The 57,009-nt window shown below is 43.2% G+C and carries 60 protein-coding genes and 1 pseudogene (2 of these 61 running past the window's edge); 36 read left to right on the top strand and 25 right to left on the bottom strand.

The annotated features are described in order from the left end of the window. On the bottom strand, positions 1-531 hold the 5' portion of the coding sequence (locus AC6CH7_RS05140) for a hypothetical protein (protein ID WP_498261671.1). The gene continues 345 nt to the left of window position 1, outside the view; 531 of the gene's 876 nt are visible here — the first part of the coding sequence; the start codon lies at positions 529-531; its stop codon lies beyond the left edge, outside the window. A 608-nt stretch (positions 532-1,139) separates the two neighbouring features. On the opposite strand from AC6CH7_RS05140, the gene AC6CH7_RS05135 reads away from it, so the two are divergent. Continuing rightward, the gene (locus AC6CH7_RS05135; RefSeq protein ID WP_498261670.1) at positions 1,140-2,687 is read left to right on the top strand and encodes a PAS domain S-box protein; all 1,548 of its coding nucleotides are present in this window, start codon (positions 1,140-1,142) and stop codon (positions 2,685-2,687) included. 238 nt (positions 2,688-2,925) lie between these two features. On the opposite strand, the gene AC6CH7_RS05130 is transcribed toward AC6CH7_RS05135, so the two are convergent. Beyond that, positions 2,926-3,288 carry a response regulator transcription factor gene (locus AC6CH7_RS05130; protein WP_498261669.1) on the bottom strand — a complete coding sequence of 121 codons (363 nt, stop codon included), beginning with the start codon at positions 3,286-3,288 and terminating at the stop codon, positions 2,926-2,928. Between the two features lie 308 nt (positions 3,289-3,596). On the opposite strand from AC6CH7_RS05130, the gene AC6CH7_RS05125 reads away from it, so the two are divergent. Further along, entirely contained in the window at positions 3,597-4,694 is a 1,098-nt protein-coding gene (locus AC6CH7_RS05125; RefSeq protein ID WP_498261668.1) for a sensor histidine kinase, read from the top strand. A gap of 75 nt (positions 4,695-4,769) precedes the next feature. Here the strand turns inward: AC6CH7_RS05125 and AC6CH7_RS05120 are convergent, their stop codons facing one another. From AC6CH7_RS05120 to AC6CH7_RS05100, 5 genes are all read right to left on the bottom strand, one after another. After that, entirely contained in the window at positions 4,770-5,162 is a 393-nt protein-coding gene (locus AC6CH7_RS05120; protein WP_498261667.1) for a hypothetical protein, read from the bottom strand. A gap of 306 nt (positions 5,163-5,468) precedes the next feature. Further along, the gene (locus tag AC6CH7_RS05115; protein WP_498261666.1) at positions 5,469-5,969 is read right to left on the bottom strand and encodes a CinA family protein; all 501 of its coding nucleotides are present in this window, start codon (positions 5,967-5,969) and stop codon (positions 5,469-5,471) included. A gap of 30 nt (positions 5,970-5,999) precedes the next feature. Further along, entirely contained in the window at positions 6,000-6,668 is a 669-nt protein-coding gene (locus tag AC6CH7_RS05110) for a DUF6766 family protein (protein ID WP_498261665.1), read from the bottom strand. A gap of 2 nt (positions 6,669-6,670) precedes the next feature. Next, positions 6,671-7,429, bottom strand: coding sequence for an SDR family oxidoreductase (locus AC6CH7_RS05105; RefSeq protein WP_498261664.1), 759 nt, complete (start codon positions 7,427-7,429; stop codon positions 6,671-6,673). A gap of 19 nt (positions 7,430-7,448) precedes the next feature. Further along, positions 7,449-9,659, bottom strand: coding sequence for a hypothetical protein (locus AC6CH7_RS05100; RefSeq protein WP_498261663.1), 2,211 nt, complete (start codon positions 9,657-9,659; stop codon positions 7,449-7,451). Positions 9,660-9,986: 327 nt separating this feature from the next. On the opposite strand from AC6CH7_RS05100, the gene AC6CH7_RS05095 reads away from it, so the two are divergent. The 7 genes from AC6CH7_RS05095 to AC6CH7_RS05065 all read left to right on the top strand — a co-directional run bounded on the left by AC6CH7_RS05095 (position 9,987) and on the right by AC6CH7_RS05065 (position 15,753). Beyond that, complete coding sequence (locus tag AC6CH7_RS05095) at positions 9,987-11,264, top strand: NAD(P)/FAD-dependent oxidoreductase (RefSeq protein ID WP_498261662.1); 1,278 nt, start codon at positions 9,987-9,989, stop codon at positions 11,262-11,264. Between the two features lie 203 nt (positions 11,265-11,467). Then, on the top strand, positions 11,468-11,944 hold the full coding sequence (locus AC6CH7_RS05090; protein ID WP_498261661.1) for a DUF4142 domain-containing protein: 477 nt from the start codon (positions 11,468-11,470) through the stop codon (positions 11,942-11,944). Positions 11,945-13,073: 1,129 nt separating this feature from the next. Further along, positions 13,074-13,724 (top strand): response regulator transcription factor, encoded by a 651-nt coding sequence (locus AC6CH7_RS05085; protein ID WP_498261660.1) that lies wholly within the window; start codon positions 13,074-13,076, stop codon positions 13,722-13,724. Between the two features lie 327 nt (positions 13,725-14,051). Then, complete coding sequence (locus tag AC6CH7_RS05080; RefSeq protein WP_498261659.1) at positions 14,052-14,240, top strand: hypothetical protein; 189 nt, start codon at positions 14,052-14,054, stop codon at positions 14,238-14,240. Positions 14,241-14,347: 107 nt separating this feature from the next. Then, positions 14,348-14,875, top strand: a complete 528-nt coding sequence (locus AC6CH7_RS05075) for an RNA polymerase sigma factor (protein WP_498261658.1) — start codon at positions 14,348-14,350, stop codon at positions 14,873-14,875. A gap of 148 nt (positions 14,876-15,023) precedes the next feature. Further along, a complete protein-coding gene (locus tag AC6CH7_RS05070; RefSeq protein ID WP_498261657.1) occupies positions 15,024-15,542 on the top strand; it encodes a YciE/YciF ferroxidase family protein in 519 nt (172 codons plus the stop codon). Positions 15,543-15,597: 55 nt separating this feature from the next. Next, on the top strand, positions 15,598-15,753 hold the full coding sequence (locus tag AC6CH7_RS05065; protein WP_498261656.1) for a hypothetical protein: 156 nt from the start codon (positions 15,598-15,600) through the stop codon (positions 15,751-15,753). A gap of 185 nt (positions 15,754-15,938) precedes the next feature. Here AC6CH7_RS05065 and AC6CH7_RS05060 read toward each other — a convergent pair whose 3' ends face one another. Further along, positions 15,939-16,082: a hypothetical protein gene (locus AC6CH7_RS05060; protein ID WP_498261655.1), complete on the bottom strand. Its 144-nt coding sequence runs from the start codon at positions 16,080-16,082 to the stop codon at positions 15,939-15,941. A gap of 131 nt (positions 16,083-16,213) precedes the next feature. Here AC6CH7_RS05060 and AC6CH7_RS05055 point away from each other — a divergent pair, with 131 nt between their 5' ends. From AC6CH7_RS05055 to AC6CH7_RS05045, 3 genes are all read left to right on the top strand, one after another. Further along, positions 16,214-16,495 (top strand): hypothetical protein, encoded by a 282-nt coding sequence (locus AC6CH7_RS05055; protein WP_498261654.1) that lies wholly within the window; start codon positions 16,214-16,216, stop codon positions 16,493-16,495. Positions 16,496-16,632: 137 nt separating this feature from the next. Beyond that, a complete protein-coding gene (locus AC6CH7_RS05050; protein ID WP_498261653.1) occupies positions 16,633-16,794 on the top strand; it encodes a DUF3606 domain-containing protein in 162 nt (53 codons plus the stop codon). After that, positions 16,794-17,573: an Fpg/Nei family DNA glycosylase gene (locus AC6CH7_RS05045; RefSeq protein ID WP_498261652.1), complete on the top strand. Its 780-nt coding sequence runs from the start codon at positions 16,794-16,796 to the stop codon at positions 17,571-17,573. Before AC6CH7_RS05050 ends, AC6CH7_RS05045 begins: the two co-directional genes overlap by 1 nt. 128 nt (positions 17,574-17,701) lie before the next feature. On the opposite strand, the gene AC6CH7_RS05040 is transcribed toward AC6CH7_RS05045, so the two are convergent. Then, a complete protein-coding gene (locus AC6CH7_RS05040) occupies positions 17,702-17,920 on the bottom strand; it encodes a hypothetical protein (RefSeq protein WP_498261651.1) in 219 nt (72 codons plus the stop codon). A gap of 430 nt (positions 17,921-18,350) precedes the next feature. Here AC6CH7_RS05040 and AC6CH7_RS05035 point away from each other — a divergent pair, with 430 nt between their 5' ends. The 12 genes and pseudogenes from AC6CH7_RS05035 (at position 18,351) to AC6CH7_RS04980 (ending at position 29,273) form a co-directional block, all read left to right on the top strand. After that, positions 18,351-18,647 carry a hypothetical protein gene (locus AC6CH7_RS05035; RefSeq protein WP_498261650.1) on the top strand — a complete coding sequence of 99 codons (297 nt, stop codon included), beginning with the start codon at positions 18,351-18,353 and terminating at the stop codon, positions 18,645-18,647. Next, a pseudogene (locus AC6CH7_RS05030) lies at positions 18,644-19,572 on the top strand (glycoside hydrolase family 130 protein). The gene AC6CH7_RS05035 and the pseudogene AC6CH7_RS05030 overlap by 4 nt, the downstream one beginning before the upstream one ends. 32 nt (positions 19,573-19,604) lie before the next feature. Continuing rightward, positions 19,605-20,240: a hypothetical protein gene (locus tag AC6CH7_RS05025; RefSeq protein ID WP_498261649.1), complete on the top strand. Its 636-nt coding sequence runs from the start codon at positions 19,605-19,607 to the stop codon at positions 20,238-20,240. A 37-nt stretch (positions 20,241-20,277) separates the two neighbouring features. Then, positions 20,278-21,858 (top strand): FAD-dependent oxidoreductase, encoded by a 1,581-nt coding sequence (locus AC6CH7_RS05020; RefSeq protein ID WP_498261648.1) that lies wholly within the window; start codon positions 20,278-20,280, stop codon positions 21,856-21,858. A 327-nt stretch (positions 21,859-22,185) separates the two neighbouring features. Next, positions 22,186-23,946: a PAS domain-containing protein gene (locus AC6CH7_RS05015; protein ID WP_498261647.1), complete on the top strand. Its 1,761-nt coding sequence runs from the start codon at positions 22,186-22,188 to the stop codon at positions 23,944-23,946. A gap of 89 nt (positions 23,947-24,035) precedes the next feature. After that, a complete protein-coding gene (locus AC6CH7_RS05010; RefSeq protein WP_498261646.1) occupies positions 24,036-24,269 on the top strand; it encodes a hypothetical protein in 234 nt (77 codons plus the stop codon). Positions 24,270-24,288: 19 nt separating this feature from the next. Continuing rightward, positions 24,289-25,065 carry a DUF72 domain-containing protein gene (locus AC6CH7_RS05005; protein ID WP_498261645.1) on the top strand — a complete coding sequence of 259 codons (777 nt, stop codon included), beginning with the start codon at positions 24,289-24,291 and terminating at the stop codon, positions 25,063-25,065. A 408-nt stretch (positions 25,066-25,473) separates the two neighbouring features. Beyond that, positions 25,474-26,631, top strand: coding sequence for a zinc-dependent alcohol dehydrogenase (locus AC6CH7_RS05000; protein WP_498261644.1), 1,158 nt, complete (start codon positions 25,474-25,476; stop codon positions 26,629-26,631). 16 nt (positions 26,632-26,647) lie between these two features. Further along, positions 26,648-27,442 carry an SDR family NAD(P)-dependent oxidoreductase gene (locus AC6CH7_RS04995; protein WP_498261643.1) on the top strand — a complete coding sequence of 265 codons (795 nt, stop codon included), beginning with the start codon at positions 26,648-26,650 and terminating at the stop codon, positions 27,440-27,442. A gap of 28 nt (positions 27,443-27,470) precedes the next feature. After that, positions 27,471-28,478: an SDR family oxidoreductase gene (locus tag AC6CH7_RS04990; protein WP_498261642.1), complete on the top strand. Its 1,008-nt coding sequence runs from the start codon at positions 27,471-27,473 to the stop codon at positions 28,476-28,478. Between the two features lie 299 nt (positions 28,479-28,777). Then, positions 28,778-28,972: a hypothetical protein gene (locus AC6CH7_RS04985; RefSeq protein ID WP_498261641.1), complete on the top strand. Its 195-nt coding sequence runs from the start codon at positions 28,778-28,780 to the stop codon at positions 28,970-28,972. A gap of 43 nt (positions 28,973-29,015) precedes the next feature. Continuing rightward, positions 29,016-29,273: a hypothetical protein gene (locus AC6CH7_RS04980; RefSeq protein ID WP_498261640.1), complete on the top strand. Its 258-nt coding sequence runs from the start codon at positions 29,016-29,018 to the stop codon at positions 29,271-29,273. A 348-nt stretch (positions 29,274-29,621) separates the two neighbouring features. On the opposite strand, the gene AC6CH7_RS04975 is transcribed toward AC6CH7_RS04980, so the two are convergent. The 4 genes from AC6CH7_RS04975 to AC6CH7_RS04960 all read right to left on the bottom strand — a co-directional run bounded on the left by AC6CH7_RS04975 (position 29,622) and on the right by AC6CH7_RS04960 (position 32,106). Then, positions 29,622-30,377 carry a DNA-formamidopyrimidine glycosylase family protein gene (locus AC6CH7_RS04975; protein WP_498261639.1) on the bottom strand — a complete coding sequence of 252 codons (756 nt, stop codon included), beginning with the start codon at positions 30,375-30,377 and terminating at the stop codon, positions 29,622-29,624. Positions 30,378-30,686: 309 nt separating this feature from the next. Then, a complete protein-coding gene (locus AC6CH7_RS04970) occupies positions 30,687-30,929 on the bottom strand; it encodes a hypothetical protein (protein WP_498261638.1) in 243 nt (80 codons plus the stop codon). Positions 30,930-31,061: 132 nt separating this feature from the next. Further along, positions 31,062-31,307, bottom strand: a complete 246-nt coding sequence (locus tag AC6CH7_RS04965; RefSeq protein ID WP_498261637.1) for a hypothetical protein — start codon at positions 31,305-31,307, stop codon at positions 31,062-31,064. Between the two features lie 214 nt (positions 31,308-31,521). Next, positions 31,522-32,106, bottom strand: a complete 585-nt coding sequence (locus tag AC6CH7_RS04960) for a YciE/YciF ferroxidase family protein (protein WP_498261636.1) — start codon at positions 32,104-32,106, stop codon at positions 31,522-31,524. A gap of 467 nt (positions 32,107-32,573) precedes the next feature. On the opposite strand from AC6CH7_RS04960, the gene AC6CH7_RS04955 reads away from it, so the two are divergent. The 3 genes from AC6CH7_RS04955 (at position 32,574) to ku (ending at position 34,926) form a co-directional block, all read left to right on the top strand. Next, positions 32,574-33,599 (top strand): manganese catalase family protein, encoded by a 1,026-nt coding sequence (locus AC6CH7_RS04955; protein ID WP_498261635.1) that lies wholly within the window; start codon positions 32,574-32,576, stop codon positions 33,597-33,599. A 288-nt stretch (positions 33,600-33,887) separates the two neighbouring features. Continuing rightward, complete coding sequence (locus tag AC6CH7_RS04950) at positions 33,888-34,151, top strand: hypothetical protein (protein WP_498261634.1); 264 nt, start codon at positions 33,888-33,890, stop codon at positions 34,149-34,151. A gap of 1 nt (position 34,152) precedes the next feature. After that, positions 34,153-34,926 (top strand): non-homologous end joining protein Ku, encoded by a 774-nt coding sequence (ku, locus tag AC6CH7_RS04945; protein ID WP_498261633.1) that lies wholly within the window; start codon positions 34,153-34,155, stop codon positions 34,924-34,926. A gap of 257 nt (positions 34,927-35,183) precedes the next feature. Here ku and AC6CH7_RS04940 read toward each other — a convergent pair whose 3' ends face one another. The 8 genes from AC6CH7_RS04940 to AC6CH7_RS04905 form a co-directional block, all read right to left on the bottom strand. Continuing rightward, the gene (locus AC6CH7_RS04940; protein ID WP_498261632.1) at positions 35,184-35,999 is read right to left on the bottom strand and encodes a DUF4142 domain-containing protein; all 816 of its coding nucleotides are present in this window, start codon (positions 35,997-35,999) and stop codon (positions 35,184-35,186) included. 236 nt (positions 36,000-36,235) lie between these two features. After that, the gene (locus AC6CH7_RS04935; protein WP_498261631.1) at positions 36,236-36,388 is read right to left on the bottom strand and encodes a lmo0937 family membrane protein; all 153 of its coding nucleotides are present in this window, start codon (positions 36,386-36,388) and stop codon (positions 36,236-36,238) included. A 77-nt stretch (positions 36,389-36,465) separates the two neighbouring features. Continuing rightward, on the bottom strand, positions 36,466-37,200 hold the full coding sequence (locus tag AC6CH7_RS04930; RefSeq protein WP_498261630.1) for an SRPBCC family protein: 735 nt from the start codon (positions 37,198-37,200) through the stop codon (positions 36,466-36,468). A 60-nt stretch (positions 37,201-37,260) separates the two neighbouring features. After that, positions 37,261-37,557, bottom strand: coding sequence for a hypothetical protein (locus AC6CH7_RS04925; RefSeq protein WP_498261629.1), 297 nt, complete (start codon positions 37,555-37,557; stop codon positions 37,261-37,263). A 92-nt stretch (positions 37,558-37,649) separates the two neighbouring features. Then, positions 37,650-37,913 (bottom strand): SemiSWEET family sugar transporter, encoded by a 264-nt coding sequence (locus AC6CH7_RS04920; RefSeq protein ID WP_498261628.1) that lies wholly within the window; start codon positions 37,911-37,913, stop codon positions 37,650-37,652. A 280-nt stretch (positions 37,914-38,193) separates the two neighbouring features. Then, positions 38,194-38,502 (bottom strand): hypothetical protein, encoded by a 309-nt coding sequence (locus AC6CH7_RS04915; RefSeq protein ID WP_498261627.1) that lies wholly within the window; start codon positions 38,500-38,502, stop codon positions 38,194-38,196. Between the two features lie 213 nt (positions 38,503-38,715). Continuing rightward, a complete protein-coding gene (locus AC6CH7_RS04910) occupies positions 38,716-38,919 on the bottom strand; it encodes a hypothetical protein (RefSeq protein WP_498261626.1) in 204 nt (67 codons plus the stop codon). 128 nt (positions 38,920-39,047) lie between these two features. Further along, positions 39,048-39,248, bottom strand: a complete 201-nt coding sequence (locus AC6CH7_RS04905; protein ID WP_498261625.1) for a KTSC domain-containing protein — start codon at positions 39,246-39,248, stop codon at positions 39,048-39,050. Positions 39,249-39,975: 727 nt separating this feature from the next. Here AC6CH7_RS04905 and AC6CH7_RS04900 point away from each other — a divergent pair. Then, a complete protein-coding gene (locus AC6CH7_RS04900; RefSeq protein ID WP_498261624.1) occupies positions 39,976-40,461 on the top strand; it encodes a YtxH domain-containing protein in 486 nt (161 codons plus the stop codon). Between the two features lie 234 nt (positions 40,462-40,695). Continuing rightward, positions 40,696-41,853, top strand: coding sequence for a sensor histidine kinase (locus tag AC6CH7_RS04895; RefSeq protein WP_498261623.1), 1,158 nt, complete (start codon positions 40,696-40,698; stop codon positions 41,851-41,853). Positions 41,854-42,104: 251 nt separating this feature from the next. On the opposite strand, the gene AC6CH7_RS04890 is transcribed toward AC6CH7_RS04895, so the two are convergent. Beyond that, on the bottom strand, positions 42,105-42,494 hold the full coding sequence (locus AC6CH7_RS04890; RefSeq protein WP_498261622.1) for a response regulator transcription factor: 390 nt from the start codon (positions 42,492-42,494) through the stop codon (positions 42,105-42,107). 112 nt (positions 42,495-42,606) lie between these two features. On the opposite strand from AC6CH7_RS04890, the gene AC6CH7_RS04885 reads away from it, so the two are divergent. Beyond that, positions 42,607-42,864 (top strand): hypothetical protein, encoded by a 258-nt coding sequence (locus AC6CH7_RS04885; RefSeq protein ID WP_498261621.1) that lies wholly within the window; start codon positions 42,607-42,609, stop codon positions 42,862-42,864. Between the two features lie 158 nt (positions 42,865-43,022). Here AC6CH7_RS04885 and AC6CH7_RS04880 read toward each other — a convergent pair whose 3' ends face one another. The 3 genes from AC6CH7_RS04880 to AC6CH7_RS04870 all read right to left on the bottom strand — a co-directional run bounded on the left by AC6CH7_RS04880 (position 43,023) and on the right by AC6CH7_RS04870 (position 48,243). Then, entirely contained in the window at positions 43,023-44,666 is a 1,644-nt protein-coding gene (locus AC6CH7_RS04880) for a BamA/TamA family outer membrane protein (RefSeq protein WP_498261620.1), read from the bottom strand. Between the two features lie 350 nt (positions 44,667-45,016). After that, complete coding sequence (locus AC6CH7_RS04875; RefSeq protein WP_498261619.1) at positions 45,017-45,535, bottom strand: hypothetical protein; 519 nt, start codon at positions 45,533-45,535, stop codon at positions 45,017-45,019. Between the two features lie 422 nt (positions 45,536-45,957). Continuing rightward, positions 45,958-48,243, bottom strand: coding sequence for a PAS domain-containing protein (locus AC6CH7_RS04870; RefSeq protein WP_498261618.1), 2,286 nt, complete (start codon positions 48,241-48,243; stop codon positions 45,958-45,960). Between the two features lie 429 nt (positions 48,244-48,672). Between AC6CH7_RS04870 and AC6CH7_RS04865 the strand changes: the two genes are divergently transcribed. The 6 genes from AC6CH7_RS04865 to AC6CH7_RS04840 form a co-directional block, all read left to right on the top strand. Beyond that, positions 48,673-49,257, top strand: coding sequence for an RNA polymerase sigma factor (locus tag AC6CH7_RS04865; protein ID WP_498262342.1), 585 nt, complete (start codon positions 48,673-48,675; stop codon positions 49,255-49,257). A 98-nt stretch (positions 49,258-49,355) separates the two neighbouring features. Then, on the top strand, positions 49,356-50,528 hold the full coding sequence (locus tag AC6CH7_RS04860; RefSeq protein WP_498261617.1) for a FecR family protein: 1,173 nt from the start codon (positions 49,356-49,358) through the stop codon (positions 50,526-50,528). A gap of 193 nt (positions 50,529-50,721) precedes the next feature. Further along, positions 50,722-54,126 (top strand): SusC/RagA family TonB-linked outer membrane protein, encoded by a 3,405-nt coding sequence (locus tag AC6CH7_RS04855; protein ID WP_498261616.1) that lies wholly within the window; start codon positions 50,722-50,724, stop codon positions 54,124-54,126. A 32-nt stretch (positions 54,127-54,158) separates the two neighbouring features. Next, positions 54,159-55,649 carry a RagB/SusD family nutrient uptake outer membrane protein gene (locus AC6CH7_RS04850; protein WP_498261615.1) on the top strand — a complete coding sequence of 497 codons (1,491 nt, stop codon included), beginning with the start codon at positions 54,159-54,161 and terminating at the stop codon, positions 55,647-55,649. A 17-nt stretch (positions 55,650-55,666) separates the two neighbouring features. After that, positions 55,667-56,494, top strand: a complete 828-nt coding sequence (locus tag AC6CH7_RS04845; RefSeq protein WP_498261614.1) for a DUF4843 domain-containing protein — start codon at positions 55,667-55,669, stop codon at positions 56,492-56,494. Continuing rightward, a protein-coding gene (locus tag AC6CH7_RS04840; RefSeq protein ID WP_498261613.1) for a PKD-like family lipoprotein crosses the window boundary here: on the top strand, positions 56,475-57,009 show its 5' end (the start). Its footprint extends 917 nt past the window's final position; 535 of the gene's 1,452 nt are visible here — the first part of the coding sequence; it begins with the start codon at positions 56,475-56,477; its stop codon lies off the right edge, out of view. Before AC6CH7_RS04845 ends, AC6CH7_RS04840 begins: the two co-directional genes overlap by 20 nt.

The raw sequence follows: 57,009 nt of genomic DNA, 5'->3' as shown, positions 1-57,009 counted from the left end.
TTTGGTTTTTTGATCAGCCATATTTATCATCATGGCATACTGGTCAAACTGGGGTTTTAATGGTACTTGCCGGGAGAGTCGATTTTGCCTGAGTTTCTCACCTGTTGTTCCATACTTGATGTCAACACCGGTAATTTGTTCTTTAAGGGCAGATTCTTCGGCGTTAATATTTTCTTGATCTTGAACGATGGCCTCCTGTTCAGCAATCAATTTGTCAATAAGTTCCAAATCCTCAGGAATACCTCTGCTCAGCTTTTGCTCGACGGAGATGATACGGTTATCTATTTGTTTGAACTGTATTTTCAGGTCGTCGAACGCTTTTTGACAACGTTTTTTTTCTTCGATGTAATTATTTTCAAGGTGTATCCTTTCAATAGTATATTCAAAATTAATTAGGTTTTGTTCATTCAACTGGAACCTGGAATACAGTAAGCTTAATTCCCTTAAACTTTCCGTCGAGAATAAGGGGAGGGTGGACAGCTTATCTAAATAAGCTTTTAAATCAGATTCAGTCAGTTCAAGTATTGGCATCAGCATAGATATAACGTAAAAGTAATCAGAAAAAGGATTTTACGGGGTCTTTTTTGAAATTCGTTAAGGAACTTTGTTTTATTGGAGAACCACAGAACGATTTTCTAATATTTTATTATTGATTTAGCAAACGGGCACTTATGCCTGGAGAAGTGTTTAGTCATTTTTCCTTCGGATTTAGAGCAGTTATCCAGTTGAAGTCATACAAACATTAATTTATTGATTATCAGGTGCCGATCACATAATGGAAAAAAAACTTAAGTTTTAACATTGGCATTGGTGTGTGTGTGCGATCGATGGGCCAGTGAAGCGGATCTACGGAAAGATTAATTCTTCCAAGTTGTTCTTCAGAGCGCTAATCTCTTTACGCAGAATTTCGCTTATAGCATCATACATATCCTTAACCTTTTGTTTAGGACGTCTTAGCCACGGAAGAATGGAGAACCACGGACAGACTGGATAATCTTATCTGCGTGGGTTTGCTGAGAGCGATACCGTTAATTGGCAATGAGGATTCCAATACTGAATAATAGCGCAAAGGAGATTCCTGAATCATATTTAGGAGGTACTAATAACCCGACTCCTAAATAAAATGATTACCTTGGTAGATGATTAAACCCGATCAACCGGAAGGTACTCAATTAAAAGAATTGAACAACCGTATCATTAGGCATGAGCTCCATGAAACGCAGCTCAATACTGATCTCAGGGAACAAGAGGACCTGATTGCTGCATTGCGTCTTGCAGAGGAGCAGAGTGCTAGGCTAGCAGCGATTGTCAGCTCCTCGGATGATGCGATCATCAGTAAAGACCTTAATGGCTTGGTGATGAGCTGGAATTTCTCTGCAGAACGAATATTTGGTTATGCAGCAGATGAGATGATTGGGGAGTCCATAACTAAGCTGATTCCGCAGGACCGAATGGAGGAAGAGACGGAGATTCTTACCAAGTTGCGCGTTGGCGAAAGGGTGGATCATTTTGTAACCAAGCGGTTGACCAAAGCGGGAGGGATTATTGATGTTTCACTGACGATTTCTCCTGTAAAAGACATTTCAGGTAACATTATCGGTATATCCAAGATTGCACGGGACATTACCAGCCAGATTAAAGCAGAACAGAAAAGTGCTATCCTTTCGGCGATCATTGCTTCGACTGATGATGCCATCATCAGCAAAAATTTTAACAGCATCATCACCAGCTGGAACAACGCAGCCGAACGCATTTTTGGTTATACCTCCGAGGAGATGATCGGGGAGTCTATTTTAAAATTGATTCCGCCTGACCGCCAGCAAGAAGAGCCACAGATCATTGACAAACTCAAAAAGGGGGAAAGGGTGGAACATTTTGAAACCAAACGACTTACAAAGCAAGGAACGCTGATTGATGTTTCACTCACCATTTCACCTGTATTGGATCTTTCCGGAAGGATTATCGGTGTTTCTAAAATAGCAAGAGACATTACCGAGAAAAAGCTTCAGGAACAGCGTAAGAACGATTTCATCGCGATTGTGAGTCATGAGCTGAAAACACCCCTGACTTCAATTCGTTCTTATTTACAGCTGGCGTTGATGGGATCTAAAAATGAAGTCAACCAAATTACTGAAAATCTATTGCGCAGGGCGGAGAATCAGACACATAAAATGACCTCGATGATCCATGATTTTTTAAATCTTTCAAGGCTGGAGGAAGGTAAAATGTCGTTAAACCTTTCCCATTTTTCTTTATCTGAGCTCATCGAGGAGGTCGTTTCCGAGGTTACGTTCCTTGCTCCGGCGCATAGGATTGATTATGAGCGTAGTCTAAGTATAACCGTCTATGGGGACCGGGAGAAGCTTAGCCAGGTATTGGTCAACTTAATGGGGAATGCCATAAAATATTCCAATGAAGGAACCGCTGTTCAGGTCCGATGTGTGCTAAAAAATAAGCTCGCAACAGTCAGTGTCAGTGACCAGGGGGTAGGGATTAGTCCGGCTGACCAGCTCCGTTTATTTGAACGGTTTTACCGGATACAGGATGATCGGTATAAGAACATTTCTGGTTTTGGGATTGGGTTATATCTGGTGGGAGAAATTCTTAATTTACATGGGAGCAAAATCAGTGTACAGAGTGAACTGGGGAAAGGCTCAACTTTTTCATTCGTGCTGCCGTATACCTAGTGTGTTGTTCTTTCCATACAATTTAATTACCTTTAAAAGACATTAAACCAACAGGCCACCCTAAAGTTAGGCTAATGTTAAGCAAAGGAACCTTAAGGATTAGAAAGGAAGATACGATCATGAGGTTGCGATCAATAGATGGATGGAGATTTTCCCCTATTGTTCATGGGTTTTTAAGTTGTCATTATTATACGGATCGACTCCAGAAATTTTGTTAAATGCTAAACACCTCATGTGATCATCCCATGTGTTTTTCGAGCAGCTTGCTTAGCGCATCCAAATCAAATGGTTTGGCAATAAAATCGTCATTGCATGCATTCTCCTGACCGACATTTTCCGGATTGACATGTGCGGACATGATCAACACCGGGATGTGCTTTTTATCGGGATCCTGCTTGAGCAGTTTGCAAAATGACAGCCCGCTTCCATCGGGAACCATAATGTCTAGCAGAAAGATATCAGGAAGTTGTTCTCCGGATACACGGGTTAACTCTGCAATGGTTCTGCAAACACTTACCTGAAGGCCTTGGGAAGATAGAAATAATTCAAGTATGAAGCTGATGTGGATGTCGTCCTCTAATATATATATACGTTTTTGCATAAAGTTTGTGGTAAGATTTGTCAGTTAGGTAACGCCCTTAGATACAATAAGTTTTTTGTCACTCGATTTTACGTATTTATACTGGTGTATGCAAGCACTCATGGATTCAATTCCTTAAGGGAATTTCGTTGCCAGCAAAACGCTGTCGCTGTTTTTTTAATATGCTGTACGGTTCCCCCTGAAACGGATTTACCCGGCCAATTGCGTGAAGTACCCGTTTGAGAAAAACAAATATGCTCCAAGGTTGTTGTATGATACCTTTATAGTTAAAATACTATCGGTACTACCCGTGCTAACCTTCAACTTTGATGCAAGATAAAAATATACAAATCAGTGCCCTGACAGAACTCAATGAAGAGCTGGAAAACTATTTCAGCAACACGATCATACCACAGCTTTTTGTAGATGCACATCTGATCCTGAGGAAATTTACTCCCCCGGCCATGAGCCAGTTTAACCTAAAGCATGAATTTGTAGGTAGACCTCTGGAGCAGATTAAGGAGAACTTCAGATATCCTACTATAATCGAAAATATTAAAACGGTTTTTGCTACCGGTAAAATTCTTCAAAAAGAAATCCAGACTACAGATATGCACTGGTATCAGATGAATATTCTCCCATATCTGGTACGCAAAGAAAATAAGACCAATGGCGTGATCATCACCTTTGTGGACATTACTCCGCGTATCCGCGACCTTAAGGAACAAGAGAAGCTGATTGCAGAACACGAACTCTTGTTGGATACGATTGCCCATGACATTAAAAATCCACTCCTTTCACTGGGTTTAACTATTGAGATGCTTAGGAGATTGCCCGAAAAAAGTATGGAGAAGTTCCCTGAGTTACTGGAACATGTCGAGAGCAGCCTGAAGCAGATGAAAAAGGTGATAAATGACCTGGTAGAGACCCGTTGGCAGCAACATCGCTATCAGGCAGCGAAAGAACTTTTGGACTTGCAGAATATTCTGGAGGACGTAAGGCTTAGCCTCGCTCCTCAAATTCTGGAATCGGAGGCAATCATAAACGAAGATATCGGAATTTCTCAGATTCGCTTCATCAGGCGCAAACTGCGCAGCGTGATTTATAACCTGGTTAATAATGCCATCAAATATACTCCCGCGGATCGCATCCCTGAAATCTTCATCAAATCCTATCGTGAAGAAGATTATATGGTGATCAGCGTTTCGGACAATGGGATAGGTATGAGTAAGACAGAGCAGGCTTCGATTTTTGAAAAATTCCAGCGGGTAAGAATGACCGGTGAAGGGTCGGGTGTGGGACTTTATTTGGTCCACACCATTATTTCGACTGCAGGGGGAAAGGTCATTGTGGAAAGCCAGCCTGGCCAGGGATCGGTTTTTAAAGTGTTTCTGAAACTGGACAATGAACAGTCAACAGCTGAGTAATTTAAGCTGCATCAATGGAAAAGGCATTATAGCAAAGTGGCGGCATTAATCCGCCACTTCCCGTGATTTTCATCGTCAGCTCAGGGACGACTCACGTTCGTCTAGATCGTCCTCTTCTTCATTTTGGGGAGTATCGTTCTCCAAATCCTCCTGGTCATCTTCTTCGGATGTATACTGCTCTGCTGCACCAACATCAGCCGCGTCTTCACCTGGTACATTTTGGGGTGGTGTTGACGGGACCCCTTCCGAAGGTGATACGCTGCCATAGCCTACGCCGCTGTTTTGTTCGCTGTTTTCTGCGTTGTTGTCGTTTAAGTCCTCGTGTTCTGGTCGTTCTGGGTTACTTATCGGACCATCTGCAGGAAATGATTGCTGATCATTTTGTTTGGGCTGGTTTTGAGACCGACCTTCCTCTAATTCATGCTGCTGCTTCCTTGAAGCTTCAGTATGCTCATCGTAATTTTCCATAGTCGTAGTGTTTATAAGCAGAACACCTGGATAACCTAAGGGTTTTCGAAATCTGGCCCGAGACTGGCCTGATTAATACCTGTTTTTTGAGGCGAAGTACCTGCTTATTCTGGATTTGAGTCAGTTCATTTTTTCAGGTCAGAACAATTACCTGTTTTGCATCACCCATAGGAGGTTAGATGTAACCTGAGTGCCGATTATCGACGAAGGTTTGCCTGCCGATTCTGCCGGTCGGAGTGATTTTAAAATATTTATGTTTTTGAGTTAAAGGCAGAACGTAGCGTAAATCCTGAAAACTGATCTGCGCTATTTCAGGCTTGTAAGGTAACCACGCAGGCGCAGAGCGAGGAACTCGACGGTCTGACGCACAATTTCTTTAGGGCTTCCCTGAAAGACCATTCTTTCGCTGAACAACAGGTCATGGTTTTTAATTCCATACAGGAACATTGTTCCTACAGGTTTATCGGGGCTTTCGCTGCCGCCGGGAGCGGTAAGTCCGGTACAGCCGATGTGGATGTCCGCCGGAATGAGTTTTTGTAAGCCTGCAGTGATGGAGCAGGTCACGATTTCGGATTCCGGAGTAAAGGCTTTTAGCTGTTCCTGGGGAACCCCCAGCAGCGTACATTTGAGCGCCGCATCGTAACAAACGACCCCTCCTTTCAGGAATTTTCCGGCATCAGGTATCAGCGCAAACTCAGCGGATATCCGTCCGGCGGTTGCACTTTCTGCGAAGGCAATGGTCAGCTTGTTTTCGATCAGCAGCTTGCCGCAGGCGCGCAATGAAGTATCATCAATTTCTTTTTTCATAGGTGGCTTCTCGATTTTGTTAGCACTTATTTACTTCCCGGTTTCCAAATGTGGAGCATCAACGGGTTTGGATTCAGGTGATCCTTTTTGCCGCAGATAGATGGTCAGAAAGACGATAGAGGCGACAGATAAAAATTCACTCTGCCAGTTTTGAAAGGTCTCAAACCAAAATTCTGCCTGCCCGAGGTAAGTAACAACGGTATCTTTTGGCAGATGTTTGACAACCTGCTCCACATTATGGTTCTGCCAGCTGCCATATAGGTGCAGTGCCCAACTGGACAGGAAAAGAATGGCAAAACAAATGGAAAGCGAGTGACTGTACAGCTTCAATATCCAGCCTCCTTTTTGTACTGCCCATGGCGCATCTTTTGACGGTTTCGGTTCCCGGTCTACCTCTTCGGGCGTATCGAGCTGTTTGGATTCTGCTGAGCCAATCTGACGTAGGGATATGGTCAGTAAAACATACAAGGCCATTTGCAGGAATTCACTTTCAAAGTTTTCAAAAGTTGCTGAAATGAAATGTCCGCTTTGCAGATAGGTTGTCAGACCTATTTCTTGTGCATGATCTTCCAGAAGATCTTGGTTGTGTTGCTTCCATCCGGTTAGGGCCTGGGCAAAAAGGGTAACTATAAATAAAGCCAGGAAAACAATGGTTAACCCATTGCGATAAAAAAAGGTATGATTAGATGGAGTTTTCATGATTATATGATTTGTAGGTGAGGTCTGATCTGTAAGCTGATGACGTCGCAGCGCAGCGGCTGGGATAAACAATACAATACACTCATGGCGATGTCTTCGGCTTTTAACATTTCCAATGCTGTTATTTTCTGATACTGTTGGGCAACATCTTCCTCGATCATATCCGTGCCAACCAGGCCAGGTTCAATAAGGCTGACCTTGATACCCATCTCGTTGACCTCTTTTCTTAAGGATTCATTAAATCCCTGGATACCAGCTTTTGTGGCCACATACACCGAACTGCTCTTAGCGCGCTCATCTGCGCTGATCGAACCAATATTAATGATGTGGCTGCCTGAGCCTCCTTTCATGCGCTTTACAGCTTGATTACAACAAGCCATATAGCCGAGAAGGTTGGTGTCTACGATATATTGCCAGTCTTCATAAGTACCTTTCATAACGCCTTCATAAGGAAGGGCGGCGTTGTTGATCAAAATATCAAGACCGCCGAACTGGCTGTCGACCATACTAAAGACCCTGTCTACGTCTTTTTTATCGGCCACGTCGGCACGCATGCCGTAACATTCTGTTTCTCTATCCAGTACGCGTATCGCTTCCATTGTTGCGTCGATGGATGTCCCGTGGCGTCCAAAGATCATAATTTTTGCACCCCGGGAAGCGAGTAAAATGGCAATTGCGTGGCCAATACCGGTAGTGCCGCCGGTAATCAGTATCCGTTTTCCGCTGACAGATCTGGGTAGGTAGTCATTTGATAATTCCATGGGTTTGACATATTAAAGGTTACTGATGTATTTTAATCGTTATGGTACTGTTTCCTGGTATGGTGTATTCCCGGTTTCCATTTGCAGTAGGTATTCCTTTCAGCGGTTCTTTCTGACCGTTTAGCTGGATCTTAAATTCCGGGATTCTTTTCTGTGCTGTTTTGACGAGCATCATCCGGCAATGGAGCCGATCATCACCTAGTACACGGAAAGTAATGTTTTTTCCACTGATTGCATTAAATCCTGAAGTCGGGTAATCGGTATAGATCAGGAAGGGTTGATCAGGAATTTTCAGATGGTGCCGCGGAAGTATTCCAAAAGCATTACCTGCGCCATATACCTCCTGACCAACGGTTCCTGAGGCCAGCCACCCATCCTGCAGGTCCTCCAGGGCGATCCAAAGCTTGGGGTCAACTTCGCCCATCTTTGGGTTTTCTTCAAGCATCTCTGCCGGCAGCATTGTCGGGTAATAGAATATCGCCCTGTCTACCAGGTAACGGATGTATTCGGCTAAGAGCAGTCTTACTGAAGGCAGGATGTCTACCCCTTCGGCATGCATCAGGTAGTCGTGAAAAGCACAAAAAACTTCCTGTTCTTCATAAACAGCGGTGTAGGGTGCATCATTTAGCGGATAAAGCGAAAAGAATTTCGGGAAATTCCTGCCATAGCCATAATTGCAGTCCCACAGTTGCACATTCCGGAATATTGCCGCAAGGCAGTTGTAACTCAGGTTGAGGTATAATTCATTTTTAGTGATTTTATAGAGCCGGAGCAATGCCCCGGATGCAAAAGCTGTATTGTTGGCCTGATAAAATAGCTCAAAGCCATAACCCTGTAAGGTTTTTGCCGCTTTCTCTGCCTCGTTTAAATATTTTTTTTCCCTGGTCAGTTCCCAGGCCTGGAGCATGACATGGGCATAAATGCCAGCTACGTCCTTTTCTCCGCCTTTGCCTTCAGCTGTTTCCGCTTTGATGACTTCCAGGGTATCCATTTTATAGAATACAGGCCATTGGTATTTAAAGTGCCGGGCAACGTTGATTGCGAAATCCAGCGAGTCCAGGAATAGTTTTTCTGCCATCTTGTCTCCCTTTAACGCCAGTCTGGAGAGGTTGAGCAAGGGATGGTGCAGGTACCAGGAATCCATTACTTTGGGCTGTTTCTGCTCTTCATCGCCTTTGAGCTTATCTTCTGCTGCCGGAAGCCAGCGCATGATCGTGCCCAGTTTTTCATCATAAAATGAGGGCAGACCTTCCTTGATCACTTTCATTACTCCCAGCTGCTCACCGCTCCATTCCACGTAGTCTAGCAAGGGTAATAATACAGCCAGCTGTACCATGATTTCGGGTGGGGTCTGGTAGTCGCTTACATAGGCATTGAAGTATTTGTGTCCTGCCACCTGTGACCAGCATCCGGGGCTATCAATCAGGTCTTTTAATCCCTTACTGAGGATCTGGGACCAATTCTGATAGTTTGTTGCTGGTTTTGGCAATAGCAGATAAATCCTGGCCAGCAAATCAAGGTATAAACGCATCATTGCCGGCTCTTCATCCGGTACTTCCTCATCGAAAGCGATGAAGGCGTCAGAAAGGATGACTTCTTTACCTGCCTGAAGTGGTTTTTTGGAAGGAGGGAGGGAAAGTCCCAATTCTGGCCATACTCCGCCGACGGTATCACCCAGAGAAGTTTCCGTCTGTTGACAGTAGTCTGACAGTGCCGTCAGGTTCTGCAGGTAAAGCAGCGTGGCGGATTTTGGTTTAGTCTGACTCAGATACAAGAAGCCCGTGCGTGTACCAAACTGGCTGGCATGGATTTTTCCTTCCGTGTGCTCAGGATTGTTGTGCTTTCCAATAAACAGTATGTCTCTTGGCCAGCTGGGTATCAGTAGGTCTTTTACAGGGGTCAGGCTATTGGTATAGCGCAATACCGGAGAGGATTGCGATTGATTGATACGAATACTGACCGTTTGCCTGCCCACAGCAGATCGGAGATTCAGGTCTATTCCCGGCTGCTGATGTCTGGTGATTTCAAGGATTTCCAGGTCAGTCCCGGGACTGTAAGCCACGCGGAAGGCCACCCGTCCACCGCCAGGTAATTCGGTCCGGATCCAGATGGAATCTGAAGTAGCGGTGACTTTAAAATGGAAACCACCGGCGGCATGATCAAAGATTGCTGATGGATTACCTGCCAATTCATTACCGGCGGAGACCGCCCAGGGGGTTAGTGGATTCATAACAAGCTCAATTTAAAATTATCAGGATAAGTAGTGTGCTAAAACCACTCACAGGCTATTTTGTTTTGACTATGTCACAAGTCAGGAAACTGCTTAGCCGGATGGCCATATTTCTTTTTTGCATGGTAGATCTGTGGTTTAGATCGCCTAAAGAAAAACCACTGTTTATTTTGGTTTTCCCTTTTTTGAATTTATTCCGGGTTCTTTCTACTTCAGTTATCCAAAACAACTTAGGCTACCCGATGTTAGTAGGTAAACCTCGGTCTGGTAAGCGTCTTTAGTGCTTAGGAAAGGCTAAAACCAGATCCTCCATAAAACTGTTGAAATATGAGCGTAGCTTTGAAAAAAATTATAATTATTGGCGGAGGTTTCGCCGGATTGAACCTGGCTAAAAAGCTCGCGTCAGATAATGAGTATGAGATGGTGTTGGTGGATAAGAATAATTATCATTTCTTTCCACCATTGCTCTACCAGGTGTCTACCGCATATATTGAGGCCTCGAACATCAGTTACCCGTTCCGAAGGATGTTCCAGTCGAAGCCACAGTTTAGCTTTTACATGGGCAGTCTGCTCAATATCGATTTGGCTGCGCATAAGGTTCATACAAATAACGGCTCCCTGACTTATGATTATTTGGTACTGGCGATGGGAACGGAGACCAATTACTTTGGAATGGAAAACGTCAGGCGCGGGGCGCTGCCGATGAAATCCATCGATGATGCACTGGAGCTGAGGAATCATGTGTTACTCAGACTCGAGGAGGCGGCGCGCAGCGAAGATGAAGATGAGCGGGAGCGACTGGGAAATATTGTCATCGCTGGTGGCGGCCCTACCGGCGTAGAAATCGCCGGGATGCTGGCAGAAATGGGTGGAAACATTGTTCGGAAAGATTATCCAACGGCGGCGAGAAAAGGTTTGGGTAAGATTTATTTGGTGGATGCGCTGGACCGTTTACTGGCACCGATGAGTGAAAAGTCTCAGCAAGAAGCGGCTGGTGTGTTGAAAAAGCTTGGTGTCAATATCCTGCTGAACACAGCAGTCAAGGATTATGTAGCTGATCAGGTGATCCTCAGTAGCGGTGAAAGCATTCCCAGTGCGACACTGATCTGGACCTCAGGGGTGATCGCAAGGGAAGCGGCCGGTTTACCTCCGGAAGTCGTTGGTAAAGGACGCAGAATTATAGTGGACCAGTTTAACAGGGTAGCCGGCTTGGAAAATGTTTTTGCCATCGGGGACATCTGTTTACAGCAAAGCGACCCGAAATTTCCGACCGGACATCCTCAACTGGCACAGGTAGCCATTCAACAAGGAACACTGCTTGCCCGGAATTTCGTGAACATCCGGGAGGCAAAGCCACTTCTTGCTTTCCATTACAAAGACAAAGGATCGATGGCGATCATTGCGAAATTTAAAGCAGTTGTGGATTTACCCAATGGATTTTTTAAAGGTTTCCTGGCCTGGCTGGTATGGCTTTTTATCCACATCATTCCGATTGCTGGCTTTAGAAATAAACTTAAGCTGGCTTTTAACTGGTTTTGGAGCTTCGCCACAAATGATCCGACCCTTCGGCTGATTATTCGGCCGGAAAAAGATAAAAACCGGTAGGCATTGCCTACTAGGCGCTTTCAAATATAAATTAGGTTAAGATTTAATAGTATAAACAAAAGTTCAGGCAAATGGTTATAGGTACCAAACAAAGACATTAGACCATGAAAAAATTGATTTATTTATTTGCATTTGCGGGATCACTGATCTTCCAGAGTTGCGGACAGCAGTCGGAGAATAGCACTGATGTGTCCGATACGACAATGACTGACACCACGATGACCTCTGACATGGCGCCCGCAGAATCCGGCCTCGCCGATACCAGTTTCGCGAACAAAGCAGCCGTAGGCGGAATGGCAGAGGTGGGGTTTGGTCAGCTGGCTTTACAGAAGGCAAGCAGTGCAAAAGTTAAGGAGTTCGCAGCAATGATGGTTAAAGATCATGGCAAGGCTAACGAGGAACTAAACGGGATTTCCACAGCCAAAGGAATTGCACTGCCTGCGACATTGGATGCAGAACACCTTGCCGTACAAAAAGAGCTGCAAGCTGCAAGAGGTGCGGAATTTGACAAAGCCTATGTAAAGGCGATGGTTGACGGGCATCAGAAAACCCTGGCGCTGATGGAAGATGGCAGTAGAAACCTTTCAGATACGGAGCTAAAAGCCTTCGCAGGCAAAACGGCACCCGTAGTAAAGCATCATCTTGAAATGATCGAAAAGATACAAGCCGAGATAAAATAACGAATTAAGGCGATTCAAGGTAGAACTATTATCCAATGAATCGCCTCCTAGGGTACTATTGTGGGGGTGGTTAAGTTATAGTGGCGAATGGGCTCGGGCTGTTCGCCGCTATTTCTAATACACCATCCTCCGTTTCAGCCTCAAGCTGGTAAAGTCTCTATATAAGCGGCCCCAAATTGTTTGGACAAGTGAGTGGCTCGATGAGTACGCCAGCTGAATATAAGTTGTCCCGGCTTTTCAATGGTTGCTTTACCGGCGGAGGCCATCACGATGTTATTACCGGATAAAATCCTATATCAGATCCCCTAGCTATAGGTCTTATCCGTCTAAATTTCTCAAATATTGACTATTGGTCTTAGTAACCGATGCCAATGTCAGCAGCACTGATCATGATATAGTCGCTTAACAGCCGGCCCTCTAAAGAGCAGTGGAGTGATCGGATTGCTGAAATAGTCTCTAGTTCTTCCTTTAGTTCGCATCGATTTGTTTGTTTTTTACTCAACATATTGGAGACAAGTAACACGAATAACAAGAGTTCGGCTATCTGTTTGTCTGCATAACGCTGGCAATCACAATTATTTTCCATAAACAGGTAGTTGACACATCGAAGCCAGTAGAAATTACGTAAGTTTAATAGGTAACTTGGTACTGGCAAAGGAGAGTGATGTTATGATGTTAGATTTGCGAATTTTGGCACTACTGCACCGTAAATACAATCCGTCTTCAGCTGTAGGGATGCAGACAGGGCGCTTTGATTTACTTATCACTACAGATAGGGAAGGTTCCCCTGTGAGGATTTATGTCAGTTTAGCCGGCGGAGACCACAGTAGCAAAGGACAATGGTACCGTCGTATTTCAGTCAACGATAGCGTGACGGATGTCATGAAATATATTTGGGAGCCTGAGTTAAAAGATGGGTAATTGCTCATGGTTATCAGTTGTCGTACACGATTACAGGTAATTTGATCATAAAGATGTAGTTGGACATCCTGCTTGGTAGTGCTGTCTAGAGCCGATGAACTGCATTCCCACTGTCCACTTATGCTAAAAATATCGATGCCAAATACCCAAATTCCTTGATTTGCGTAACAATTCGCTGTTGAGATTGTTCTTAGCAAAAAACAATACTATGATAAACGTAATACTGGCAGAAGATCACACTATTGTTAGAAATGGCATAAGGATGTTACTGGAGATGGATAAAGACATCCATATTTCAGCTGAAGCAGTGAACGGCAGGCAAGTCTTGGAGTACATTTCTAGATCAGAGCAACCTGATGTGATATTGGCAGATATCAATATGCCCGAACTCGACGGAATATCCCTGCTTAAGGAGCTTAAAGCACTCGATCTAAGTGTCAGGGCAGTCATGCTGTCTATGCATGACAATGAGCATTATATCTATCAGGCCTTCACCGAAGGTGCATACGGTTACCTGTTAAAAAATGTAAGTGCTGACGAACTTATTTTCGCCATTAAACATGTTCATGCTGGCAGTAAATATTTGTGTTCAGAACTTTCGATGGGTATGCTGAATAAACTCGCCCATAGTCGAAATCCTGTTGTCGGTGTTCCGGAAAATCAAATCGATTTTTCTACCCGGGAGATTGAAATTCTGCATCTGATCGCTGAGGGGCTAACCAATAGCGAAATGTCTGATAAACTATTTATCAGTAAGCGGACAGTGGAAGGACATCGCCAAAGCCTGATTGAAAAAACCGGCTCCCGAAATACAGCAGCATTGATTCGTTATGCCGTCCTTAATGGCTTTGTAGAATAGCAATCACGTATTTAACGCAAATAATTTCAGGGTAAATGCGGATAGGGCCTAAATCCCATTGCCTTCTATACATCCCTCGTAAAATTGACTGGTGCACTTAAATGGCAATTTTCCCAGATGAAAGCCCAAAATAGGGCAGATCTCAAAGGGCCCAGAAGAAGATTTTCGTACGATTACGAGTGCCCAAACATGCGTAAAATACGCAATAATGACTAAATACCCGTTTTTTCATTTGGGCAAACTTTTTATTTTCCTGACCTGTTTAAAATTAGCAGTGCCTATTAAAGCACTTAATATCTACTTGTTAAACCTTTAAAAATGAAAAGAATGAAACTACAAATTCCAGCCATGCTGTTGATTCTTAGTATAGGATTTACAGCTTGCAATTCAGATCGCAATAGTAATGATACGGATTCGCTAATGACCGACAGTGCCGTAATGGACACGGCCAGGACAGAAACCGGGATTGCAGATACTGCAAATATTGACTCTTTAAGCTTAGACAGTGCAAATTAAAGATTCAATTGGATCGAGCAGATGACTTGATAAATAACCTCAGTGGCATGAGCAATCTGATAAAAGATCTTAATTGTTGTGTTAACCCCCCCTCAAAAATATTGACCATGAAAACAGAATTATTAGATTTTAACCGGCAGTTATTTGATGTTGAAAATAACCTGCACACCTTTGCATTTTCATTTACAAAAAACAAGGATGACGCTGATGACCTTGTCCAGGATACCATGCTTAAGGCGATCCGCAATGCCGAAAAGTTTGAAGATGGAACCAACTTAAAAAGTTGGTTGTACATGATTTTAAAAAATACTTTCATTAACAACTACCGCAAGAAAAACAGAATGAAGGCTTACATGACTGAATGTGTAGGGATGGTGACCGATGATTTTAGAAACAATACCGCCCGCAATGGCGGGGAAGGTAAATGTACACTAGATAATATTCATTCTGCCTTGGCTAAGCTTCCGCAGGACTACTCTTATCCGTTCATAAGGTACTTTGAAGGGTATAAATACCATGAAATTGCAACCGAATTGAACATTCCCATTGGGACGGTTAAAACCAGGATTCACCTGGCCAGGGGTGTATTGAAGAAAAGTCTTAAAATGTATCAGGCTGAATTTTTAAAACGATAGCTCATTGTGCCAGGTATTTACCACAAAAAACGAAGGTTCAAGCCTTTTTTTTCGTGTTTTTACTGGTTTTCAACTGCAATGGAACAAGTCCTCAAACGGATTGTTAAAATTATTAAGATTAAAATAGCAATAAATAAAAACTAAAACTATGGAAAATTCAAGTCAAAAATCACAAAGCATGCCGAACGGCCATCTTCATGAGCTGTTCGTAGATGAATTAAGAGATATCCTGGGTGCTGAGCGGCAATTGCTGAAGGGGTTGAAAAAATTGGCGTCCAGCGCAAACAGTGCAACATTAAAATCTGCGTTCGAAGCCCATTATACCGAGACAGAGGAACACATCGAACGACTAAAACAAACTTTTGACTCGATCGGCCTGTCTGCCAGAGGTAAAAAATGTAAAGCGATGGAAGGCTTGCTCGAAGAAGCCGATGAAATTATCGAGAGTTTTGAACAAAGTCCCGTTTTAGATGCAGCACTGATCGCCGCTGCCCAGAAAGTAGAACACTATGAAATCGCAAGTTATGGCTGCCTGGTAACCTACGCCAAATTAATGGAACATACAGAAGCTGAGGAGCTGTTGAGCACCACCTTAGCTGAAGAAAAGGAAACTGATGAAAAGCTTACAGATATCGCATTGACTGAGGCCAATGTGGCGGCAGGGTAATACCGGCCTGGTGTTTTAATGTTGAAAGTTAGCGTACGCAGCATATATGAATATTATGGAAGAGTTCAAAAGTAAAAAGGCCAAAACCAAACCGCAGATCGGACATAAGATGTCCTTCATCAGACGGCCAAGTTATTATTTTCATGCCGATGAGGATTTCAGAGAGGATTGGCAATGGGGAAAAGTTAAAAAAATAAGAAAGCCAGAGTAAGTAGACTAAATGCTTGTTAATCTTTTTACCTGTTAAATTCCGGACGTTCTTAATCCGGTCGGTTTTTGCCGAAGCTTTAACATTATTATTATAGCGTTTTCTTATCCTTTAATTTTATTAGATAGGCAATAAGTCTTCCCAGCTGTACTCAACTATAGTTGGGAAGATAAACTGCCTCCCTGCATTCAATAAGCAAATTCGGCCAAATTAATATAGGATAGAAAGGTTTTATCATTGGTGATTACGCCAAGATTACCTTTTGGATCATCACAACAGTTGGGTAAGGTCACTCCGATGGTTTCATTCCCTTTGAAATCAGTATTTGGCATGTCACCTAAGATTTTAATTTAGTTTCAAAACACTTCCTCTTATGCGTTGTTTTCTTATTAGATCAGAGTGAATAGGTGAATGGGAATGAAATTGAGGAACGTTAGTTACCCCTTGTATTTAAAATGAGCCAATGAAAATGCATGAATCAATAGTGAATGATGATTTCATTAATAACCTGGCTGCGAACTGGTATTTTTTAAGCCTGCAGTTCGGTTTTCAAGATGGCAGATATGCCGACGAGGTTTCTAATGAGCTGATCGAAAACGGGCTACAATTAAAAAGCATACTGCGGGCAGGGTCATATACTTACCTGCAGCCTTTAAATGTCTATGTTGACATGGATAGTTTTATTGACATTTGGCTGGATGCTGATGGGGACATTCAAACTCGTGTATTGGATGGCGAGGAGTGAGCATCGGGCTAGACGATAAAAAGTGTGCAACTTGAGCAGTTTAGGCAATAATTTTATTGTTCACCCTCCCTGCTTGGCTAGAGAATGGACTTTAAAAAGGAGGAAATGCCTGAGTTAAATTCTTTTAACAAAGCGAGATGGACGGTAAAGTTAAACAAGAAAGGAATGCAATTAATCTGGACGATAATTATGATGTATTATACCGGACAAGTAAGTTAAAATACAATGAGTTGAAGAAGGCTGTACCAGCAGCCGGAAATTCAATTGAAGCCATAAAAATTCATTTAAATAAAGCATAATGCCGGAATTACCTGATCTGGAAGTATTCGCCACTAACCTGGAAAGGCGATTTAAGAATAAAACACTGGAATACTTGGAAGCTTTGGAAACCAGGAAGCTAAACGTCTCAGAAAAAGAATTGAAGGATCAACTTGAGGGTCGTAAACTTCTTGGTGTCAGACGCGAAGGAAAAACACTGCAGCTGCATTTCGCAGGAGGAAATGTGCTTGGTCTGCATCTGATGTTACATGGTGAGTTGAAACCATTTGAGCGTGATGATGAAATTAAACATTCAATCATATCATTACTTTTTAAAGGTGTGGGCGGGTTTGCGTTAACGGACTTCCAAAAGGCAGCGACACCCACCCTTAACCCTGCCCCATCTGATGTGCCGGACGCGCTTTCCCATGAAATGAGTTTGAATTATCTGGAAAAGGTTCTGGCAAAAACGAAGAAACCAGTGAAAACGGTGCTGATGGACCAGCATGTGATCCGGGGTATCGGAAATACCTATGCAGATGAAATTTTGTGGACAGCCAGGATTTCACCGATGTCGGTATCAAAAGCGATCCCAAAGGCTAAAGTCAAAGACTTGCACCAGGTCATCGGTGCCTTACTGCGCAAGGAAATTGCTCAGATCGGAGAAGTGTTGTCCGACGAGTTGAGTGCCGAGATTAAAGATTTTCTAAAAGTTCACGGAGCACACATTAAGGAGAGTCCGACAGGAAAGAAGGTGCGGGTAGCGGAAATTGGCGGACGCAAATCTTATTTCACTGAAGAGCAGGAGTTGTTTGAATAACAAGTATGGAACCCAAGATGGTTTTCGTTAAAAACAGAAAGCAAATGCACAGCCCAGACACTAACAACAAACCAAAAAGCACCTGGTAACCGAATAAAAAAAGTGCTGGTTAACAACCAGCACTTTTTTTAAATATCACTCCCCGGAGTGGTTCCCGGCTCATGGCTTGAGCCAAGGGGTTTATGCTTCCTGTCGGGCTTTGAAATCAGGTCTGTCCTGCCAGTATCGGCTACAGATGAAGTCTCTCCGTTATCTGGTTTCTTTTCATTGATACGCTCTTCTGCTTCCTTGTAGACAGTTTTTTTTGACGCCTCATCTTTTCTATGGTTATTTTCCTCATTTGACATAATGGTAGGTTTTAGTGAAAATCTGTTCTGTTAAAATAACAATGCAACTTGTCTTATGTTTGATGGTGTTTCATTTTCTTCCCTAAGAAGGTCAAACAGTGCTTCCCAGAATACCTGAAGTTTGTTGGTCGCCTCTGCACCCTTGAGGCCTAGACATTGACTTGCTTTTATGATCATCCGCTCGCGAGGTTTTCTTTGCTGGAAACCATTTCGTGTGAGAGGCGTTCTCCACGAAACTTGCCAATAAGATAAAGAAGCAATTGTATATTCTCTTGTTTCGGACTTGGGCTGGGCGCTGTTGCTGGATCACTGTCGAACTGAACGGACATTTTTGTAAAACCTTTAGGATTGCCGGGTGTTTGCTTTCATGTGTTAATGATTTGGTTTGAGGTAGATTTATTCAGCCGTTAAATTTTAATTCAAAAAAGAGATGAAGGAAGCAGTTTTTAACATCAAAATTGGTTACGGTCAAAATGAAGTGACTTTGACCATTCTTCCCAACGAAGATCATTTCAAGGTGATTTATTTTGGAGGGATTATGGGCGCGGTCCGTTATGCCGATGCAGACTGGGTACTGATTGATCCGGAGAAAATAGCACCGGGTGACTTGCCGATGTACACGCCGGATTTAAAAGGGGAGCGGCTAATGGTGATCCTGAATGAAGCGACCGTCGATGCGATCGGAAAAGAAATTGAACTGCATTATCTTAAGGAAGAACAGACATGAAAGATCTGGCCAGACGCTTTCCGGAAAACCCGCTACTGATGCCCCAGGACCTGAAAGCCAGCAGGGAAAGTTTACAAATCATTAGTTTGCTGAATCCCGGCGTATTCCGCTTTCAGGGTAAGGTCTGGCTGTTGGTACGGGTAGCCGAAAGTATTGCCCAGAAAGAAGGTGTAATTTTCTTTCCCATATGGAACGCCCATGGGCAGATGGAAATCATCGAAGTGCCACTGAACGATCCTGATTTGGTAACTACGGATGCGCGGATCGTGAATTATAAGGGGCTGGATTATCTGACCACGGTATCCCACCTGCGTCTTTTGGTGGCGAACGACGGTGTTCATTTTTCTGAACCGAACGACCTTCATTCTTCTTTGTTTGGAAGTGGTAAGCTGGAACGCTATGGTATTGAGGACTGCAGGGTAAGTTTCCTTGAGGGAGCCTATTACCTTACCTATACTGCAGTTTCTGATAGCGGCGTCGGAGTAGGCCTGAGGATCACCAGTGATTGGCAGCACTTTGCCTATAATGGGATGATCCTGCCACCTCATAATAAGGATGTAGCTATTTTTGAAGAGAAAATTGGGGGGAAATATTTTTCATTGCACCGATCCGCACTCCTTACGGCTGGCTTGAGGTTTACCATGGGGCGAATAGCAAACACGAGTATTGTCTGGGCGCTTTTTTGATGGCACTGGAAGATCCCTCAATGGTCATCGCCAGAACTATTGACCCGATCATGGTGCCAACGGAAAAATATGAACTGAGTGGGTTCTTCGGCCACGTGGTCTTTACCAATGGCCATGTGGTTGATGGTGACCAGCTGACGGTGTATTATGGTGCTGCCGATGAGTTTGTCTGCGGGGCGTATTTCTCCATTAATGAAATTCTTGAGGCCATGACTTTTGGACCGAAACAGGATCATTAAGTTCTAAATTATTAATCTAAACTATGGAAAACATGAAAGCAAATATCGAAAGAAAACATCTGGGGAAGGGCGATGTCCCTGCTCAGCAAACAGGATCGGAAATGGATGCAATAGAAGAAATAGTACTTCCTTCTGCAGGGGAGGCAGATCGTTTTTTTCAGACCGTGAAAGGTCGCCTGCTGGAGGTGAACTGCTGGACAAAAATCACGGGCGGCGTCTTATCTGACTTCAGGCTTACTGATGCAAATGGAAACCAGGTGCAGCGCAAAGCATCAGTCGGTGACCACATCAGGATTGATATCCCCGGACCGGGGACACAAACCGCTGGCGGTTACGACTGGGTCAGGGTTGAAGCGGTAAAGTCAGAAATGCTACATGATGCCGAAGTACTGAGTCTGATCGTCAGACCATCGGTCAGCCCTATGGGCAATACCGAGACAACTGCGCATTTTCTGACGGAAGAAGCTACCTCCACTATCCAGGTAAAACGCATTGGAAGGCGGATTTATGCGGAAGCACATGGACGCAATGAAGTACCCAATACCGATACCGGAAATACGCTTGATAACCTCCGTAATACCATTGTCGGCTGGGGTGCTAAAATCGGGATTTCATACCCCCAGTGGAAGGCCCTGGTGAAAAACCTGCTGAGCAAAGATGTCCAGTAGAGAATATTTCCGAGTACTTAACTTAAAACCAATAATGATGCAAAATAACAAACAGGATACGCCAAACAGGCGAAGAGACAGCGCCAGTGTGAGTCCCTGGCAAGAAACTGCCGGGTACAATCCGGCAGAAGGAGAAAGCCCTGCCGTGAATTCCGATCAGGTGTACGATTGTCTGATCATTGGCGCAGGGATTACCGGGGTCACGACCGCTTTGCTGTTGCAGCGATCCGGATTGAATTGTATTGTGGCAGAGGCTGGGCAGGCTGGCTTTGGGACAACCGGAGGTACGACCGCACATTTAAATACCTTTTTTGATGCAACATATCCAGAAGTTGAAAGTGACTTCGGTCAGGATGCTGCCCAACTGTTGGCACGTGGCGGAAATGAAGCATTAGACCAGATCAGCAGTTTGGTGACAGAGCTGGACATAGATTGTGATCTGGAATTCAAGCAGGCCTGGCTGTATGCTGAAAACGAAAAAGAATCCAGGCAATTAACGCAGATTCTAAATGCTTCTAAAAGAGCCGGATTGGGCGTAGCAACTGCTGATCAGAATGGAGTTCCTGTTCCTTTTGATTCAGCGATTCAATTTGAACACCAGGGTCAGTTTCATCCTTTAAAGTACATTTCTGGATTGATTGCGGAGTTCATTAAACTGGGTGGACAGCTTGCAGAGCATACCAGGATCAGTGAAAGCAGTTTTGAAGATGGCATTTATACTGCGAAATCAGATGGGCGTTCGATCCAGGCAAAAAGGCTCGTTTATGCAACACATATTCCACCGGGAATAAACCTGATGAGCTTTAGAAATGCACCTTACCGCAGTTATGTACTTGGGCTGAAATTGAAGGGCAACAATTATCCTGATGGGCTGACCTATGACATGCAGGAGCCCTACCATTATTTCCGAAGCCATGTTATTGAAGGACAAAAATACCTGATTGTAGGCGGGGAAGACCATAAGACCGGTCATGGTGATCCCCAGCAGGCCTTTACAAACCTGAAAGCGTACGCCAGCCAATATTATGATGTGGCCCAGGTCGATTACCAGTGGTCGGCGCAGTACTATGTACCTGTGGACGGGCTGCCTTATATCGGGCAGATGCCCGGTGCTGTTGAGGGCACTTATATGGCCACTGGTTTCAATGGAAACGGGATGGTATTTGGAACACTTTCCGCACGGATCATTTCAGATTTGATTCTTGGGAAGGAAAATCAATATACTGCGCTTTTTAGTCCATCCCGTATGAAACCCGTAGCCGGATTTACAGAATTTGTAAAGGAAAATGCGGATGTAGCCTGGCATTTTGTTGCCGACCGGTTTTCTTCGGAGGAACTGCAGGCACTTACTGATTTGAAGCCCACCGAGGGGAAACTTGTCAGATTTCAGGGGAAACAGCTTGCGGTTTACAAAGACGATTCAGGAAAGGTTATTGCCTTGAATCCAACCTGCACGCATGCTGGCTGTATAGTTCAGTTCAATTCCGTTGAGCGGAGCTGGGATTGCCCATGTCATGGGGGCAGGTTTGATGTTTCAGGTAACGTGCTCACCGGGCCACCCACCACAGATCTGGAAAGGGTACTGATTAGCGAAACGCATGAGCCGGGAAAAGATTAATAAAGTAAGATCGGTCAGTCTGAACTGGACACATTATACCGCACGTTTTTTTGGGCGTACAGCTGTTGGCTAGTGATGATGATTTATAGTATTTTCCAATTCTTAGTGAGGGGAATTCATTAAAACATTTTGTCAAAACATCCCGGACGATGAGCTGTTATAGCATAGGTTACAAACTGATCAACAGTGCAAGTTAAAGCTGTTCTTGCGGTGCTTTAAATTCCACGCGTTTTTGTTAACCAGTAGAGAACACGGGGATGTGTCCTTCTCCTTCCTGTTAATAAAAAAAATCGCTAAACCAGGCTCTGAATACTAAATTAGTGAAGAATGAATGAAAATCAAGACCAAGATAAAACTGTTAACTGTCATCCCGCAGGTTTGAGTTTTGAAGATGAACTAGTAAGATATAAGCAAAAGATCAGCAACATTCTGGAAAGCTTTACTGAGGCCTTTTTCGAGGTGGATCTGAATTGGGTAGTAACTTATTGGAACAAGGAATGCGAGCGACTGTTATCGAAATCACGAGAGGAGATTTTAGGTAAAAACCTTTGGACGGAATTCAGCCAGGCCACATCCCTAAAATTCTATTCCGAATACCACAGGGCCATCCGGGAAAACGTTGCTGTCCGATTTCAGGAATACTGGCCGGTAAATAAAATGTGGGTGGAGGTGAGTGCATTTCCGTCTGGCGAGGGCCTGTCGGTTTATTTTAAAAATATTACCGAGTGGAAGCAAATTACCCGGCAACTGGAACAGGAAAAAAAAAGATATTATGGTCTGTTCAATCATAGTCCCCTGCCACAATGGGTCTATGATTTTAAGACGCTGAGGATCTTACAGGTTAATGATGCCGCCATCAGGCTCTATGGGTACAGTCGTAAGGAATTTATGGAAATGGATTTGATCGATCTGAGACCAAAAGAGGATGCAGATGCACTGATCCACCTGGTAAATAATCACATTCTAAAAGGCCGCTTTAATTCTTCTGTAGTACGACATGTCAAAAAGAATGGGGAGATCATCTATGTTAAAGTAGACGGCAACTCTGTTTTTTTCGACCAGAAAAATGCACGCCTGGTGATGGCCGTTGATCAGACGGAACAAATTAAGGCGGAACTGGAATTGGCAAAAAGTGAACAGCGGTTTAAGGCACTTGTACAGGATGGTTCAGATCTGATTGCGATCCTGGATGGCCAGGGTGTTTATAAATATGTTAGTCCCACCGTAAAACGGATTTTGGGTATCGAAGCCGATCATTTCCTGGGCAAAAATGCATTCGACTTTATTCATCCGGATGACAAATCCCCAGCTGAAAAGGAATTCAATCTGCTGGTGTCCAACAAACAACTCAAATTACCCGCTTTCCGTTTCATCAATGCAAAAGGCGAATACCGATGGATTGAAACAATCATAACAAATTTGCTTAACGACCCTTCAGTGAAGGGGATAGTTGCGAACTCCAGAGATGTTACCGAACAAATTCAAAACGAGCTGAAAACGAAGGAATTGCTTAATCGCTTCAGGATTGTGTCAAAGGCGACCAGCGATGCCATTTGGGATTGGGATATTCAAACAGGCAAAATGCAGTGGAGCCAGGCGTTGCGCACCGTTTTTGGGTATCGGTCCAAAAGCCATAATATAGAATGGTGGGAGCAGCAAGTACATCCGGATGACAGGAATGCCGTTCAAAACCAATTTAGTGAATTGATTGGGAGCAAAAAATCAAGGCTCCAGCTGGAATATCGATTTCGTTGCGCCGACGGTAACTATAAATTCGTGTTGGATCGCTCCTTTGTCATCTTTGACCAGAAAGAACAGCCCATCAGAATGATCGGTTCCATGCAGGACATCACCGAGAGGATATCACATATTAAAGCTATTGAAGAAAAAAATTCACGGTTAAATGAAATAGCCTGGAGCCAGGCGCATAATGTTCGTGCGCCCCTGGCCAGGATAATGGGACTGGTAGATTTATTAAATGAAAAGACTGATCCGAACGCATTAATGGAGATCGTTAATCATTTGAGGTCTTCAACGAATGATCTGGATGAAGTCATAAAAGGGTTTATTAACAAACCGGCTGATTAATCGGGATGGTGGCTTTAAAGGACGTCGGGGCTTAGTTCGCTGATGTTTCTGTAGGGTTATATCATGACTGAAGCAATATTCACAGGTAAATGCATAAAAGAATTTCGTCGTCTGGAGACAGGTACAGGATCTTGATTTGCGCTACAATAAGTGTGGCTCATCCCTTTAATCACTTAGTCATTGATCTGGTAAGCACGATTCGGTGTTCAAATGGGGACTGGCTTGTGAATTTTATTAGCGCTGATTTTTCCAGTCTGGCAAAACAACAGCAGTTACTAGCTGTTAATGGTAGCAGTGACCAGGCCGAGTCGGAATACATATGAACTGTAAACTATGTTGCAAATGAAAGGAAAAAAATGTTTTGACAACTATTATTCAGGAACGAGTGGTTTGCTGCTGCCGGTAAGAAACAAGTTATTTTATCCCGAAGCATTTAAGGGCAAAAGCCGCTTGTGTTTTTATGGTTCGATGATGAATAGTATTGAAATTAACAGCTCCTTTTATAAAGTACCTATGGCCTCAACAGTAGCCAAGTGGGCAACGGAGGTACCTGAGGATTTCAGATTTACCTTCAAACTCTCCAGGGATATAACCCACAATAAGGGACTGGCATTTGATCCTGCAGCAATAACACAGTTTATGCAGGTGATTGGTCTGGCAGGGGCTAAGAAGGGGGCGCTGCTTGTCCAGTTTCCAGCCAGCGTGCGGATTTCGCAGTTCAGACAGCTGGCTTTACTGGTCTCAGTGCTACGGGAAAGTGACCCTGAAAAGGACTGGGACATATCGCTGGAGTTCCGGCATGCTTCGCTTTATCAAGATGAGGTATACCGGTTATTGGATGTGCATGAGATGGGGATAGTGATCCAGGACAAACCTCCCGCTGCCACACCGTTGATGGAGGGTGAACTGCCCTTTGTTTACCTGCGCTTCCATGGCCCTGGTGGAAGTTACCGGGGAAGTTATGAAGATGACGTGCTTTATGAATATGCGGACTATATCAAGGACTGGATGAGCGAAGGAAAACGTGTGTATTGTTATTTCAATAATACGATGGGAAAGGCTATTGACAATCTGTTTACTCTCAGGCACCTGGTTATCGAAGGAGATCATGCCCCGTGAGTGTACTACTTCCTGATTATTACGCTTGACTGGGTCTGCGTTCGGGGCGTTGCTGCTCGTGTATCGTTGTTACATTTACCCAACAAAGTGTAGATCAAAATAAAGATAACGATTGCGGACAAGCAGCCACCTCCCAGTTTTTTAGCGCCCCATGCGGCGATAATACCTCTGAAAAAATTATTCATAACTGTATGGTTATTGCGGACCCCTGATGTTCTGATTAGGGTAACAATGCTGCAATGCTTGTATTTTCTAAACCTGCCGATACGCTGATGCGCTTTTATGTTGTCAGCTTACAACAGCTCAAACCAGAGTTTGTTTAAAAAACCACTGAATAAAAATAAACTGTTTTTTCTTAAACAATCTCTTTTTCAGGGTGTTCAAACTAGACATCAATAAAAACCTATTATGAAAGCAGCAGTATTTCACAAGCCCGGAGACATCAGTTATACGACCGTTGCCGATCCGAGAATCGAACTGGCAACAGATATTATTCTTAGAGTGACCTCAACAGCGATTTGTGGGTCTGACCTGCACATTTTAAGCGGGGCAGTTCCTCAAACTACCGATATGGTCATGGGCCATGAATTTATGGGCATTGTCGAGGAAGTTGGGGCAGAAGTAGTGAATCTGAAAAAGGGGGACCGTGTGATTGTTCCTTTTCCGATCGCCTGCGGTCAATGTTTTTTCTGCAACCATGGGGCCTCGCCCAGCTGTGAACATTCCAATTACAAACATTATGGCCCCAACGGGGATATGATGGACCAGAAAGGCGCTGCTTTGTTTGGTTACACGGATTTGTATGGTGGCTATTCAGGGGGACAGGCAGAGTATGTCCGTGTCCCTTATGCAGATGTGAGCCCAAGGGTCATTCCGGATAATCTGAGTGATGAACAGGCGTTGTTTTTAACCGATATTTTCCCTACCGGTTGGTCCGGGGTGGACTGGGCGCAGCTTAAAGGTGGGGAGGTCGTGGCGATTTTTGGATCCGGTCCTGTTGGACTGATGGCCCAGAAAGCTGCATGGTTAAACGGCGCAAGCCGGGTGATTGCAATTGATCCGCTGGATTATCGCCTGGAAAAAGCAAAGGCTGTAAATAAAGTAGACACACTGAACCCGCACAAAGTAGATGTGGTCGAAGCCATCCGTGAAATGACCCAGGGAAGAGGTGCGGATGTTTGCATCGATGCGGTAGGCTTTGAGCCCGAACGTACATTTATGGACAAGGTGAAAGCTACAATTAATTTTGAAAAGGGTAGCATGAAGGTACTGGACATATGCTTTGAAGCGGTGAGAAGAAGCGGAACTGTTTCCATTCTAGGTGTTTACGGCAGTCCGTATGATAATTTTCCACTATTCAGAATTTTTGATAAAGGTCTGACCATTAAGCAAGGACAGGCACCTGTATTGAATTATATCGATCATTTGATCAACCTTGTGCGTGAAGAAAAGGTCGTGCTGGACGATATCATTACCCATAGCCTGCCTTTGAGTGAAGTCGGTCAGGGATACAAAATCTTTGATGAAAAACAGGACAATTGTGTGAAAGTAGTTTTGAAACCTTAATTGAGAGATGATGAATATGTTAAGTAAATATGCCCTGATTACGGGTGCTACCAGTGGGATTGGTTATGAACTGGCTAAGCTTTTTGCAGCTGATGGTTATAATTTGGTAATTGTCTCCCGGAACCAGGAAGAACTGGACAATAAAGCAAGGGCGTTTAAACAATATGGGGTTGAATGTATCTGCATTGCAGCCGATCTTTTTGATCCGGGAAACGCTTTTGCCGTCTATGAAAAGGTAGAATCCTTAGGGATAAACATTGAGGTGCTTGTGAATGATGCAGGTCAAGGTGTTTATGGTCAGTTCAGTGAAACCGATATTGATCGTGAGCTGGAAGTCATTGACCTGAATATTTCCTCGTTAGTGATTTTAACTAAGCTATTTTTAAATGGAATGTTGCAAAGGCGGTCAGGGAAGATCCTTAATGTGGCTTCGGTAGCCAGTAAAAGCCCCGGACCATGGCAGTCCGTCTATCATGGCACCAAGGCATTTGTGCTGTCTTTTACTGAGGCGATACGGGAGGAACTGAAAGATACCGGCATAACAGTGACGGCTTTGATGCCCGGGGTAACCGATACGGATTTTTTCAATAAAGCGGATATGCTGGAGAGTAAAGCGGTACAGGATAAATCAGCAATGGCGGATCCTGCAGAGGTGGCGATAGATGGATATCAGGCATTGATGGCAGGACAGGATAAGGTCATTTCCGGCTTAAAAAACAAAGTACAGGTCGCCATGGGCAACCTGATGCCAGACAGTGCGCTTGCCCATCAGATCAGTGAACAGCAGAAGCCTGCTGAGGGCGAGGATTAAATATATTGATAAACTTAAGCTGAATAGGATGAAAGTAGAAAATAAAATTAACCGTCGAAATGTTATTGGTAGCCTGGGTATGGGCATAGCAGCCATGGCTGCCAGTCCGGTATTGGGAGATACACCTGTGGGGTTTGGTGCCTTTTCAGTTAATAAAGAGCTGGAAGACCCTACAACGAAATTTCCAAGGCCGCCGTTTAAAGAACAAAAACAATCCTGGCCAGGGCTTGCCGGTAAAATGGATCCCCGTCCCGATCACGGAGAATTAAGTTACAAAGGCTCCGGACGCTTAATGGGACGCAAGGCCCTGATCACCGGTGGTGATTCAGGAATGGGGCGGGCAGCTGCAATAGCCTATGCACGTGAAGGGGCGGATGTGGCAATTAACTATCTTCCGGCAGAAGAACCGGATGCGAAGGAGGTTATTGAGTTAATTAAAAAGGAGGGACGTAAAGCCGTTGCCATTCCAGGTGATTTGCGCGAGGAGGCTTTTTGTAAACGCCTGGTGGATGAGGCGGTGAAAGGACTTGGTGGACTGGATATCCTGGTTAACAATGCAGGAAGACAACAAACCCGTGAATCCATTCTGGATATCTCTTCTGAAGATTTTGATGCCACCATGAAAACAAATATTTATGCACCATTTTGGATCACTAAGGCTGCTCTGCCACATTTAAAGCCCGGTTCGGTGATCATCTCTACGACTTCAGTACAGGCAACGGATCCTTCTCCTGAACTGTTTGACTATGCGCAAACCAAGGCGGCCAATACCAGTTTTGTACGCTCGCTAGCTAAACAGTTGGGGCCGAAAGGTATACGGGTAAACGGTGTGGCACCTGGCCCTATTTGGACTGCTTTACAGGTAAGCGGGGGGGCAACAATGGAAAAACTTAAAAACTTTGGTGGCGACACCCCTCTGGCCAGACCCGGCCAACCGGCTGAGTTGGGCTCTATCTATGTGCAGCTGGCAGCAAATGATGCCAGTTACGCCACCGGCCAGATTTATGGTGCTGCCGGGGGTGGTGGACAACCTTAAACTGATCATTTTAAAATTAGCATGATGAATAAAGAAGAAAAAAAACAGAAAGGGCCAGACCAGTCTGCAGTATAAACGGCGATGCTGAATTCAAAAACAGGGATATAGGTCCGGGCTTCATATTCGAGAACACCAAGGCGGATTTGGATCACCTGGCATTAACCGTGCAGAGGAGCCCGGCGAAAATAAAGGCGATGAACAAGGGGCCGACCGATCTGCCCCCGGATTGGGGGAGCTTGACGGGACCAACCCGGGATCTAATCATCACCCCATGGACGAGAAAACTAAAAACGATTGATATGGCTAGAAAAGCAATTACGCCATCCACCCCGGTCAGTCCGAGGGATGGTCTGGACAATACAGGAACACAGGGGTATGATTCCCTGAGTGATGATGCTTACACCGGTTCTTCAGACAAGCCGGCTGAAAATCCCGAGGATGAAGAAAGTCATACCGGAAGTTCTTCAGAAGACTTTGAGTCTAAGCAGGAATGAAATCTGATAAAAAATGAAAACGTGATTCAAAAAAATTAAACTGATGGGAAATATAGAAGAAGGATGGGAGCCTTTTGAGGTTCAGGTGACCATTGATGGAGAGCTCAGGCCGTTACTTGTGGTTCCCGACCAGGAAGAAGCTAAATATCAAATTTTCGACCAATATACCTCTTTGGGTATCATGTGGCAGGATCTTGGGGAAACCGGTAAGATATGGTGTGGAGAAGGTGTTGCTGTGAAGGCCTTACTGGTGCCGCTGGGAGAGCAGATCGAAGATTATTTAAATAACAAGCCGGTATAGGACCATGAATATTTATGGTCCCCATCAGCAACCGTCGGCAGTATCCTTGCAGCCTTTAAAGGCAACTTCCATAGCCGCCGTAATGCTGGGCGTTGACCTGGGCGCCTGATTCCAGGAGTAATTTTGCCGCCCGGATGATGCTTGCTGTAGCATGCAATGATCGACGGAGGATATCCCTTTTTCATCCCGTGTATTGAGGTCTGTCCCCCGGCGAATTAGTTCCTGACGGACTTCAATGTTGACGAGCCTTAATGCGTGAATGATAATTTGAGTAGTCTGGATCATTGTTTTGATTTATAATGCGAAAGCAATGCCATTAAGAGTGGCAACCGATGATTGTTTCGCTGATTACGCTGACAGTGCCTTTGTTCTAGCGTAAAGTTTTTGGCACATGGTGCAATAAAATGTTCTTCTTTTGGTCATTCCTAGATAGCCCTTCTCTAAGGGATGTTTAAGAGGGCAAAATTTTCTGGTATTCACCAGCCAGTGTTGTTTAAGTACATAGGCTTTTTTCCACTTCAGGAAATCAAAGCTGTACTGTCTGGCTTCTGTTATAAGCAGTTTCAGTTTGGCCAAGGGTATTGCTTTTACGCTACTTAAAGGATGTATACCAACTCGGTAGAGCACTTCATTTTTTATGATGTTACCCACTCCTGAGAAAATCTGCTGGTCCAGCAAAAGATCACAGATCAGTGCCTCTGGTTTCGCTTTGAGTTTTTTTGAGGCTTTTTTTGGATCCCACTCCTGGGACATGACGTCGGCAGACCAATCATAGCTACAACTGAGATCGCCCTCTATATATTGCAACGAACAGGTATAGAAATTAAGTTCGCCCTTTTTAAAAGATAAAGTTAGTCTGGCCGGGGAGGTTTTTCGTTCGTTGATCCTGTAGGTGCCAAACATCATGAAATGTATTCTGAGGGTAAAATCTTTAAAACAAATCAAAAAGTGCTTGCCCCAGCTTTTGAAAACGGTTACTCGTTGACGGAGCATTCTTTCTTTATCTATCTTAGTATTTCCATTCACAGCAACGACCAATTCACCTTCCAGATGAAGGGAGTCAATTAGCTCTTTTAAAATTACGATAGAGGGCCCTTCAGGCATGTTCAGTTCAGTTAGGCGATTTTATTGTAATATAAATTCAACTTGCTTTTTCCACCCCTTTGATAGTCGTTATTATGGGTTTTATAGGTCGGTCTGTGTTATAATATTGGTAATATATACAAATGGACTGGCAATGACTTCACCCTCCTTTTGAGACTCCATTGCGATAGAAAAGACAGGCAAGTTCAGAATTGTTGGTGCTCCATTCAGTATGCCTGTAAATTTCCACAACCTAATGACGCTGCAAGTTATGGCATATCCAAAAATAAGGCGGTAGTCCCAGTCCTCACGTTTGCTGCTTTTGATCCATTAGGGTGTGATGAGTTTTTCACGGTCATCTTCTCCCTTGTTTCGCGGATTGCCCAGATTGGTTTTTGGCAGATCTTGTTTCGAAATTTCTTTTTCTGCCTGATCGTTTAGGTTTTCCGTTGCGGGCAATTCATGAGATACTCTTCTATCTGTACCGCTGTGGTATTCAGGGACGTTCAGATGCTCTGGTTTTTCAGCATTGTATTCCGCTGAACCGGGTTTTGGTGTATTTCGATTTTTCATGATATTTAATTTGGGATAGTTTTAGATGTCAAAATTCCTGTATTGCAAGGTCGATTCGGAATTTTTGTCTGCAGATTTTCTTCCTGCCATACCTTATCACAATGACCAATCGCACGCAATGAGCTGATGGGGCTAAATGTGTCCCTGACCGTTATTCCATTGTTCATGATACTGAATACCCTCACGGATGGAATTTAGTACTGGCATGTCGAGTTCGCACCCCTCGCTCTCACAGCGAGCGTGGTTTTGCTCATCCAGCTCAATCGTGCCAATGGTCTCTCCATTATCAAAGATTTCATACCTGGCATTACCTAACGGTTTAATGTCATAAAACCTTCCTTTTCCTTCGTTTGCGACTTCTAATCTAAATTGTTCCATAGTCTTATATGTGTAATTAAATTATACCTGAACCTAATTAACAATTTCGAGGCGGGTTGGTTCTGTATTTAATGATTCGGCTCTGAATCCCGTGTGCGTCTAATCCGGTCTACCAAGTGAAAAGGCCAGATTCAATAGTTAATGGTAAACTACATATTGAGGATCTTCAAAACCCCAGAACCGAATAGTTCTGAGGCTTGTTTTGCTCATTTGGTTATTCCGCGGCTGCCTGCTCGTTGATGGAGCTGACCGCAATTTCAGTCAGAGCTACATCTGTTACTTTTTCATTGTCCAGTGTAAACTGTAACAGTTCAGCAGCATCTGTATGGCCCATGTTCTTTGCGAAAACCACAAGCGTGCCGTAGGTAGCAATTTCGTAATGCTCCACCTTCTGTGCTGCAAGGATCAGTCCCGCATCGCGGATCAGGGTTCCCGAGTCGGTGTCTTCGATGATCCCTTCGGCCTCTTTTACCAGACCTTCCATCGCATCACATTTCTTAGCCTGTGGCTTTTCATCCAGGAGCCCGAATACCTGCTCGAGGGTAGCGATGTGCGTTTTAGTCTCTTCTGTGTGTTTTTCGAAAGCAGCCGCAAGTTCGGGACTGGTCGCTGCTTTTTTCATTTTAGGAAGGGCCTTGGATAAATGTTTCTCTGCCCAGTAGATGTCTTTCAGTTCATCTACGAAAAATTCATGAAATTCTGAATTTTCCATTTTTCCTGTCTTTGATTTGTTTCCCAATGAAACGCTGGATGATTTTGATGCGGTTGATGTTCCGCTTTTTTTTGCTGTAGTTGCCATATTCGTGTTTTTTAAGGTAATGTGCTATAGGAACACCGATGTCTCGGATTTGTTTAATCATTTTTCTAAATAGTTTGACGAGCGTTAACGTGCATGCCTTGTTCTTGGAATAACCCGAGTCTGATGCCTGACTTATCTCTAAGTCGGCCGCTATTTCAGCGACAGACCCTGCCAGGGAGAAAGACTGGCCGTAAGGGGGATTCTAGGTGTTGAAGTTTCATAATCAAGTAAAATAGCTATCGGTGAATTAACATCCATGAGGCTGATTGGTTTTATCTTATTTTGCCCGCATCGGAAGGAACTGATTGGGCGGAAGGGATAAATGTCAATTCGAATTCCGGACTTTTGAAAGAAACCCCTTCCAAGACTTCTCCACTGGCTTTAATGAAGAGGTAGGTGCAGGTAATTATCTCAGGATGCGTGTTATACGTGATTTTTGTGCTGACTACGTATAAAAAAACGGGTAGTTGACTTTTAAACTATTACTGCAGAAGATGGTTGTTATTTCAATAGCGCTTATTTATTTACACTTAAACAAAAACACCATGTTTCATCATTCAAAAGATCTTCAATTTAACGCAAGGGTATCCCGCCCTGACCCTGCATTCGCCAATATCCTGCTTGAGCAGTTTGGTGGTGAGAACGGCGAGTTGGCTGCGGCCATGCAATATTTTACACAGGCCTTTGGTGCCAAGCAGCCCCATCCGGATAAGTATGACATGCTGATGGATATTGCCACAGAAGAATTTTCTCATTTGGAGATTGTCGGGGCAACCATTCAGATGCTGCTAAAAGGGGTAAATGGCGAACTTAAGGATGCTGCTGACTCCTCGGAGATTATGCAGGTATTGGACGGTAATGCGGCAAAAGAAAGTATTATTCATGCTGCGCTGACGGCCAACCCGCAGTTTGCGATCATTACTGGCGGAGGGCCCACCCTAAGGAATAGCCAGGGCATTCCATGGTGCGCTTCTTACATCCATTCCAATGGGGACTTAACCGTGGACTTGAGAAGCAACCTGGCATCCGAATCCAGGGCAAAACTGGTTTACGAACACCTAATGAAGTTTACTGATGACCCCTACGTAAAGGAAACCCTGTCTTTTCTGATGACACGGGAAGTAGCACACTATAAGATGTTCGAGGCGGCATTAGAAACCATTCAGCCAAACTTCCCGCCGGGCGTGTTGCAGGCTGATCCGCGTTTTACGCAACAGTATTTCAACTTGTCGCCTGATGAAAGTGAGAGAGGTCCATGGAACGAAGGGGAAATGCCAGGAATGAACAAGTCCTGGGAATATATCGCCGATCCTGCTGACCACATTCGTCAAACTGAAGGGCTGAGTGAGCTGGAAGATGACATGGAGTCTGAGTTAGACAAAATGGCTGAGATAGATCAGGCGATGAGCGAAGAACGTAGTGCCGAAGTTAAAAGCGCTGAACCCAAAGGTACCGCGCAATGGAGCAGCTATTCAGCTGACATTCCAAAATAAATACAGCAGTGCTTTAGGGGGTCGGCGGCGTCCATCCGGTGCCCCCCTCTAGTGTTGCTTTCCTGCTTCCAATCGGAGGACTGGGTTGGATCCCTTGTAGTCGTTTTATACGCTTACAACCGTAAGCTGCTTAACCCATCATAGATGAAAATTGGGCTGTCGCGGGCGATCGAATCTGAACAACAATGTTGGAATCGGTCGTATTAGCTAAAGCACGCAACCAAAGGTAAAACTACTTGCCATCGAAATTGTTATGTGTACATACTTGCAATAATTATAATTATAATTATGGAAAATTATCTGATCAGCATTAGTTTACGAAAAAAGGCATACTTTTTTGAAGTTGGTGAGTACCCGCACCATAACGGAGAAAGCTGTAAAGTTAAGGTGTTTCAGGATGGTAAATTTGTAGCCAGCTTCGAACCCGATTTTCATCAGTATTTGCATATTTGCCAAAATCCAGGAGGTTTGGAAGAGGATGTGCTTTTCCTGTTGGCAGATAGAATCGAAGCGCATCATCCACAAGGTATTAACAAGGACTTAGAAAAATAGTATGAGATCAATATGGAAGGGAACCATTGGCTTTGGATTGGTCAGTATCCCAATGAAATTGTATGCTGCCGTTCAGGCCTCCTCTCTTGATCTGGATATGCTTGACGGGCGAGATCATGCACACATTAAATTTCAGCGCATCAATGAAAATACCCGAAAAGAAGTGCCTTACGAAAAAATTGTTAAAGGCTACCTGTACAAAGAGGATAATTATGTAATCGTCGAAGAGAGCGACTTTGAAGCGGCGGCGCCTGAAAAAACAAAAACAATTGAAATAGAGAGTTTCGTTGACATCGCTTCAGTTAATCCAATGTTTTACGAAACTTCTTATTATGCCGAACCGGAAGCAAAAAGTAATAAAGCTTATGCATTGCTCCTGCAGGTACTCAAAAAATCTAAAAAGGCCGGACTTGCACGTTTTGTGTTAAGGAGCGCTGAAAGTCTGTGTATTGTGCATCCGGTCGGGAATGCCCTGGTGGTTACCCGTATCCGATTTCAGCAACAAATCCGTGACCAGAAAGAACTCAAAATCGGGGATAAGGTTGCCATCAGTAAAAAAGAACTGGACATGGGACTGGCGCTGGTCAATCAATACGCAGAGGATTTTGATGTTTCCAAATATAAAGATGAATACCATACCAAGCTGCTCAAACTCATTGAAGCAAAGGCAAAAGGGAAAAGACCTACCATTAAGAAACTCAAACCCCGTAAGGACACCAGTGATGATTTGTACAGTCAGCTGATGAGTAGTTTAAATACAAAAAAAGGCGCGTAGCAAATTGGGATTAGGAATAGCAGATTCCTCGTGAGGAAAAGGCTTCCAAAGTATTGCCAGTGTATGACGAAGTTTTTCGTCACAGTTTTTCGGCGAAATCTTATGACCAATGGTTAAATAAAACAGCCTGGGGTAGTATTTTCACTAGCCCAGGCTGTTTTATTTCTGTCCTGAAAAGATATGCCATTCGCTGACGTTGAAGCATCCTTGTCATGTCAAGGCTTGTTACTCCCTGATTTTTGTTGCCAGCTCCGGGCTTAATGACTGCCAGCCCCCGCAGGATTTGGTTTGCGCTGCTGCCCGCTCTGATCAGTTTCAGAGATTTGCTTGATCTGTTGTAAGTGGCTGCGTAAAGTTGGCAGGTGTTTGCTCGCAAAAGCTTTTATGTCCGGGTCAGAAGATTTTGTTCCCTGTTTAAACAAAGCTACTGCATTTTTGTGGTCTGCGACCATCATTTCAGTATAAGCGTCGTCAAACTGGGTGCTTTCTAATGCATACAGCTGTTTAAGTGCTGCGGTGACATCTGCTTCATTGACCATTTTCAGGGAATCGTTCCCATCATTCATACTGTTAGCTGCAGAACCTGGCGATGGCTGTACATTTTTCCTTTTCGTCGCAGCCTTATTCGATGTGTGTACTGTACGGATTGACTTGTCCGTTTCGGTAATGCCAGTTGTCACTCTTGATGATCCGGTTGTGCTGCCTGTTGTATTTGCGTTTACGGTTGTTCCAGCAGTGCTGTTTAAGCCTGTCTGAGTGCCGTCTGTTGCTGGTCTGGTGCCAATGGAGCCCGATCCTGACGAAACAGCAGTAGTGTCAGCTGAACTCGGTAGGGTGATGCCTTTGGATTTCGCGATCGCCGTTAGTTCAGCGTTTGCCTTATCATGGTCCTGGGTCATCATGGCTCCATAATCTTTGAGTTGTGCGCGCTGCGCTTTTTGCATCGCCATTTTACCAGCTGCCACTTCTTTCATGCCACTAAGAGCGGCCTGGTTGATGAACTGTTCTGTAGTGATACCCGAAGGCTGGCTTTGTGTCGGCGTCTGGCCGGTAACTGTGACTGTTGCAGTCATCATGGTCATTAGGCAAATGATGTAGTTTTTCATAGTTGAGAATTTTTGAGTTAACAATTCTGGGTTATAGACAGATATTTAACTATAGAACCTGTCTCATGAAGAAAAGTTTTAAAGTTAAATACCTGTTTTTCAGATGTTAATACGCGTTTAAGCGGTTGCTCATCTATTCTTAAATTGAAACTGCTGGCGTCTGGCACCAGGAAATATGCGCCGAATGCCTTGGTTTTTCATGTCTAGGTCGCTCTTCTGATGATGCCCAGAATAATTGCGACAACGGCAATGACAATCAGTATATGAATGATTCCGCCAGTGTAAAAACCGCCAAAGAAACTAATGGCCCAGATGATGACTAAAATGACCGCGATGGTATAAAGTAAATTTCCCATGTTATTTCAAGATTAAAGGTGAAAGGTATCGCAACTTTCATGCGGTTGCGTTTGTTTAAATTAGTAGCAGGATCGATTTATAAAGCAAGTCCTGCGTATCGTTTGAAATCTGTTTCTTCCGCATAGGTTTTGAAGCGTTGAATGTCTTCACGAATCATGCGTTCAAATATGCCATTGAACAGGGAAGTGATGCTTCTGCCGATGCTGCCTGCCGGTGGAAAATAGTCGATTTCTATGTGCAGTTCAGTGCCCGTACCGTTTAAAGCTTCCCTGAATTCTATTTTACCTGCATTGTCGATCATGGAACCTTCCCTAGACTGCCAGCCCAGGTATGATCCTTTTTCTTCCCGGGTAATTTCAGCGTTCCAGTTCAGATCTAATAATCCGCCCGGGGTATTGGCCGTCCAAAGCGAAATTTCTTGGTCGATCTCTTGAACGCTTTTCAGGTGCTTCATGAATTTAGGCAGATTGGAAAGCTCACGCCAGAAGGCGTAGACTTTATCTATATGGGCATTTACAACGATGTCCTCGGTAATGCTGATCGCCTGGGGGTCTGTGGTGTCCTTACCAATTTGTTTGTAAATCGGACACATTCCTGTAGCGCCCCGGTAGAGCATAAGGCCCCCTGCGGCTGCACCCTGAAGGCCGAGGAACGGGTGTTTGCCCATTTTTTTCAGGCTCTTATAGAGCAGCCAACTTCCCGCAAGCAGGGAAATGATTCGTTCGCCCTGATCAATGTTTTCTTTTCCCGTTGTGGCCAGCCCAAAGCCGGTCAGTCGTTCGATGATTTGATTGCTTATTTCGTTTTTCATGTGTAGATGGTTATTCTTTGATTATACTTTGTCGGTGAGGATAAGCGTTAGCTGATCATGTTATGCCGGATCGTCGTCGGGGTTTTCAAAATCTGCATCATCTTCATCCTGATCAGGATCGGTTTCCTGCTTCTCTAAATCGTCATCTTCCTGCTCATCGGTTCCCGGTGCTTCAGTTTCCTCTTCGAGACGGGTACCTTCACCATCGGCAAATTCAGTTTCTCCTGGTGTATAGCCGCTGGATGTTGAAGCGTTCCCGTTATCCTGATTCTCCTGATCCTCGGCCGGATTACGACCAACCTGAAACTGTTCTATGTTCGTAATTTCTTCTTCTGTTAGCTGCTCTTGATTTTTCATAATAATAGATTTTAGACACCTATAACATCGGACATGGTATTATGTTTAATAAATTTTCCAATGGGTCCTCTAACGACCTGGTTGTTGCAGCATTAGTTCGATTTTTTATATTTCCATTTACAATACAGCATGGCTGCATTCAGTATTAGAGAGAAAATATTTGTGGAAACAATCGGGATATCTGACTTTTTTAATCCATAGTTGATCCAAAGTGAATTCCCGGCTATCAAGACGATGAACATCACCAAGGATATATCGGAGGCCTTTTTCTGCTGTATGGTTTTAATCAGTTGAGGAATCACCGATGATGAGGTGAAGATGCCGGCAGTCAGTCCAAGTATTTGAATAAATTCCATATGGGTTTTTTTAATCGGAATTAGATCAGCGCTGTTAAACTCAATAGTTAACATTTATTTCCAATGCAATTTGCGCCTGTTTTTTTCCGGTGATCATAATTTAGTTTTTAGCTGGTGCTGTTTGATGTGATGATGCGGTCCGCTGCAGCAATTAACCATCCCCTTGCACAAATGTTTAAGATTGTTGCAGTGAAAAGCATTTTCTTTATCAGGAAGCAAAAGGTTACCAGCACCACATACCGCATGCAGTGCTTAAGGTTATCAAGTATCCGCAAGTCACTTATAGGGACTGCAAGCCGAGTATTTTAAGCGCCTTATTGTCATCCAGTCCATCGAAAAATTGTTCAGGACCAGTCCGAATACCGGATCTGAGCCTGGTACGCAGGAATGCAGCTTCAGAGCATCCGGACTTCCGAAGATGAGGAAGAGCTGCTGACTCCAGTTTCATAAGTTCTCCGGTAATCAATACTAGCCTGGGGGCCCAAAATACGATGCTTAAGGTAAACATTTGCTTCATGGATGTCCCGGGTTGCGTAAGAATTAGCAGCATCTGAAATCCTAGTCCCTGGATCTGGGGAAGATGTACCACATTCAATGCATTTGTTTCCTGCCATTGCTGATTTCGGCAAGCACATTATGGAAATCAGTTTCCTGTACTTTTAAAAAATGCTCAAGTTTTAAGAAAACTTTAAAAGGGGATACCTCCTGATGATTAGCAAGATCCGTTACACAAGTCCTTTGCCGGCTGGGTATCTTTTGAACATTCAAAGCAGAAACCATGCGTCGCACAGCGGAGATGTGTCTAGTGATCTTGTTGTGGGTAACTGGCGTCTATTGCAGCGCCGATGGCATCTACCTCATGCTGATCCATATTGCCTTCGAGTTGTCTCCAGCGTCGATCTGTATCCTGACTGATTACACCAAGGGTTTCTTTGTTCCGGGTCAGTTTGAAGTTAAACCGATGAGTTGTAAGAATTGAACTATCCTGGTAAGCGAGAACCGTCATAGTCAATGGTTCCAGCCCTCGATTGATTTCCACCGATATGTTAAATGTTTCTTCTTGTTCTTGCATGGTCATTGGATTGGTTATAAGCTAAACACCCAATGAGCGAAATTGTTACGCGAAAGTCGAAGTCATTCAGCTAAATTTTCGTATGGATATACGCCCTTAATATATCTATTGAGATAACGCCCTTTCGACTTGGCGGCGCGGAACGAAAGATAGGTGTTATAAGGCACATCTTTATAATCGTAAACTTGTCCTGACAGGAATACAACGGTAAGTACCCCTCTCTCTTTATCGTATATGATCTTATCTATTACACTTGACGGCATCGCTCAATTGTATTTAACAACTCTTTAACATCCTTAAAGGTAGGTTGTTTCATTTAATACGGAAAAGGGCTGTGCACAGTTATAATATTAACTTCAATTCGATTGAAAGACTTTAGGTACGGTGATTATTTGTCTTCTGTTGATTCATAAATTGATAAAAGTGAACCAAGTCCACAACCAACACGACTTGAGGCATTGGTTAAGCCATAAGAAGAAAGTTTTTCAAATAGTATCTAAGTGACTAAAATTGCTGTATCTCGCAAATCATCAAAATTATCAGCTGGTTGTTCAGTCTGCCGGGCTGTGATAAAACCTGTCAGACAGAGCTGGACCAAAGACATTCCATTGGAAACCGTAAAAACCTCATTAAAAAATTCTTTTTGTGTGGGGTATTTGACGGGAACACTCAGATAGGGTTTGCCCGGCTGGTTGCCGATTATGCCACTTTGCCTAACTTGCTGATGTATTATATATTATGAAGGCACATAGCGGACACTGAACTTATAATCAAGAATTTCCTCAATTGTACTTAATAAATTTTTAGCACAGTGATCACTAGGAGGATGTTGAATCCGGTATCGGTTAATGCTATTGTAGGGACTCTAGCGTGGCTGGATCGATTTCTTGCGCGATTGAGGTCTCCATGTGGAATGGTTGGACTAGATCGATATGACGGTAAATGTAGCAATTTCCTGAATTTAAGGGCCTTTTTATAACAAGGTCAAAAATGCTGTTGTGTTCTTCCGACTCTAAAAGTGATCTGGAGCTAGAAGATCAGGCCAACAGCACCCTAGTTATTCAATTAACTTTGAACAATTTCCCAACATGGCTGTTAATAGAAAAAAAGATCGATATGAACTACGGAAAGAATATTAGTAAACTATTGTGTAAAAACAGTGGTAATTCAGCTTTGGTTGGTACTGCATTGATTGGGGGGGTGATCCTTGGTGCGGCGCTTGCGGTGCTTTTTGCACCTAAAAAAGGAAAGGAATTACGTGAGGATATTTCTGGTGCCGGATATCAATTTAAGGGTACGCTTTCTGAGTTAATGGAGGCTTTGAAATCAAAATTTAGCGGGAGTGAAACTTTCGGGGAGGATAGTAGTGATGACCAGGATACTGCTGTTCGTTCAAAGTTAAAGCCTAAGTCTGACATAGGTGAATTGATACGCGAAGCCCACAAAACAGGCCACGCCCCTGGTCAGAATAGTTAAGACTGACAACTTAATGCCTGCCTGTTCGCAGACCAGGAGGTTACTACTGACACGGTGAATATAACTGATTTGGTCAGGCGGGAAGATGGCGTTCCTTTTCCTCAAGGGCTGGAGCATTGCAGTTAGGAGCAGCTTTCGGTGAATATACGCCTAATCGCCGAAGAGGTATTCAGATATCTGTATCCGGAGATTTATCCTGTTTGCTGCGACCCTCGGGTTGATTACTTTTAATGTATGCTGAAATTACGCCTGATCGCTTTATTAATCTGGCACATAATTCGGGATAAAATCATGGTTATGCAAAGCAAAAATGAACAGATCAGTTCACTGATCGAACTCAATGATGAACTGGAGAATTATTTCCGCAATACCATCATTCCCCAGCTTTTTGTTGATGCGCAGCTGATCCTGCGGAAGTTTACGCCTCCGGCGATGAAGCAGTTCAATCTCGGTAATGAACACATCGGGCAGCCCCTAGTCAATGTAAAAGAGAACTTCAGGTTCCCGACCATCCTGGACAACATACAGCATGTAATTGATTCCAGTGAGATTCTGGAAAAGGAAATTCAAACGACCGACCGGCGCTGGTACCAGATGAATGTGCTGCCTTATATTGTCCAGAAAAGTGGCAAGACTGATGGGGTGATTATTACTTTTATTGACATCACTGCTCGGATCAGAGACCTGAAGGAGCAGGAAAGGCTCATTTCTGAACATGAATTGCTGCTGGATACCATCGCTCATGACATTAAAAATCCCCTGACCTCACTTGGGCTTACCATAGAATTGCTTAAAAAGCTTCCTGAAAAAGGAATGGCTAAATTTCCGGTGCTGCTCAGCAAGGTGGAAGTCAGCCTAGTTAAAATGAAGGATATTATCGCAGATTTGGTGCATAACCGATGGCAGGGGCAAAGATACCAGGCGGTAGAAGAGCTGCTCGATTTGCAGAATATTCTGGAAGATGTTCGGCTGACCTTGTCTGCCCAGTTACAGGAATCAAAAGCCGTGCTTAAGGTTGAAATTGGTATGTCCGAAATAACGTTTGCCCGGCGTAAACTGCGCAGCATCCTGTATAACCTGGTGAGTAATGCGATCAAATACAGTGCTGTTGACCGGGTGCCGCAGATCCTGATCAAATCAATTGAGCAGGACGGTTTCATGGTGATCAGCGTTACTGATAATGGGATCGGTATTGATAAACAGCATCAGCATTCTATTTTTGAGAAGTATAACCGGGTTGCGCGTACTGTTGAAGGGAATGGTGTCGGCTTGTACCTGGTCAAGCAGACATTGGAAACTTCTGGTGGTAAAATTTCGGTAAGCAGTACGCCAGGGGTAGGTTCGGTATTCAGCGTGTTCCTCCCCTTGGCTCAAGAGTCTGTTTTGGGTTAGTGTCATTTTGGTAGTGTAAACCAAATGTTGTATGCCAATGACAGTAACCATTTCAATGAAAAGTAGAACAAATTAGAATTACGTTCAAGCAGGCTTATGGTTTCCATAGTTCTCATTTTACAGAGAACCTATCTTTGTAAATATTAATCTGTTAAATTGTAAAATACCCGCGCATCCATACTCTACCAGGTTTTGAAATGAGATATTCTATAAAGTCGTCTGCCTTCCAATGTCTATTGAAATCACTGTGATTAGGCTACATGTAAATGTTGCCTGATCTTGTCGAGTAAATTAGACAGGTCAAATGGTTTGGGTAGGAATTCTTCCGCATCGCAATGGGGACTTTTGATGATATCGGCATTGGCGGACATCATAATTACAGGCAAGTGTTTTGACCGGCCTTCTGTTTTAAGCTGATGACAGAGCTCCATTCCATTGCCGTCGGGTAGCATCACATCCATCAGGAACAGGTCAGGCAGTGATTGACTCACTGCTTGCTTAAAATCGGTTGCGGTGGGTAACAGGTTCACTTGAAATCCTTCGTCATTTAAAAAATATTCGAGTATAAATCCGATGTCGGGATTGTCTTCTACCACATAAATCATAGGTAGCATTTTTGTAGTAATGTTTGGAATTTCCATATAGTCGGGTAGTTGTACAGGAGTAACTCTTGGTTGAGGACAATTGTTTGGGAATATTGGGCATTTTCGGGGGGATTTAGTAAATTAGATATTGTCAATTAATGTTTATATTATGTATACACACAATTTTAAATTCGTTAAGAGATCAAAAACTAAACCGACTAACCTAGTAGCATATCAGCCTCTTGATGGATATAATGCTTATTATCAACCGAAAAAGAATCCACTACTCTTTACCATTTATGACCCCGTAAAGGAAGTTTACCACACATTCGAGCACAATGGGACGTCAGCCAGATTTGGGGATATTGTTAAGGACTTAATGTATACAGTAAGAAATGTCATCAGACAACCAGTAAGGTACAGGTAAACCTTATTTCAGACTATTTAAATAAGCATAAATTGCTGCCAGGGCATTTTCTGTCATCCCTGCATACATTGTCCAGGGCATTACATTATTTTATAAAGTCATCCCAACTTTTCAGCTTCCAGTTAATTAAGCTGTTGGGATAGCATTTCGTGAGCGGATTAAAAAGCTTCTCCCAGGTTAAACATCAGACTGCGGTATCCCTTACTCATGCCGTAGTCGATGCCTATGTTGGTGTTCGAGCCCTTATTGAACTTCACCCGAAGTCCGGTTCCTCCGGCTGGTCTCCAGGAAGTAAATAAGCCTTTTGATCCGCTAATGGTATTGACATTGGTAAATACTACAAATCCGAGAAGGCCGTTGCGGGTAATGTCTCTCCTGTACTCACTTTCCAGATAAAACAAACTTCTTCCCCTATAACGGTTCTGGTCTATTCCCCTGGCCGAACGGTTGTAGGGGTCCCAGCCTGTACTGGGTAAATCAAGATAGGGGGTTTTACGGTCAAGCGCTGTCCAGAAATAGGACCAGAATGCCAAAGTATTCTGTTGGTTGGCTCTGGCAGGGTTCATGGAAATGTATTTTCTTACATCCAGGTATAAGGAACTCCAGGTATTATTGCTGCCTAAAAATGCAGGATTGATCCGGTAAACCAAATTTCCGTACATTCCGGGCATCGGGTTTATGGCATTGTTACGCGTGTCATAGACCAGATTTAAACTGATGCCCGAGGAAACCGAATTGCTGCTTGTTCCATACCTGTAACCTGAATAGTTCCCCAGGTCTATTGACGCATCTTCAGGTTTGATATGAAAATGATAATCCAAATTATATCCCAGGCCAGTGTACAGGTAGGGGCGGATGCGTTTCAGTGCATTCTGATAAAAGCGGATGTACTTATATTCCAGCAGGGTTTTTTCTTGTTCGGTTCGCGTAGTACCTAAGCCCCAGGTAAATTGTGGGTAGACTAAAAAACGGATATCGCCTTGTATCAACCAGGTATTATCAGGGAGCCAAATGTTATTGCGGATAGGAAGGCCGAAACGGCTGCCGAGGTTCCAGTAGGGCGTAAATGTTGCAGTGGATAGATTGGTGGTTTTCTTAGGACCAAGATACATTGCTGCTGATGTGCTGGTGATTAGCGCCTTGCCGGATCCTCCCGGTACTGTGCCACCTGCCGGCAATATTGAAAAGTAAAGATGTTTTCCCTTTTGTTCTTTTATTTTACGGGGCTTAATGTGGAAAAGTGATTTGGCAATATCAATCAGGTCTGTCTGTTTTGCAGTATCCAGTACCTGGCTATTTTCAGGAAGTACGTTTCCCGCATTTTGCGCTTTGGTACCTAAGGGAAGCATCATAATAATCAGGCAAACCTTAATGAAAGAATTTTTTATCATAAGTTTTAAAGTGCATTTCAGTAAGGCCGTGGCAGACTCCTTTTTTTGTGGTGAGCTGAAGATCTGCAGTTCTTCTGTTACTGAAGTTTTGTTATCCACAAACTTCAGTATTTGCGTGGAGCTGTTTTTTTGGAACATGGTTGAAAAGATTTTTTCTCCGGAAAGCCTTGCACTGTTTAGCAAATGTAGAAATATGCCATCATATGTATTGAACCTTTCCGGATATACCGCAGGCTCAAATATATCCGGATTTTCTTCCCAGAAGCACCATGTTTTGTCATTATATTTTTTAGGCGCATTGTCTACTAGCAAGACTTGCTTATTGGAGCCTTTTAAGTAAGGCCGCATACGGATTGCCAGACTTGGTGCCGAACATCCTGCGCCGGCAATGATATAATCAAACTGTCTCATGTTTATTTTTCTTAGTCTGCTGCCAGTACTTTCGAGCTGCAAATAACATACCGAAGGATTCTCCATGCCACAGGATAAAAGAACAATGCAAGCAAATATAGCGGAACGGCAGTATTTTGATTGGCCAGAAAATCCGGCTCGTTCTCAACCTCTTGACCTCAGGAACCAATAGTAATGGACATGAGACGCTCAATTGACAGTCATGCAGGAGATTGATCGCATATAAGACATCGAAAACATGAAACGACCATATCAAAGAATAGCAAAGTAGATCTTCCAGTCAACTTTAACAATCGTAGTGCATCGCAGGCCACTAAGGTGCAAAAGTTTTCTATTATGAATTTAAAAAATCAGATCTTGTTTCCAGCTCTCGGGGAAGCGGAAAGATAATACCAATGTGAAAACAGGGAAGCTGGAATCCCGATCATTGTCATTAAAATAACCATATTCATCAACGCCCAGTCCCAGCGAAAAGGACCTGGTTTGATCTGCGAGAGCGGTATTACTACGTTATTCATGATCACCCATATTAGAACTCCATACAAAAGGCCACTCCATATTTTGTGCCTGCGTATTAACGGAATGCCTAGATAGAGTAAGAAGTAAATCAGAACCCAGGAATAAGTGATAAAATAATGAAAAATAATCCCTGCAACAGCCATCAATGCTCCACCTTCCATAGCGGATTTCCCAAAAGCACCTGAAGCAATGCTTTGTAACAAAGCCACAGGCCGGAACAGCCCAGACAACGCGGTGTGCAATAGAATGGCGGACACGATATCAAGTGTGCCGGCAACAAGGCCGGCCAGTAAAAATGCTTTGCCAAAGGTAACATTTTTTGGGTCAGTAGTTATGGGGCTGATGGTCATAGCACAGGTCTTTTCCTAAAATTAAACAATTTTTTCAATAATACTTTTTATGGGGTAATTGAAAAGAGAACCTGCACTCATGCGGCTGCTTTGACCCGAAACGAATAGGTTGTTTTAAGGTTCAGGCTGCTCTTATCGCGGTATTATCTGGTTTAAGGGTACAGTTTTGTTCCATATTATTTTACTGGCTTACACTGAAAAAGGTCATTGGGATGATTTCGCCTTCAAAACGTTTATTCTCGATATTTTCAATTTTAGTCTCAATTGCTGAGCGTTTTGCGGCTAGAATTTTATGCCTTTGGTCTCTTATTTTGAGGTATCTTTTTATTATAGCCCTTTTTATAAATTATAAGCGAAATATGATACATGTATAAGATCAGGTTTAATCTGGAAAACTGTTGCGAATGAGGCTTGAATTAAATTTAACTTTTTAGATTCATCTGGTGGGTCTTTTCAGATATGGTTTTTATTACAAAATCTAATTCATTGGCGGACGAGGACAGAAGAGCCAAAAGCTGTTTGCTTTCGCTATCGATCCCGGGGTTGTTTTTCACAAGCTCAACCAGACCCATTATTCGAGCAAGAGGGGCACGTACCTGATGTGATTGCATCCATGCAATTTCTAATAGTTTCTGGTTTTGTTTTTCAATGTCGGCGATGTAATTTAACCTTTCTGTAATGTCCCTTAATACGCCAATCATTTGTACCCCTTTTTTATTTTCATCTCTTTGTATATACCCTTTGCCTTCTACATAGGCATAACTTCCATCTGCTTTCCGAAGACGATATTCTCCGATCCAATTATACTGATGAGGATCTTCAATGGAATCTAATAAACTGGAGCGCACTGCGGAAATTTCCTCAGGATGTACCAATTGCTCCCATTGCGAAAAGGTATTGCTTTCTTCACATCTTTCCAATCCAACTAATTTGAAAAAGCCATCACCCCATTGAACTTCACCACTAAGGATATTCCAGTCAAAAATGGCGTCGTTGGTTGCTTTATTTACATACTCATAACGTTGGTTGCTTATCCTAAGAGCCTTCTCCGCTTTTTTAAGGTCCGTCACATCCAGACCAATACATTGAATTTCGATGGCTTGTCCGTTGGTATTGGGTAAGCCGATAAATTGCCATAAAGTTTGACGGCTACTGCCACCGGGATCGAGTTTGTCTAGTTCGACTTGGAAGACCTTGCCAGGTGTTGCTATGCATTTTTTCCTGAAATCAATTACCCGCTGATGATGATAGGACTGAATGGTGATCGTAATCACGGTAGCAGTAAGCATTTTATCTTCTAAAAGCCAATTGAAATCTTCGAGGTATTTGCCATTGCAATACTGATAAGTTCCATCTAAGCTTATGCGGATCACATAGTTGGTCTGTGCTTCTATCAGGTTGTTTAATCTGGATTCGCTGGCTTGTAAATCCTCCTGAGCTTTTTTATTTTCTGTAATATCCAAACAGGCCCCAATCATTTCCAGAGGTACACCCTGGAAATCGGATTTTAACTTCCCCCATGATCTTAAATGCCGTATTTCTCCGTTTGGACGTATAATTCTCTCCTCAAAGTCCACTTCGTCGCTGGTTTTTAAGGCATCGGTAATTAGCTCGTGCACTCTTTGCCTGTCATCTGGGTGTAACAAATTTTGGTAATCCTCATAGGTAGCATTGAACTCATTTGAATTTAAGCCATAGATAGCATAAAGAGTTTTAGACCAGTTCACCACATTGTTCTGTATATCCCAGGACCAGGTTCCAAGGTGTGCAAGCTTTTGTCCCTGTTTCATGAGTAAATTGTTTTCCTCAATAATTTCTGATTTTTGCTTGTTTTCTAAGATGATTTCCAAAATTGCAGTGACTCGGTCAATTACTTTTGATTCTTCTTCATCCGGTGTTTTAGGCTCTTTATAATACATGCCTAAAACAGCCATTACCTCTCCAGTCGAATTAATGATGGGATAGGACCAGCATGCACGTAAGCCATGTGGTAAGGCAATGTGCTTATAATTGGACCATCTGGAATCGGTTTTAATATCACCAACAATTACGTTTTTTTTTAAGAATACTGCAGTTCCACACGAACCCATATTGTCCTGTATTGGAAGGTTTTGCATGGCTGCAATATACTTCTTGGGCATTGAAGGAGATGACCAGTTGTATAGGCGATTATTTTTAATCCTTAGTATAGAACACTGCATCTGGGGGAATAAACCCTCTATACCAGTAAGATAGCATGATAATATGTGTTCTACAGTCGAAGTGTTTTGAGAATTTAATTCCAATATATTTCTTTCCAGATTCTCTAAGTCATTTAACCGTTTAATAGTGGAAATTCCATCTGTAAGGTCTGTAACGGAATGGACAATATAAATGACCTCACCGTTTTCGTCCATTATAGGGGTATTTGCAACCTCCAGGTATTTGGCGATACCGGGAGTGCCAACCTCATATCGCCTTGGCGGAATTTTATTGGTTTTTTTTTGGATCAAAACTTGATTTAACGAGTCCTTTGATTCGAGTAAGTTATAGTATTGGTTATTGTCAAAGAAATCTTTTCCTGATAACTGTGCTCGGGTAAGTTTTTTTAATTGGAGATAAGCATCATTTACTTCTATTATTGGAAAATTTGGCCCATTCGGACAGATCACTAAAGCAGGAGACGATAGAGATCTAAATATTTGTGCTAGGTTCTTTTGGGATATCATAGAATTGACCGTGTCTTGAATGGGGTTCAGTCTGATTTTAGCTTAAAAATTGTTTAATAAACTTACAAAAATAAATTCAATGTTTGTCTTGCCCTGTCATAAGAAACGAACGATATTTTTGTAAGTTAAATCCTAACTAAGGAAAATAATTGTCATACCACTAATGGCTCAATGAATTCTGATTCTATCTCCCGGCTATTGGTTGAGAATTTAAAAAGACCGGCTAAAAATTATATTTGCGACGAATTTTTTTACAAATAGTGCCTGAGTGAATTGAAATTTCATGTCTTTTTGAGTAAAAAATGTGTGTAAACGATTGTTAGTGCGAAATATATATTGCATGGGGCGAAAAAGCAATGGCAAAAGGTGTTATGTGTGAAACAACACAGGTAGTATCATAAATATTTATAGATTTGGTTGACAAAGGTGATGACATACCGGGGAAATTCAAATAGTATTGGAGACCATGAGCTCTTGCTTAAACTAAGTGAGGGGAGTAAGTATGCCTTTGATATTTTATACAATAGGTACTGGAAGCTGGTTTTTAATACTGCCTTTAAAAGGTTGAATGATATGGAGCGCGCTCAGGATATTGCGCAGGATGTATTTGTTCAGCTTTGGATCAGCGGTACTACAACTTCAATTAAAAACCTACCTGCTTATTTAAATGTGGCTGCCAGAAATGGGGTGTTTAAGCATCTTGAGAAAGAGGGTAGGTATGTTGCACTTCCTGATACTGCAGCTGAACTGGAAGGTACACTTGGTGATGCCGATGCTAAAATATTGCACGCGGAGTTTCTTGAAGCCTTTCATCAGTTGATAGAAAAACTTCCCGCACAACAGCGTGTGATCTTTAAAATGCGTTTTGAAGAAGATTTAAGTAGTCAGGAAATTGCCGATAAATTGCAAATTTCCCCGAAAACAGTAAGAAATCAATTGGGAAAGGCTTTGAATACGCTTAGAACTTCCCTAATGCTGGTTTATGCGGTTATACTGTACTATCAGGCAAAATAAAAAGCTCCTTTTTTACTAATGCGGCTTGAAAAAATAAAAATTTTCATGTAGCGTGGGCTATTTTTTATTTCCTGACTCATATAGGTATAACACCGACCATGAAAAGCGTCTACAAAAACTATTTCAGAGAAATTCTTAAAAAATACAGGCAACAAACAGCCAGTTCTGAGGAAGCAAAATTCCTGGAATCTTATTACAATATGTTTGAGGTCAAAGATGGGCTGATTAATGATAACAATGAGCCCCTGTTTTTGGAATTAAAAGAAGATATTAAGGCAAATATTGACAAACGAATCGCGGGTGCGAAGATCAGGAAACTAAGTTATGGTTGGGTGAAATACGGAGCTGCTGCAGCAGCGCTGTTGTTCGTTTCGGTTTCAATCTACCTGTTTTCTTATCAACAAAAAAATGGGCTCCTGGCACAAATGGATCGTACCATTGTTCCCGGAGGTAATAAAGCGGTGCTTACATTGGCCAATGGGAATAAAATTGTATTGAACGAGGTTAACACAGGAGAGATAGCACGGCAATCGGGGATCAATATCACTAAAAAAGATAATGGAGAACTGATCTATCAGGTTTCCGCTAGTCCAGAGTTAGCTGAGAAAACTGCAACGAATACCATATCCACTCCGAACGGCGGCCAATATACCATTGTCCTCTCTGATGGTTCCCGGATCAAACTTAATGCTGCTTCTTCGGTAAGCTTTCCGACCTCATTTAAAGGAAGGGAGCGTGCAGTTGAGCTCCATGGCGAAGCTTATTTTGAAGTTGCTAAAGATACGCAACATCCTTTTAAGGTGATTTCAGATGGACAGACAGTAGAGGTTTTGGGGACACATTTTATTGTGGAGGCTTATGCAGATGAAAGTGTAAGCAAAACTACTCTTGCGGAGGGCTCTGTCAAAGTTGTTGCCGGAAAGCACCATACAGTTATCACCCCCGGCCAGCAGGCAAGGGTAAGCAAAGAAATTGTCGGTTCCATTACTACCGCTCAGGTGAATCTGGATAAGGAGATGGCATGGACCAATGGCCTGTTCATTTTTGATGGGGATAACCTGAAATCTGTAATGAGCGAAATATCCAGATGGTATAACATTACGATAGTCTATACCGGAGCTATTCCTGATAAGAAATTCTTCGGCGGCATATCCCGAAACAGCAAGCTTTCTGAAGTATTTAAAATTCTTGAGCTCAATCAGATAAAACTGAGTTTAAAGGGCAAAACGGTATATGTATCGTATGACCCTTCCAATAATAAACAACCCTAAACCACCATAAAAAAACTAACCGAATTTTTAACCACAAACCATTATCAGATGATAAGAAAACTACACCACCACCACTAGGAACCACAGGACTAAAAAAGCCGAAAGTGTCTCACCACTTCCGGCCCAAAAAAAGGTCAACAGCCAGATGTTGAAGCCGGGCTGTTATTTATTCACTTAATTCTATTCCAAAAGTATGAAATTAACTTTTCTTTACAACCCCGCGTGCGAAATGCGGAGGGTAAAGTACAAATTCCTTATAGTGATGAAATTAACTGCTATTTTATTACTGATCGGCGCCATGCATTTGTCCGCCGCAAGCTATTCGCAAAAAATAAGTATTTCCAGACGTAACACCACACTTGAGACTGTTTTTCAGGACATTAAACAGCAAACCGGTTACCTCTTTTTTTACAGCGAAGAGGTGAATGTGAACCGTCTGAAAATTCATGTTGCACTAAAAAATGTACCGCTTAGCGAGGCCCTGAGTGCCGTGCTGGAACAGCAGGGTCTGACCTTCAATATTATAAACAATACCATTGTCATCAGGAACCAGATCGGCAATAAAACGTTGGAAAGTATAAAAAATAACTTTGTCGAGATTTCTGGTCTGGTGACAGACAGCAAAACCAGGCAACCGATGCCAGGGGTAAATGTGTCGCTCAAATCGAATTCCAATATTCGTACCCAGACCAATGCTTCCGGGGAATTCAGGATCGCTGCCCAGCCGGAAGATGTACTGTTATTCACCTATGTAGGTTATCAGGTAAAGGAGGTGAGGGTTGGAGATAAGAAGTTCCTGAACATTGAGCTTGAAGATGAGGTTACTCAAATGAATGATGTAGTGATCACCGGTTATCAAACCATAAAAAAAGATAGCTTTACGGGTACTGCCATCGCGATCTCGGGAGATCAACTAAAGACCATCAATCCTCAAAATCTTTTACAGAGTATTGGTGCTTTTGATCCATCCTTCAGGCTCGTGCAAAACAATCTTGTCGGTTCAAATCCAAACAGAATACCTTCCATTAATGTACGCGGATCTTCGGCATTGCCAAGTGGTGACGGTCAAGTATTGAGAAGGGATGCGATTTCAGGTGGCGTGAACATGCCGGCGTTTATTCTGGACGGGTATGAAGTTGATGTGCAGAAAGTTTTTGATCTGGATGTAAACCGGGTGGCATCAGTTACCCTGCTAAAAGATGCGGCCGCCACTGCCATCTACGGAGCCAGGGCTGCTAACGGTGTATTGGTTATTGTAACCAAAGCACCAAAAGAGGGTAAATTGCGGGTGAGTTATAATTACGAACTGAATGTTACCGGAGCGGACCTGAGCGATTATCAGGTGCTAAATGCTGAAGATAAGCTGAGATATGAGGTGCTTGCCGGCTTGTACGACGCTGATCATGAGGATATCCCTCAGGATCATTTAGATGAGCTGTATTATCATAAGTTGGCAAATGTAATTGGAGGTGTAAACACTTACTGGTTGTCACAGCCGGTCCGTACTACAGCCGGACAGAAACACTCTGTATATCTCGAAGGTGGCTCTCAGGCATTCCGTTATGGTGTTGACCTGAGGTACCAAACCAGGCCGGGAGTCATGAAAGGTTCTGCAAGGGACCAGTATTCGGGGGGCATGAACTTTACTTATAATGTCAATAAATTTCAATTCAGGAATGACCTTTCTATTACCCAGGTTAAGGGAAATGAATCTCCCTATGGCAATTTCGCAGACTATGTAAAAACAAACCCGTACTACCCGATGGCTGATGCGAATGGAAACATTACCCGGGTGATAGATATCTGGGAAAATTCAGCACGTCAAAAATCCTACACATTCAATCCATTATACGATGCACAACTGAGCAGTTTTAACAAAGCCTCCTATATGGAGATCATCGACAACCTTTCTGCTGAACTGGAGCTGATGAAAGACCTCAAGTTAAGGGGGCAAATGAGCTTAACAAGCCGTTCAAATACAGATGATATCTTCATTTCTCCCCTTGCTAACAGGTATTACCTCTATGAAACTGCAAAAATCGATGAAAAGGGAGAGTATACCAACAAGAATAGGAAAGAAACCTATTGGGATGGAAATATCCGTTTAACCTGGCTAAAGCAAATTTCCAAAAACTATTTTAACGTGATGGCTGGTGTAAACATACGTACGGAGCTTTCGGATGCCAAGGAGTACACTGCTTTGGGTTTTGCCAATGACCGGTTCTCAGATATCGGATTTGCAAAAGGATACGCAGAGAATGGAAGACCTTACAGCAAACTTGAGCGGTCCAGGTTATTCGGCTCATTCATGAGCATGAACTATTCCTATGACAACAAATACCTGATGGATGCTACCGTAAGGATCGATGGCTCTTCCAAGTTTGGTGTAGACAATAAACTTGCACCTTTCTGGTCATTCGGGCTAGGCTGGAATCTTCATAACGAAAACTTCCTCAAAGACAACAGCGTCATCAGTCAGCTTAGGCTGCGGGTATCAACAGGACTTACCGGTTCTGTATTGTTTGATCCTTATCTCTCCAGGACTACTTATAACTACTCCTCGGATAACTGGTATTCGACTGGTATCGGTGCCACAGTGAACAACTATGGCAACGAAAATCTTTCCTGGCAAAAAACGTTAATGACTGACATCAGTATCGATTTAGGTCTGTTTAAAGACCGTTTGACCATCTCTCCTAAAGTCTACAGGAAATTTACTAAAGACATCCTTGCAGACATCACGCTTCCTCCATCAACGGGTTTCCTTTCTTACAAAGAGAATCTTGGGGATATGGAAAATAAAGGAGCTGAACTGGGAATAAGATGGGATGCCATTCGCAGAAAAGACTGGTCGGTAAACCTGACCGCAAACATGGTAGCCAATAGAAATCGTATTGTCAGGATTTCCAACGCCCTGAAAAAATACAACGACAAAGCCGATGAACTCCAATCGGTAGATCAAAAAGACGGAGGTTTTAAAGGAGTGCCATTGTTGAGGTACAATGAAGGTCAGTCCATCAACGCAATCTATGCAGTACGTTCTTTAGGTATAGACCCTGAAAACGGCCGCGAGCTTTATGTAAAAAGAGATGGAACACTTACTTACGATTACGATAAAAGAGATATCGTAGTGGTGGGTAACGCAGATCCCAAGGTCAATGGATATTTCGGTGGAACATTCACTTACAAACGCTTTAACCTTACTGCTAATTTTGAGACTTACTTTGGCGGCGATACTTACAACCAGACTTTGGTAGATCGGGTAGAAAACGCAGATGCAAGGTACAATGTCGATAAACGGGTGTTTGAAGAGAAATGGAAACAACCTGGCGACCTGACCTTTTACAAAAACATTGCCGATTTAGGCACCACAGAAGTAAACTCCCGATTTGTTCAAAAGGATAATCTGCTTAATCTGCAGTCGCTTTATTTATCCTACGACATAGATCAGAAATATGCCAAAAAACTGTCCATGTCTAACTTACGATTCGCTGTAACGGCCAATGATGTGGCAAGATGGTCTTCTATTAAACAGGAGAGAGGGATTGACTATCCTTTTGCAAGAAGCATCACTTTTTCGGTCAACGCTACTTTTTAGGTCTCATTATTTAACAGATAAAATATAAAAATATGAACATTAAGTTGTTAATCGGTTTCATTTTACTTGCGGGCTCACTGAGTTCCTGTAAAAAATGGCTGGAGGTTCAGCCAGAATCAGAAATATCGGCTCCGGTTCTTTTCAGTACCGAAAATGGTTTCATGGAAGCTTTAAACGGAATATACATCAAGAGCACCAGTCATGACCTATATGGGAAAGAACTGACATTTGGAACGACTGAAGCGCTTGCCCAAAATTTTTCTATTGGCACCGACGGACAGGACTACAGACAAACTTCCCTGTACAACTATACCAATGGAAAATTCATTGAACGTAAAGACAAAATATGGAGCGGCCTGTATAGTGCCATTGTCAATTGTAATTTGATATTGAGTAATATAGATGAGCGTAAAAATGTATTTACCGGATCAAACTATGAATTGATTAAAGGTGAAACCTTAGCCCTAAGGGCCTATTTGCACTTTGATCTGTTGCGGTTGTTTGCCCCCTCTTACCTCAAAAACCCAACGGCTCCTGGAATACCATTTGCACAAAAATACAGCAAGGAGGTTACGCCAATGTCCTCGGTTACCGAAGTAATGGGTTTGTTGATTCAAGATCTGGAGCAAGCTAAAACCTTAATGGCAAATGATCCCATTCGTAGCGCCGGATATAAAGTCAACTACCCGCTGGTTACGGACACGACCAAAAACACAGAAGAGCACTCTCCTGTGTTGTTCCTACAGAACAGAAGACATCACCTGAACTATTACGCGGTCTGCGGTACACTTGCCCGGGTTTATCTTTATAAAAACGATAAAGTAAATGCACTGAAAAATGCTAAGGAGGTGATCGATTCGGATAAATTCCCCTGGACCACCCAAAGTGATTTTATTGCCTTTGATGAAGCAAAAAAAGACCGCATCCTTTACAAGGAACTGTTATTTGGATGGTATATTCCCGGCTCTGCAAAAGAAATTAAAGAAAACTGGTTTAAAAGTGGCACCCGGGGTTTCTTCCTTTTGGAAGACCACGCAAGGTTAATTTATGAAGCAGGTACCGTGGGTGGTGAAGACCTCCGCTTCAAACAGTGGCTTACGCTAATGGCAGATGTGAGCAGCAGGTGGTATGACATTGTAAAGTACAATAGAAATCCGCTCAGTACAGAGGCAAATGCCAACTTGCATTACCTCATGGCACCCGCAATAAGGCTAAGTGAGATGTATTACATTGCTGCTGAATGTAGCTACGCAGCAGATCCCGCACAATCGCTGAAATACTTTAATGAAGTACGTGCCGCCAGAGGATTTCAAAATCAACTGACAGTCCCTTCAGAAGATGGCCTTATTAATGAATTATTAAAAGAAGCCCGTAAAGAATGGCTTGCTGAAGGTCAGATGTTCTATATGTACAAGAGACTTAATAAAGCCATCGCTGCACCAACAGGAAGCGCGATCCCTCCTTCAGATAAAATATTCGTATTGCCACTCCCTAATGATGAAATTGTTTATGGAGGCAGATAATTTATAAGAACATAATTATGAGAACTATAAAACCATATATCATCATCATCCTGACCCTGCTGTCCATTACTTCCTGCAAAAAAGCGGAAGAGATGGTCTTTAGCAATGAAGCCAACGTATATTTCGATTTATATAACGGTAACAAAGACAGTCTTGTCAGGACCTTTGCGTATACACCTACCAAAGCCCAGGACACCTTGTTTTTACCCGTCCGACTTTCAGGGATAAGAACATCTGCCAACCGAACGTACAACGTGCGGGTTGAATCAGATTCTTCAACAGCGATTCCTGAACAACATTACCAGTCATTAAAAAGCAGCTACACCATGCCGGCTGATGAAGGTACGGCCTCCATCCCGGTTATCATGTACAATAAGGATAAGGCTCTTGAAGAAAAATCAGTTTCTATCATTATCAAGCTTATTGCTTCTGATGACTTTGGCGTAAACAACCCTACCATGCTGCGGGCTAAAGTGGTGTTTTCTGCGAAGTTGGAAAAACCTGACTGGTGGGACGAGTGGTTAACCAATTATTCCAGGACCAAGCACGAATTGTTTTTCATTACAACCGGTCAAACCTCCATGACTACCGGTTCTCAGGGTGGCATGGATGCACCTAAAAACCTTTACTATACGGGCTTGCTTACCATCATGATGAACAATCCTTTTAACTGGGTGACCAAGAATGTGGCTAAAGGGTATGTGTTGGAAGAAGTAACGCCTGGAAATTCGGATAGTTATTATTTTTTTAACACCGGAAACCCTGGTAAAAAAACGCTGCTGAGGAAAAATATACAGACCGGAAAATATTACTTCATAGATGAAAATGGAAAAGAAGTTATTTAAAAATATAGAGATGAGCCTTAGAAAAATAATAGGATTAGTAGCATTGACGATCCTCACCCTGTCTGCCTGTCATAAGGATTTGGGCGATTATGAGATCAACATGCCCGCTACACCAGAAGTAGCAAATCTTGACTCAGTTTATACCGCTGTGGTTGGAGATAGTTTAATCATCAAGCCAACAATAAAAAATACAAGCAGAGATGACATAGAACTGCAATGGCGCATCATCGTGATGACCGGTAATGATGTCAAATTTACCGGGCCGGCACTTAAAATCATATTCGGTCTGGAGGCCCAAAGGTACCAGGCTCGTCTTACTGTCTATAACAAGACAAACGGAATGAAATATTTTCACGATTTCTTTGTAGATGGAGGTACGGAATTCGGTTCAGGTACTGCGGTATTGAGCCTGGAAAACGGTACCACTCAGTTCTCTTTTATTAAGCCGGACGGAGAAGTGCAGGCACGCCTGTATCAGGCCATGCAGGGAAAAGACCTGCCAAAAGACCCTATGA

This window comes from Pedobacter sp. GQ55, assembly GCF_059758925.1.
This window is presented reverse-complemented; position numbering and strand designations above follow the sequence as displayed.

Coding starts and splice junctions, on each gene's coding strand:
- AC6CH7_RS05135 (WP_498261670.1), top strand. CDS start 1,140: ATGATTAAACCCGATCAACCGGAAGGTACTCAATTAAAAGAATTGAAC.
- AC6CH7_RS05130 (WP_498261669.1), bottom strand. CDS start 3,288: ATGCAAAAACGTATATATATATTAGAGGACGACATCCACATCAGCTTC.
- AC6CH7_RS05125 (WP_498261668.1), top strand. CDS start 3,597: ATGCAAGATAAAAATATACAAATCAGTGCCCTGACAGAACTCAATGAA.
- AC6CH7_RS05120 (WP_498261667.1), bottom strand. CDS start 5,162: ATGGAAAATTACGATGAGCATACTGAAGCTTCAAGGAAGCAGCAGCAT.
- AC6CH7_RS05115 (WP_498261666.1), bottom strand. CDS start 5,969: ATGAAAAAAGAAATTGATGATACTTCATTGCGCGCCTGCGGCAAGCTG.
- AC6CH7_RS05110 (WP_498261665.1), bottom strand. CDS start 6,668: ATGAAAACTCCATCTAATCATACCTTTTTTTATCGCAATGGGTTAACC.
- AC6CH7_RS05105 (WP_498261664.1), bottom strand. CDS start 7,429: ATGGAATTATCAAATGACTACCTACCCAGATCTGTCAGCGGAAAACGG.
- AC6CH7_RS05100 (WP_498261663.1), bottom strand. CDS start 9,659: ATGAATCCACTAACCCCCTGGGCGGTCTCCGCCGGTAATGAATTGGCA.
- AC6CH7_RS05095 (WP_498261662.1), top strand. CDS start 9,987: ATGAGCGTAGCTTTGAAAAAAATTATAATTATTGGCGGAGGTTTCGCC.
- AC6CH7_RS05090 (WP_498261661.1), top strand. CDS start 11,468: ATGACTGACACCACGATGACCTCTGACATGGCGCCCGCAGAATCCGGC.
- AC6CH7_RS05085 (WP_498261660.1), top strand. CDS start 13,074: ATGATAAACGTAATACTGGCAGAAGATCACACTATTGTTAGAAATGGC.
- AC6CH7_RS05080 (WP_498261659.1), top strand. CDS start 14,052: ATGAAACTACAAATTCCAGCCATGCTGTTGATTCTTAGTATAGGATTT.
- AC6CH7_RS05075 (WP_498261658.1), top strand. CDS start 14,348: ATGAAAACAGAATTATTAGATTTTAACCGGCAGTTATTTGATGTTGAA.
- AC6CH7_RS05070 (WP_498261657.1), top strand. CDS start 15,024: ATGGAAAATTCAAGTCAAAAATCACAAAGCATGCCGAACGGCCATCTT.
- AC6CH7_RS05065 (WP_498261656.1), top strand. CDS start 15,598: ATGGAAGAGTTCAAAAGTAAAAAGGCCAAAACCAAACCGCAGATCGGA.
- AC6CH7_RS05060 (WP_498261655.1), bottom strand. CDS start 16,082: ATGCCAAATACTGATTTCAAAGGGAATGAAACCATCGGAGTGACCTTA.
- AC6CH7_RS05055 (WP_498261654.1), top strand. CDS start 16,214: ATGAAAATGCATGAATCAATAGTGAATGATGATTTCATTAATAACCTG.
- AC6CH7_RS05050 (WP_498261653.1), top strand. CDS start 16,633: ATGGACGGTAAAGTTAAACAAGAAAGGAATGCAATTAATCTGGACGAT.
- AC6CH7_RS05045 (WP_498261652.1), top strand. CDS start 16,794: ATGCCGGAATTACCTGATCTGGAAGTATTCGCCACTAACCTGGAAAGG.
- AC6CH7_RS05040 (WP_498261651.1), bottom strand. CDS start 17,920: ATGTCAAATGAGGAAAATAACCATAGAAAAGATGAGGCGTCAAAAAAA.
- AC6CH7_RS05035 (WP_498261650.1), top strand. CDS start 18,351: ATGAAGGAAGCAGTTTTTAACATCAAAATTGGTTACGGTCAAAATGAA.
- AC6CH7_RS05025 (WP_498261649.1), top strand. CDS start 19,605: ATGAAAGCAAATATCGAAAGAAAACATCTGGGGAAGGGCGATGTCCCT.
- AC6CH7_RS05020 (WP_498261648.1), top strand. CDS start 20,278: ATGCAAAATAACAAACAGGATACGCCAAACAGGCGAAGAGACAGCGCC.
- AC6CH7_RS05015 (WP_498261647.1), top strand. CDS start 22,186: ATGAATGAAAATCAAGACCAAGATAAAACTGTTAACTGTCATCCCGCA.
- AC6CH7_RS05010 (WP_498261646.1), top strand. CDS start 24,036: ATGCATAAAAGAATTTCGTCGTCTGGAGACAGGTACAGGATCTTGATT.
- AC6CH7_RS05005 (WP_498261645.1), top strand. CDS start 24,289: ATGAAAGGAAAAAAATGTTTTGACAACTATTATTCAGGAACGAGTGGT.
- AC6CH7_RS05000 (WP_498261644.1), top strand. CDS start 25,474: ATGAAAGCAGCAGTATTTCACAAGCCCGGAGACATCAGTTATACGACC.
- AC6CH7_RS04995 (WP_498261643.1), top strand. CDS start 26,648: ATGTTAAGTAAATATGCCCTGATTACGGGTGCTACCAGTGGGATTGGT.
- AC6CH7_RS04990 (WP_498261642.1), top strand. CDS start 27,471: ATGAAAGTAGAAAATAAAATTAACCGTCGAAATGTTATTGGTAGCCTG.
- AC6CH7_RS04985 (WP_498261641.1), top strand. CDS start 28,778: ATGGCTAGAAAAGCAATTACGCCATCCACCCCGGTCAGTCCGAGGGAT.
- AC6CH7_RS04980 (WP_498261640.1), top strand. CDS start 29,016: ATGGGAAATATAGAAGAAGGATGGGAGCCTTTTGAGGTTCAGGTGACC.
- AC6CH7_RS04975 (WP_498261639.1), bottom strand. CDS start 30,377: ATGCCTGAAGGGCCCTCTATCGTAATTTTAAAAGAGCTAATTGACTCC.
- AC6CH7_RS04970 (WP_498261638.1), bottom strand. CDS start 30,929: ATGAAAAATCGAAATACACCAAAACCCGGTTCAGCGGAATACAATGCT.
- AC6CH7_RS04965 (WP_498261637.1), bottom strand. CDS start 31,307: ATGGAACAATTTAGATTAGAAGTCGCAAACGAAGGAAAAGGAAGGTTT.
- AC6CH7_RS04960 (WP_498261636.1), bottom strand. CDS start 32,106: ATGGCAACTACAGCAAAAAAAAGCGGAACATCAACCGCATCAAAATCA.
- AC6CH7_RS04950 (WP_498261634.1), top strand. CDS start 33,888: ATGGAAAATTATCTGATCAGCATTAGTTTACGAAAAAAGGCATACTTT.
- ku (WP_498261633.1), top strand. CDS start 34,153: ATGAGATCAATATGGAAGGGAACCATTGGCTTTGGATTGGTCAGTATC.
- AC6CH7_RS04940 (WP_498261632.1), bottom strand. CDS start 35,999: ATGACTGCAACAGTCACAGTTACCGGCCAGACGCCGACACAAAGCCAG.
- AC6CH7_RS04935 (WP_498261631.1), bottom strand. CDS start 36,388: ATGGGAAATTTACTTTATACCATCGCGGTCATTTTAGTCATCATCTGG.
- AC6CH7_RS04930 (WP_498261630.1), bottom strand. CDS start 37,200: ATGAAAAACGAAATAAGCAATCAAATCATCGAACGACTGACCGGCTTT.
- AC6CH7_RS04925 (WP_498261629.1), bottom strand. CDS start 37,557: ATGAAAAATCAAGAGCAGCTAACAGAAGAAGAAATTACGAACATAGAA.
- AC6CH7_RS04920 (WP_498261628.1), bottom strand. CDS start 37,913: ATGGAATTTATTCAAATACTTGGACTGACTGCCGGCATCTTCACCTCA.
- AC6CH7_RS04910 (WP_498261626.1), bottom strand. CDS start 38,919: ATGACGGTTCTCGCTTACCAGGATAGTTCAATTCTTACAACTCATCGG.
- AC6CH7_RS04905 (WP_498261625.1), bottom strand. CDS start 39,248: ATGCCGTCAAGTGTAATAGATAAGATCATATACGATAAAGAGAGAGGG.
- AC6CH7_RS04900 (WP_498261624.1), top strand. CDS start 39,976: ATGCTGTTGTGTTCTTCCGACTCTAAAAGTGATCTGGAGCTAGAAGAT.
- AC6CH7_RS04895 (WP_498261623.1), top strand. CDS start 40,696: ATGCTGAAATTACGCCTGATCGCTTTATTAATCTGGCACATAATTCGG.
- AC6CH7_RS04890 (WP_498261622.1), bottom strand. CDS start 42,494: ATGGAAATTCCAAACATTACTACAAAAATGCTACCTATGATTTATGTG.
- AC6CH7_RS04885 (WP_498261621.1), top strand. CDS start 42,607: ATGTATACACACAATTTTAAATTCGTTAAGAGATCAAAAACTAAACCG.
- AC6CH7_RS04880 (WP_498261620.1), bottom strand. CDS start 44,666: ATGAGACAGTTTGATTATATCATTGCCGGCGCAGGATGTTCGGCACCA.
- AC6CH7_RS04875 (WP_498261619.1), bottom strand. CDS start 45,535: ATGACCATCAGCCCCATAACTACTGACCCAAAAAATGTTACCTTTGGC.
- AC6CH7_RS04870 (WP_498261618.1), bottom strand. CDS start 48,243: ATGATATCCCAAAAGAACCTAGCACAAATATTTAGATCTCTATCGTCT.
- AC6CH7_RS04865 (WP_498262342.1), top strand. CDS start 48,673: ATGACATACCGGGGAAATTCAAATAGTATTGGAGACCATGAGCTCTTG.
- AC6CH7_RS04860 (WP_498261617.1), top strand. CDS start 49,356: ATGAAAAGCGTCTACAAAAACTATTTCAGAGAAATTCTTAAAAAATAC.
- AC6CH7_RS04855 (WP_498261616.1), top strand. CDS start 50,722: ATGAAATTAACTTTTCTTTACAACCCCGCGTGCGAAATGCGGAGGGTA.
- AC6CH7_RS04850 (WP_498261615.1), top strand. CDS start 54,159: ATGAACATTAAGTTGTTAATCGGTTTCATTTTACTTGCGGGCTCACTG.
- AC6CH7_RS04845 (WP_498261614.1), top strand. CDS start 55,667: ATGAGAACTATAAAACCATATATCATCATCATCCTGACCCTGCTGTCC.